Raw genomic sequence first — 56,541 nt, 5'->3', positions numbered from 1 at the left:
CCGTCGGCGCCTTGGGCAGAGCCGACACGAAGTCCACGGACCGAGGCTTCTGGTACGACGCCAGGTTCTTCTTCGCGACATCGATGATGTCCTGCTCGGAGGCAGACGTTCCGGGCTTCAGCACGACCACGGCCTTGACCGCTTCGCCCCACTCGTCGTCCGGAATGCCGATGACCGCGCATTCGAGCACCGACGGATGAGCGCCGATCGCCTCCTCGACCTGCACACTGAAGATGTTCTCGCCGCCCGAGATGATCATGTCCTTGGCGCGGTCGACGATGTAGATGTATCGGTCCTCGTCCCACGTCGCGATGTCACCGGTCCACATCCAGCCGTCTCGCAACGTGTCCTTCGTCAACTCCGGACGGTTCAGGTATCCGATCATGTTCGATTCGGACCGAACGACGATCTCACCCGGCGTCCTGCCGTCGCGCGGAACTTCGTCACCGAACGCGTCGACCACTCGAATGGTCGTGACGAAACCCTCACGCCCGCAGGATTTCAGCCGATGAACATCGTGCCCCTTGACCGCCGCGAGGTGATCCTCCTGCGACAGGAAGGACATCGTCGTGCCCTCCGTCTGACCGTATCCCTGAATCAGCGTGCAGGGGAACGATTCCAGAGCAGACCGGACGATGGTCGACGGCATCGGTCCTCCGCCGTACTGGATATTGCGCAGACTCGACAGGTCGTAGGAGGCGAAGTTCGGTACCGCCATCATCCAGTTCAGCATCGTCGTGATCCCGAGAAATGCCGAGACCTTCTCGGACTCGATGATCTCCAGCGCTTGCTGCGCCTCGAAATTGACCAGCACGACCGGGCATCCGTGCTTCATGTAGTTCATCGAGAGCACGACGGGAATGTGGTACATCTGCCCGGTCAGCATGTAGACGTCGGTGGGGACGACGCGTTCTGCGACAGTCTGGTTCAGCATTCCGTTGGCCGCGCTGGTGTGGGTGTGAATCGCGCCCTTGGATTCACCCGTCGTACCACCGGTGTAGAGGATGAAGAAGGGATCGTCGCCGCCGATCGACGGTGTCCAGACAGGCTCCTCGGCGCTCGATCGTGCCAGGAGTTCGTCGTAGGAGCCGTCGGAACCGGGTCCGAATTCGAGCCAGTGGTCGACGTCGACCGTCCTCTGCATGTCATTTCTGACCTCGGACCATTCCGACGAAGTGATGATCACCCTGGGTCGAGCGTCCGCGATCAATCCGATGATCTGCTTCGTACCCAGGCGCCAATTCAGCGGCTGCAGAACAAGTCCCGCTCGGCCCACCGCGAAGTAGAGTTCCTGGAACTCGACGCTGTTGCGCGTGAGCACCGCGACGCGATCGCCTTTGTCCAGCCCCAACCCTCGCAGACCGTTGGCGAGCCGGCGCACGCGCTCGTCGAGCTCGGAGAACGTGATTCGTCGGTCGTTCGGAACGTCGAAGACAGCCTGCTTGTTCGGCGTCAGCGCCGCCCACTTGGCCGGTATGAGTCCTTGATTGAGCACGTCGTCTACCTCAGTACGGGAGGTCGAGGGCGATGTGCCGCTTGGAAATCAGCCACGTACCGTCCACCTCGGTGAACTCGTCCTCGTACTTGCCGCACGACAGAACGGTCAGGGCTCCGTCGGCGACCGAGACGATCGACAGGTAGGACACGACTTTCGCGTGTTCGGCATCGAGGTCGTCGATCAGGATATTGGTCGTCAGGTGCCGCCGCTGGTCGGACTGCGCATGCGCCGACCCGTTCATCAACTCCATGATGGCGTCGATTCCCTCGAACGGGCCGATGGGATCTCCGTCGGCGATCTTCATGGACAACACCGCGTCCTTGGTGAAGGACGCCTCGATCATCTCGGGATGATGATCGTCGTACCCCAGCGCATAGCGGCTGAGGGTGTTCTCGATTCCAGGGCGGGACGTCATGACAGGCTCCTCGCTACGTGATGGTTGTCACATCAAGGCCAATCATATTCATCAATTCCGTTGCGTCAAGGGCGATTTCGGCCACGGGCTGCCCATGTCAGGGCACGACGACACCGCCCACGGTGGATCACACGTGGGCGGTGTGAGAGCTACGCAGTAGCCGACCTACAGAACGTCTCCCTTGACGAGTTGCTTCGCCAGCGAATCGAGAATGACCTCGGTGGATCCTTCGTAGATGCGCATCGGGCGCGCTTCTCGGTACAGCCTTTCGATGACGCTTCCCCGCGTGATGCCGTAGCGGCCCATCACCTGCACGGCCCGATCCACCACACGGCCCGCGACTTCCGTTGCCGCGACCTTGGCCATCGACGACAGGTGCAGATTGGCACGTGCGTCGCGCGCCGACGCGGCAGCGGCCCGGTAGGTCAACGACCTGGCCATCTCGATGTCCGTCCAGCACAACGCCAGATGCTCGGGCACCGAGCCGAGACGAGAAAGACTGACACCGAACTGTTCTCGCGCGTTCGCGTGACGTAGCGCCTCTTTCAGGGCAGCCTCCGCCAGCCCGACCGCAGCGCCGGCGACCGACACACGGAACGTGGCAAGAGTAGCCAGGACGAGCGAGAAGCCCTTGCCCGGCTGACCGATTCGATGATCGAGCGGTACCCGAACATCGTTCAGGACGACGTCGGACAACACGTGCGGTGCGATGATCTGATGAGGGCGCTCGGTAGTGACGCCCGGAGCGTCTGCGGGAATCAGGACCAGCGAGTAACCGTCACCCTCCCGCCCGAGGATGCTGTAGAAGTCGGCGTCGCCGCCGTTGGTGATGAACGATTTGTGCCCGTTGACCACGAGCTGCCCGTCGACTTCCTCGATCGACGTCGTCAACGCCTTCAGATCGGAACCGACGTGTGGTTCCGTGAGCCCCAGCGCGGCGATCGCGTCGAGGTTCGCGACCTTGGGTAGCCAGTACTCCTGCATGGCGGGTGTTCCGCCGACCGCAAGCCCGTAGCTGCCGATCCCCTGCATCGCGAACAGCGAGTCCAGGTGCGCACACTCCGCAGCGAGCCGCTCGCGTACCACCGTGACCGCCAGCGAGTCGACCGCCTCGAACCGTCCCCCGAACGCCTTCGGCACCGTCACTCCGGCGAGCCCGGTCGCCTGCAGCCGTTTCCGCACGTCGACATCGATGCTGTCCGACTCGTCCGCCCGATCGGCGATGTCACGGACGGATTCGGCAAGTGCCCGTGCTTCAGCCTGTAGTTCGACATACTTACTCGGTAGGTCGAACAGTTTCTGTTCCGATTCCGACACAGCGCCTCCATTCATGTATCTATGATTACCATACTCATCAATTGCAGTCCGTGGTCCGAATCAGGAGAAATACATGCCCGAGTACGACGCCCCCGCCCAATTCGACCTCAGCGGACGCGTAGCGCTGATCACGGGCGGAAGCCGTGGTCTCGGTAAGGCAATGGCCTTCGGTCTTGCACAGGCAGGTGCGGACGTGATCATCGCGAGTCGGGATCTCGAATCCTGCCAGCTCGCCGCGAAAGAGATCTCGCAGTCGACGGGCAGGCGTGCCTTACCGATTGCGGCCCACGTCGGGAAATGGGACGCACTCGACGACCTCGTCGACGCGTCGTACGAGCACTTCGGGAAGGTGGATGTGCTGATCAACAACGCTGGTATGTCGCCGCTCTACGACTCCGTGGACACCATCTCCGAGACTCTGTTCGACAAGGTCCTCGGGGTGAATCTGAAGGGACCGTTCAGGTTGGCCGCACTGGTGGGAACGCGGATGGCCCAGGGCAACGGCGGCTCGATCATCAACATCTCGAGCGCAGCGTCGACGAAGCCCAGGCCGGATGTCCTCCCCTACGCCGCTGCCAAGGCCGGACTGAACGCGATCACCGTGGGGCTGGCGAAGACGTTCGGTCCGTCGGTGAGGACCAATGCCATCATGGCGGGCACCTTCCTCACCGACGTCTCGAACGCGTGGGACATGGACGCGTTCGCCAAGCGTGCCGAGACATTCGCGGCCAAGCGCGGCGGTGATCCGAACGAAATCGTCGGCGCTGCACTGTATCTCGCCAGCGACGCGTCCAGCTACACGACCGGTTCGATCATCACCGTCGACGGCGGAATGTAAGCGAAACGCCTGTACCCTCGACGGCGGCCGATCAGGCCCGCAGACCCCGCCACGCCATGGTCCCGCCGTCGACGGGGACATTGGCGCCCGTGATGAACGACGCGGCGTCCGACCCGAGGAAGCACGCCACCCGCGCGGCCTCGACCGGATCGCCCAACCGCGGGATCAGGTGCGCCCCACTCATGTTCCGTTCCTGTTCGATCGGGTCGGCGGCTGCGTCGATGTGCCGCTGCGACATCGACGTTCTGAAGCTACCCGGGCTGAAACTGTTGCACCGGACCTCGTTCGCCAGGTTGATCGCCGTGACCTTGGTCAACTGGATCACCGCTGCCTTGCTGACCGAATAGGCAGCAGTCCGGTACCCCATCATGCCGGAGACGGACGCCGCGTTGACGATCGACGGCCCTCGATCGGACGTACGAAGCTGCGGCGCAGCATATTTCGTCGCGAGCCACATGGACCTGACGTTGATCGTCATGACGGCGTCCCAGACGTCCTCGGGGAGGTCCACGACATTCGCTCGATCCGCGTGCACGAAGCCCGTGTCGATGACGCCGACATTGTTCACGAGCGTGTCGAGCCCACCCGCCGCGGCGACCGCGTCGTCGATCATGGACCGGACCTGGTCGCTCTCGGACACGTCGACACGAAGTACGACGCTCTTGGCCCCCGCTGCCGCAACGAGAGCTTCGGTCTCGGCCAACAGTTCTGCCGAGATGTCCGCGACGACGACGGTCTCGGCTCCCTGTGCAGCCGCCTCCACCGCGATGGCCCGTCCGATTCCCGAGCCACCGCCGGTGACGAGAACCCTCTTGTCCTGCATGCTCAGCCTTCCTTCACGAAGGGCGGGTGCCCCGAAATCGATTCGGCCACAGCGGTCGTCGGCGCACTCTCGCCGCGAGTGTGCTTCCACAGCAGATACGTGGCAACAGCGCCGACCGCCATCGGTACAGCAGAGAAGTAGTACAGAGTCTGCGGCGCGAACACGGCCAACGCGTAACCCACGGCGATCGGAGCGGATATGGAGAACAGACGACCGATCCCGAGCATCCACCCGATCGCCGTCGAACGCACCCCGACCGGGTACAGGAACGGCACGACGGCTGCGGCCGCGGTGATCGCGATGTACGTGAACAGGCCGACGGCGACGGTCAACGCGATTGCGATGCCCGGGTGACCGAACAGCGATGCGAACGCGAGGATCGCGACCGCAGCGATGGCCATGGACGTCCACAACAGACGGCCGGCCGAGATCTTCAGCGTCCAGGCGCCGAAGACGAGGGCGCCGACCAGTCCGCCGAAGCTGAGGATCAGTCCGGCGGTCGTGCCCAGGTCCGCGCTACCGCTGGACTCCTTGACCAATTGGGGTGTCCACGTGTTGGCGAAATAGAACGCGGACATCAAGCAGGAGTACATCACCCAGGTGAGCAATGTCCGGTAGTACGTTCCGCCGGCGAACAGACCGCGCACCGACGCGTTGTTCTCGACGACCGGAGCCAGCGCAGGCCGGGCATTCGGGTCGATCGTGGGGTTGTTCAGCTTCGCGACGAACGACCGAATTCGAGCGTCGGCTTCAGGGGTGTTCCTGTTGATCAGGAAGTCCACCGACTCCGGGATCATGGCGACCGTGACGACGACGGCGCCCGCCGTGATGATCGCACCGAAGACGAACATGACCTGCCACGCACCGTCGAATGCAGCCACGAGCAGCGCGCCGATACCACCGCCGACGAGGCTACCGAGAGGAAAGCCGATCGAATAAACACCCATGATGGTGTTTCTGCGCTTTTCCGACGACATCTCCTGGACGAGAACGATCAGGCTGGCGGCCATACCGCCGATACCGATTCCGGTGACGAAGCGGGCGGCGATGAGGGCTTCCACATTCGGAGACATCGCCGACGCGACCAATCCGGCGAGGTTGATCACCAAGCCCCAGAGGATGAGACGCCGTCGCCCGATCCTGTCGGCGAGAGGGGCGAGGAATATCGATCCCACCGCCATGCCTGCCAGGCCTGCACTGAGCAGGTAGCCCTTCTCGGCGTTGCCGTCGAAGAATCCGTCGGGCAGATGTGGGAGAACGAAGCCCATCACGAACACGTCGAACCCGTCGATGGTGATGACGAGCAGACAGGCTGCGAGCACTTTGTACTGATATCGGGAGATCGGCGACTTCTTGATCGCGGTCAGAACGTCCATCTTGGGTTCCATTCCGAAAAGGGTGTGGGTTCAGTCGAGCACGAAAACGGGCACGAACTCGTGCTCGTCGGCTGCGCCGGATTTGTGAAATTCGGCGTGGACGGACGCGCCGGTCGTGACGTCGGAGTCGGCGACGAGGCGGGTCCACCACCAGGGGCCCTCGTCGAGTTCGACGACGGCGAGCACATGTTGTGGGACGACCTCTCGTTCGGCGTTGCGGCCGTACACGGTCGTCCAGGAGATGACTCGTCCGCGGCCACTGGCGGGTACCCAGCGGTAGTCGGATTCGTCGGTTACTGCAGTCTGCGGCGTGAAAAGCTCTCCGGTGGAGATCTTCTCGCGGAGGAGAAATTGCCCGCGAGCGGTTCCGTCGAAGAAGTCCGCCGTCTGCGCGTCTCGGCGTACCGCGGTCAGCGGGATCGACAGCATTGCAGTCATCGGCCTGCTCCCAACAGAAGAGTCGAGTGGTGATCGAGTACGCCGCCGTTACCGGACACGAGCGCGGTGTCGTGCTTGTCGACCTGACGCGCACCGGCTTGACCCCGAAGTTGAATGATCGCCTCGGACAACGGCGTCATTCCCCACATGTAGTACGAGGACAACTGTCCACCGCCGGTGTTGACCTTGAGCGAGCCGTCGGGACCGAGAACGCCCGGTGTCGACACGAACTCCCCGCCTGCACCCTTGGCGCAGAAGCCGTAGTCCTCGAGCGAGATCATCAGCGTGTAGGTGTAGCAGTCGTAGAGCTCGACCACATCGATGTCGGACGGCGTCAGACCCGCTCGAGCAAAGGCCTTTGGCCCCGATTGTGCTGCGCCGCTGACCAATCCGAAGTCTTCGTTCCTACGCATGAAGTGACCCGGATGGCATTGCGCCGATGCCAGGATGTCCACGGGCGGCTGAGCAAGATCCCGCGCGCGTTCCCCACTGGTGACGATGACCGCAACACCACCGTTGGAAACCAGGCAGCAGTCGAGCAGGTGAAACGGCGAACTGATCATCCGAGATTCCTGATGGTCGGCGAGCGTGATCGGATCACGCATCTGCGCCAGCGGATTCAGGGCGGCCCACGCGCGCTGCGCCACGGCAACGGAACCGAGCTGCTCGGAGGTGGTCCCGTAGGTCTGCATGTGTCGGTTGGCGGCGAGTGCGTACAGCGAGTTGGCGCTGTTGACACCGGTCGAACCGAGAATTCCTTCCCACCCGACTCCACTGGAATTCGCCTGGGCGTACGACGCACCCGTCGACACGCGCTCCTTGAGCGGCGCGTCGGCGAACACGCAGGCGACAGTAGTTGCCTGCCCTGCTTCGATTGCGAGAGCGGCGAATTGGACCATGGCGCCCGCGGTCGAACCATACGACTGCATGACCGACAGCAGCGCGAGGTCCGTGAGTCCCAACTCCTGCGCGAGCGGAAGGCCGAGCTCGTCGGTGACACCACCGCTGATCAGCAGACCGTCGATCTCGTTCAGTTCGATGCTCGCGTCGGCAGCAGCTCTGCGCACCGCGTCGGCGCCGAAGTTGGTTGCCGTCTTCCCGTAGATTCTGCCCATCTCGGTGATGCCGAGACCGGCAATGGACGCCGTCATACGCGTACTTCCTGCAGTGGCAGTTCGACTTCGATCGTGCCGGGACCGACGGTCACGACACCCGAGTTACGACTCACCAACTCGACGGTGACGACGCCCTTGTCGCCACGAAGCTCCTTGGCGACGACGGTTCCGTGCACGGTGGTCGTCGTCCCCACCAGGTTGAACTTCTTCATCGAAAATCCCTTGACCGAACCGATCACTGCGCGATCGCCTGCCCAGTCCCGCACCGCGCGCTCCCACATCCCCATCAGGAACAGGACGTTCGCGTACGCTTCGGGCGCGCCGGACGCCTTCGCGTATTCGGAGTTGTGGTGAATGGAGTTGAAGTCGCGGTTCGATCCCGCGGCCATCACCAGTCGATACATCGACAGTGGGTACTCGGGCACCGGCAACTGCTCACCTTCGGTGACGTCGTCGAAATATGTCGTCATCTGTCTTCCTCGCTCACTGGGTTGTAGGCGTACACGACATTGCGGACTCGGGCGACGACGTCGCCGCGGTCGCTGACGATGTCGTTCTCCCACGAGAGAAATGCACCGCGTCCCAACGATGTCTGCTTGGGGCTGCACGAGATCAGACGCCGCCCCCGGTTGCCGAGTCGCTCGCCGAGAACGACGGGACGCACGAAATCGAGTTCCATGCTCGCCGTGAGAAATCCGCTCGTCGTGGGTCCCGGATAGGGGTCCTCGTTGTTGATCGGACTACGAGTCGGCTGAGCGTCGCGCGCCTCGTCGCCGTAGAGCGTCTCCTCGCCCGGGTTTCGCATCGCGGCGATCGCCCACGACAGAAGACCCGTCGCCGGGGCGATGACGCCCTCGAAACCCGCTGCGCGAGCCGCGTTCTCGTCGTGGTGGATCGGACTGTCGATCTCGAGCGGTTCGAGGTATCGGCGGACGGTACCCGATTCCACCGGGTCACCGCCCCAGCGGATACTGCCGTCCGAGAAGTCTTCGCCGACGCGGTCGACGAGTTCGTCCCACTCCGCCACCCACGACGGACGGGTATCCGTCAATTCTGCGGTCATGCCAGTGCCCCTTCGTTTTTCAGTGCGTCGATTCGTTCGGCCGAGAAGCCGAGGATGTCGCGCAATACGTAATCGTTGTCCTGGCCGCACACCGGCGCGGCACGGTCGACACTCAGCGGTGTGTCGCCGAGCTGGTACCGCGGACCCTCGACGGTGACCCTCCCGTGCAGAGGATGATTCAGTTCCACGAGGTGACCACGGTGACGAAGCTGCGGATCCTCACAGAAAGCCCGGCTGTCGGCCGACACGTAGGCTGCGATACCCACGCGCTGCAGCAGGTCTTCGAGATCCTGCGCTCGGTGACGCGCGGTCCAGTCGGCGACGAGGTCGTCGACCTCGTCGGCGCGGTCGATTCTGTCACCGGCAGCGCCGAACTCGTCGATCGCGTCCGGAACATTCATGATCGTGGCCAACATGCGCCACTGGTCGTCGTCGCCTGCGGTGATCGCGATGAAACGATTGTCCGCACACGGATACACCCCGTTCGGGGAGAGTGCGGGGTCGGAGTTCCCACGACGCTCGACCACATCGCCCTCCGCGAAATACTTGGCCAGGTAGGGAGATTGGAGATACGCGCCTGCTTCGACCTGTGAGATGTCGATGTAGGTTCCGACGCCGGTCTGTTGACGTCTCAACAGTGCCGCGAGAAGTGCCGCGAGCCCGAAACGTGGTGCGAGATAGTCGGTGTACGGCCCGAAGGGTCCGACGGGGAGTCGATCCGCCCATCCCACCACGGATTGGAACCCGGACAGCGCTGCGCCGACGTTTCCGTACCCGGCGAGTCCGCTGTAGGGACCGTCCTGACCGTTGATGGAACTGCTGACCATGATCAGACCCGGGTTGGTCTCGCGCAGCGTCTCGTACTCGAGCCCCCACTTCTTCATTCGACCCGGCGCGTAGGACTCGAGGACGACGTCGGCCCAGTTCGCGAGCGATCGTGCGACCTCACGCGCCTCGGGCACCCGAAGGTCCAGTGAGACACCGAGTTTGCCCGCGTTGACGTTTCCGTACAGCGCAGAGTTCTCGTGTCCCGCGATGCCGTTCTCGAACGGAGGCATCAGACGGGCCGTCTCGACCTTGGTCCCCGACTCCACTCGAACGACCGTCGCCCCTGCGTCGGCGAGCGCCCGCCCGACCAGCGGCCCTGCTACGACCCACGACATGTCGAGAACCTTGACCCCGTCCAGCGGCTTCACGACGCGTTCTCCATCGCCCGGTCGCCGACCCACTCGCCGAGTACTTCGTCGGTGTGCTGGCCGAGCGTCGGGGCCGCCGTGCGCACCGACAGTGTTTCCCCGGTGATCTTCGCGAACGCGCCTGGCAGTCGGATCTGCCGGCCGGCGGCGTCGGACACCGTCGAGTAGAACCCGCGTGCGCCGAGCTGAGGACTGGACACGACGTCGCCGGTGTCGTAGACCGGCACGCACAGAAGCCGGCGCTCCCGCGCAGCCTCGAGAACCTCGTTCTTGGTCTTGCCTGCCAGGAAACGGGCGACAGCACTGCGGGCCTCGTCCAGCCGAGTGCTGTCGAATTCCCCGCGAGCCGCCATCTCCGGCACCGTCCGCCAATCGATCGCGGCGTACTCTGCGTACTCCTCGTTCTCTGCCGCCATCCATTCGAAGAACGCCGTCGTGAACGCACCGGACGCCGGCCCGACGGAGAGGTGGAACTCGATCAACCCGTCGACGCAGATCCATTTCTTCTTCGCCGGATCCGTACCGGACCCACTGCCGGACTGGTCCATCTTCTTCGCGGGGCCGTCGACGAGCTTCTCCCACTCGGGCGCCACATCGCCTGCGGTATGGGCCAGAACCCTACCGAGAGTGGCGGTTCCGAGACACGCCTGCGCAGACACGTCGACGTGCTGGCCCCGGCCGGAACGCTCACGAGCCAGCAACGCGAACAGGGCGCCGTCTGCTGCATCGGCAGCCGCGTGCAGAAACGCCTGGGGAATAGAGATACGAACCGGAGGACGATCGCCCTCTCGGTGCGGATCGAGCGGGCCACCCGCCGCCCACACGGCAAGATCGCTCGCGGCGTACCGTGCTTTCGGGCCTGTCGAACCGAACGCCGAAATCGAGACGTAGATCAGCCGCGGGTGTCGAACGTGCAGCTTGTCGAAGCCGAGCCCGAGCGACTCCATTCCGCCCGGGCCCGCGGACTCGATGACGACGTCCGCCTGCGCGATCAGGTCGTCGAGATGCGCGCGCGATTGCGCGTCGTCGAAGTCCACCGCGATGCCGCGTTTGTTCGCGGCGTACGTATCCCAGAAGTAGGACCCGTGCGCACCCATCGGTTCCGCGGTACGAGCTGAACTGCCGGTGACGGGTTCCACCTGCACGACGTCCGCGCCCAGATCCGCGAGGATCCGGCCTGCGAGCAAGCCACGATCATCGGTGAAGTCGAGCACGCGGTATCGCTGCAACAGCGCCATTGCGCCCACCAATCATGAAGAGGGAGAACGCCTTCCCGAGTCATCGGAAGGCGGAACGTTTCTGAACGTTCTTCGTCCGTAAATGAGAACGTACACTCAGTCCAGGCCTGAATCAATGGTTTCGAGTGGTTCAGCTCACAAAATGTTCGAGCGACAGGAGACGGCAGTGTCGGACAATTCCAAGACGGGTCGCCCCCGCGACCCGGACCTGGAACGACGCGTGTTCGACGCTGCAGTCGACATCTTCGGAACCCGGGGATGGGCCAAGTTCTCCATCGAGACCGTTGCCAGGCAGGCATCCGTCGGCAAGGCGTCGATCTACCTTCGATGGCCCAACAAGACCACCTTGCTGCAGGACGCCATCGAGGACCGCATTGCCGTGGTAGCCACGCAGGACTCGGGAGACATCCGTACCGATCTCCTGGAGCTCGCCCGCCACACCATGGGTCTGTATCTCGGAAGCGCCGGTCGAGCCATCTTTCGCATGGCGATCGAGGGCAACACCATTCCCGGCGTCACCGACAAGTTCGCCGAGTTCCGGGATTCGCAGACCCTCGCCGCTCGCGACATGGTCCGCAGGGCCATCGCACGCGGAGAACTGCCCGCCGACACCTCGGTCACGCTGCTCCTCGAAACACTGCTCGGAGCGATCATTCTCCACACGCTCAGCACCCCGAAGTCGTTGGACGACGAAGTGCGGGCGCACTCCGAGGAGTACGCCCGCACGTTGGTCGACCACGTTCTCGGATCTATGCGCTGACGATCCCGCGACGCGCGAGTGCGCCGAGTTCGTCTGCGGTCAAGTCGAGTTCGCCCGTCAGGATCTCGGCAGTATGCTCGCCGATCCCGGGAACGCCGTCGTACACCGGGCCGTCGTAGCCCTTCATGTGCAGGACCGGCCCCGGCATCAGAACCTTGCCGAGGACGTCGTTACCGGTGATCTCCACCAGAGTCCGCTCGAGGAAGTGCGGGTCCTCTACGACATCGGACGCATCGTTGACCGGGGCGCTGACCACCTCGAACTTCTCGAGAGTGCTCAGTACCTCGGCTCTCGGCATCGTCCTGCACCAGTCGATCACCATCTTCTGAACGTCGTCGTTGTTGCGTAGGCGATCCGCGTTGGTCGCGTAGCGCGGATCCTCGATCACCTCGGCCTTCCCCATCGCGGCGAACAGCCGCTTGGCAATGGCCTGGTTCGACGCGGCAATGGACAGAAACTTGCCGTCGGCGGCCTCGTAGATTCCGCGCGGTGATGCCGCGCCGGTCGAGTTGCCGATTCGCTGCTGTATCTCTCCCGTCGCCGTGTACTTGAGAAACATGTCACCGACGATGAACATCAGCGGCTCGTACAGAGCTACGTCGACTTCCTCACCGACACCGGTCTTCTCGCGCTTGAACAGCGCCATTGCCACGCCCATCGCTGCGGCGAGGCCTGCGATCGAATCCGCGAAACCGAACGGCGGCGACGTCGGCGGGGATTCGGGCCATCCGTTGACGTTCGCGAAACCGCTCGCCGTCTCCGCAACCGTGCCGAATCCCGGCAAGAGCCGGTTGGGTCCGGTCTGGCCGAAGCCCGAAACCCGTGCCATCACCAAGCCCGGATTGTTTCGGCGCAGCTCGTCGAACCCGAGCCCCCATGCCTCGAGCCGGCCGGGACGGAACGACTCGATCACGACGTCGGCACCCGCGATCAGCTTCTCGACCAGCGCGCGCCCCTCTGCGTCACGGAGATCGATTCCGACGGAACGCTTCCCGGCATTGAGTCGTGAAAACCCGAGCGAGAGCCCCTCCTTCTGCGGAACCCATTGCCGCGCATAGTCGCCCGACGTCGGGTCTTCGACCTTGACGACGTCGGCCCCGAAATCGCGGAGCATGCGTCCCGCAGTCGGTGCCGCGTACATCGTGCCGAGTTCGACGACCTTCACCCCTGCCAGAGGTCCGGTGGCACCCATCAAATCCTCCACTGAATGTGCTTGACCTCTAGGTATTCCTTCATTCCCCATTCGCCCAGTTCACGGCCGACACCGGACCGTCCGTACCCACCGAACGGGGCGTCCGGACGCATCGCGCCGCCGCCGTTGATCCACACGGTGCCCGCACGCACTTGCTCGGCAACGCGCCGCGCCTCGATCGGGTCGTCGCACCACACGTTGGCGGCGAGTCCGTAGGCCGTGTCGTTTGCCAGCCGAATGGCTTCTTCGGTGTCCTTGAAGGGCACGATGACGGCCACCGGGCCGAAGATCTCCTGCTGTACTGCCCGAGCACTGTGCGGAAGGTCGCCCAGCAGAACAGGATTGACGAACCACCCCTTCTCGGGCAACGGCTTGGTGACCTCGAGCAGCTTCCTGCCACCGTCGTCGATCGCGCCGTCGACGAAACCGTTGACGCGAGCCTGGTGATCGGGACGAATCATCGGGCCGATGTTGGTGGCCGGATCCCATGGATCGCCGACGACCATCTGATCGAACGCCGACGCGCCCGCCTCGAGGAACTGGTCGTACACGCTGTCGTGCACGAGGAGCCGGGCCAGAGCCGCGCATCCCTGGCCTCCGTTACGTGCCCAGCGGAGATGCATCTCGACGGCGATCTTCTCGACGTCCACGCCTTCGAGGACGATGCTCGGCGACTTGCCCCCGAGTTCGAGCGTCACCCCCGCGAGGTTCGCTGCTGCCTGTTCCATGATCTTCGCGCCGACGCCGTCGGAGCCGGTGAAGGACACGCGATCGACGCCAGGATGCGACGAGAGCTGTTGCCCCACATCGGCGCCACCGACGATGACGTTCATGACGCCGGGCGGCAGCCCTGCTTCCTTGATCAGGTCTCCCAGGAAGAGGGTGGTCAGCGGAGTGCGCGGCGACGGCAGCAGCACCACGGTGCATCCCGCGGCGAGCGCGGCGCCGAACTTGAAGATCGCCAGATTGAGCGGGTAGTTGTACCCGGTGATGGCGGCGACGACTCCCACCGGCTGGTGAACGACGTCGCTCATCGTCGGGACCGGCTTGTCGTACTCGCCGAGATGGATCGTACGGTCGGTCTTCGCTGCCTCCGCTGCCCACCGAAGATGTTCGTCGACAGCCATTTTCACCTGCAGGTACGACGCCAGAGAGACCGGGCAGCCGACTTCGTTGACGATCGAGGGCAACAGGCGGTCGGCGGCCTTCTCGAGTACGTCGGCGAAGCGATGCAGATACTTCGACCGCTCGGCGCCGCTCAATGCAGCCCACGCCGGAAACGCTTTCCGTGCCGCGGCGACCGCAGCGTCGACCTGGCTGCTCGACGCTCCCCCGACCGTCGCGAGAACGTCCTCGGTGGCCGGGTTGTACACATCCCATGTCTCGCCCTGCGGCGACGCGTCGGTGTCCCCGATCAACAGAGTGCGCGTGCTCGGAACCCAATCCTGTTGTACCTCTGCCACTGCGGTCATCTCACGCACCTTCCTTCTGCAGGTCTTGCCCTGACAGGTCGTTCCTGCCGGCTCCGCTTCCCGGAAGCTTGGCCATGAGGCCGACGCGTTCGAGGAGGCAGACGAGCTCGTCTCGTTGATTGAATCCCTTGTGCTCGAACCAGACGATGCCCGAGTCGTCGCGACTCTTGGACTCGCGCTTGTCGAGGATGGTCGTCTCGGCCCGCAGTGTGTCACCGTGGAACACCGGGTTCGGGAACTTGACCTTGTCGTAGCCGAGGTTGCCGAGCGTCGTACCCATCGTCAGCTCGGGCACGTGGAACGCGCCGATCAGCGCCACGGTGAAGAGACTGTTGAAGACCCGCTGTCCGTGAATGGTCCCCTTGCAGAACTCGGCGTCGAGATGCAACGGCTGGATGTTCATCGTCAAGGACGTGAACATGACGTTGTCCATTTCGGTCACGGTTCGTGTCATTGCATGCTTGTAGTGCTTGCCGACTTCGAACTCTTCGAAATACAGTCCTCTCACTTACTTCTCGCCTCTTCTCGTGATGGCTTCGGCGCGCTCCAACCACTGGACGGCCTTTTCGTAGTGCGCCTTGTCGATGTGCAGTCCGCGATACCGCAGGGCGCCGGTCCCCTGCGCCTCCGCCTTCTCGTACGCCTCCGCCATGCCGCGGTAGAACTCGATGTCCTGCTGCGTCGGGCTGAAGACCTCGTTGACCGTCTCGACGTGCGACGGGTGGATCGCGATCATGCCGCGGAAACCGAGCTGCCGACCCCTCGTCGCGAAAGCTCGTAGACCATCGAGGTTTTCGAGGTCCTCCCACAGTCCGGTGAGCGCATGAATCCCGGCCTCGCGGCAGGCGAGCAGAACACGGCTGCGTAGGTACAGCGTCTCCAGTCCTTCGGCGGTCCATTCGTATCCGACCTCGCGAGCGATGTCGGCGTGTTCGGCCGACGGCCCGATCATCGCGCCGACGCGGGGTGACGCAGTCGCGACCTCCAGGCAGTTGTGGATCGCCTTCACCGTTTCGACCGGAACGATGTACTCGAGTCCGTCGACGCCGTTGCGCGCCTCGAAATGATCGAGCAAGGCATCGTATTGCAGGACGTCGACGGCTTTTTCGATCTTCGGTGCGAACACTCCCGTCAACCCGGGTACGACGACCGACTCCAGGTCGGCTCCCGCCAGACGGGTGGCCAGGGGGTTCACGCGAACGAACAATCCGACGTCCGAGTTCGTTTCCCTGACGCGTCGGATCGAGTCCGCGACGACGGCGCGAGCGGATTCCTTCTCGGCGGCGGGAACCGAATCCTCCAGATCGAGTACGACACAGTCCGCCCCGGACGCAACTGCTTTGTCCACCCATCGTGGACGATGGCCGGGAACGAACAGAATGGAGCGGTACGGCTGCATGTCAGCTGTCCTCTCAGTAGCTACGGGGAAGGCCGAGAACGTGTTCGGCGGTGTAGTTGAGAACCATCTCCTGGGAGATCGGCGCGATCCGCATCAGCCGTGACTCGCGGAAGTACCGTTCCACGTGGAACTCCTTGCCGAAGCCGAACCCACCGTGAACCTGCAGGGCCGCATCGGCGGCGAAGAATCCCGCTTCGGCGCACAAGTACTTCGCGGCGTTGGCTTCTCGTCCACACGGCAGACCGGCGTCGACCATCCAGGCAGCCTTGTCGACGACCGCGGTCGCGGCATCGAGCTTGATACGTGCCTCGGCGAGCTGGAATGCGATGCCCTGGTTCTTGCCGATCGGCCGGCCGAACACTTCGCGTTCCTTCGCATACTGCGTGCCGCGACGCAACGCGGCTTCCCCGATACCGAGCGCCGCGTTGGCGGAGATGACGCGTTCGGCGTTGAGCCCGCCCAGGATGGTGCGGAAACCGTGGCCGACCTCGCCGACCACGTCGTCGTCCGCGACGAAAAGTTCGTCGATGAACAACTCGTTCGTATCGACGGCGTTGCGTCCCATCTTAGGGATGGGACGAATCTGCACCTTGCTGCGATCCATGTCGGCGAACAGCAAAGTCATTCCGGCAGTGCGCTTGTCGCCGTCGGCTCGCGGGCTGGTGCGGCACAGCAGCAGCATCTTCTCTGCTTCCTGCGCCTTCGTGATCCACACTTTCTTCCCGGAGACGAGGAAACCGCCGTCGACCTTCTTCGCGAATGTCTTGATATTGGTGGTGTCGGTTCCCGCGTCGGGTTCGGTGACCGCGAACGACGTGTGCAGTTCTCCGGTGACGACGCGCGGCAGGTATTTCTTCTTCATCGCCTCGCTGCCGTGGTGGATGATCGGCTCGAATCCGAAGATCCCGATGTGCACTGCGCTGCATCCACCCATACCTGCGCCCGACGCCGAGATCTCGCGTTCGACGATCGCCGCCTCGGTCACGCCGAGACCACCACCGCCGTACTCCTCGGGAACGGTCAGCCCGAGCCAACCGCCCTCTGCGACAGCGTTGTAGAACTCCCAGGGGAATTCGTGACTCTCGTCGTGCTCCATCCAGTACTCGTCGGGGAACGCCTTGCACAGTGTCTTGACCGCTTGACGAATGTCGTCGTGCGTCGAGTTGCTCGAAAAGTCCATCGACTTGCTCCTGCTCTAGGCGACCGGCACCGCAGTGCGATCGAACGTATCCGCGGTGACGCCTTCGTCGCGGAGAACCGCCTTACGCACTTTCTCCGACGGCGTCTTGGGCAGCGCGTCGAGGAACCGGACGTAGCGCGGCGTCGCGAACGCTGGAATCCGTCCTTCGCACCACTCGAGAATGGCTGCGGGATCGGCATTCTCGCTGAGCACGACCGCGGCGAGCACCTCGTCCTCACCTGCTTCTACGTCGGCGGGAACGCCGATGACGGCGCATTCCACCACTGCCGGATGTCCGAGAACCGCCTGCTCGACCTCGTAGGAACTGATGTTCTCACCGCGTCGGCGCAGCGCATCCTTGTACCGGTCGACGAAGTAGAACCACCCGTCCTCGTCCCGACGCAACGCATCTCCCGTGTGGAACCACAGGTTCCGCCATGCTTCGAGCGTCTTTTCCGGCATCCCGTAGTAGCCCATGCTGCAAGTCCACGGCTGTACCGGGCGCACGACGAGTTCGCCGACCTCCCCGACCGGGACCTCGCGATCGGTTTCCGGGTCGACGAGCCTGATGTCGAACCAGTCCGACGCCACCTTGCCTGCCGCACCGGGCGGAATCTTCTCGCCGTACGGCGTCAGGATCGGGGCGCACGTCTCGGTCAGCCCGAACGCGTTGACGAACGCCTCGATACCGTAGCGCTCCTTGAACTGTTCGACGACCGTGTCGGCGATCGGCGCCGCGTACACCGCGCGGAGCTTGTTGTCGCGGTCGTTGTCGCGGGGTGCTTGCTTCCACGCGAAGTCCATCATCACACCGACGAAATTGGTGACCGTGACGCCCGAGTCGCGCACCATGTCGATCCACCGGCTCGCACTGAATTTCGGATGCACCACCGCGCTCGCTCCTGCGACGAGTGCCGGGTAGACGGCCATGAACTGGGCATTGCCGTGGAAGAGCGGTGTCGTCGTCATGTAGCGATCGGCGGGTGTCAGCCGGGTCAGCGACACGACTTCCTGAGCGAAGAAGTACAGCTGCGAATGCGGCATGGCCACACCCTTGGACGGGCCGGTCGTGCCCGAGGTGAAGAAGATGGCACCCAGATCCTGCGCCCGCGGTGCAGGCACCGAGACCGCAGTGCCGTTCTCCAGCTCGTCCCACTTCTCGGCCTGCCAGCCGTTCTCGCGCAACAGCGCGACCGCCTTGTCCGCCGTGCCGGTATCGATGACCCAGAACTTCTCGATGCCACGGCAGTGATCGGCGATCGCGACGAAACGCTCGGCGAACGTGTCGTCCACGACGGCCCACCGTGCCCCGACGGTGACGATCTGGTGGCGAAGGAACTCACCCTCGTAGTTGGTGTTGATCGGAACCTCGACCGTGCCGCCGACGGCAGCGGCGAACCAACTACGCACCAAGCGTGAGGAATTCATCGCCATGATGACCACGCGGTCACCTTGCAGGGCTCCGGCGGCGTGCCACGAACCGGCGATGCGTTCGGCGGCGTCGAGGATCTCGGCGTAGGTGAACTCGAGGCCCTCGTCCGGCGTCACCAGAAACGTCGCGTCCGGAGTCGCGGCCGCGTGCGTGCGCAGAACGTGATCGAGCGTCCACGTCTGCGGGTCGGCGAAGTTCGGATGCAGATCCCGGTAGGTCGCGTTCACGAGAAGTCCCGGAAGGGTTCGAGAGCCAACATCGACGGAACGACGTCCTTGCCGAGCCGCTCGATGGCGGCGATGGTCTCGTCCCCGTCCATCGTCGGCCACTGCGGACGTAGCAGCAGTGGGTCGACTGGGAGCGTGGTCACCAGGTCCGTGAGCTTCCCGACGACGTCGTCCGCAGTTCCGACGATGACGTGATCGGAGACCGACTCGGCGAACTGGTTCGCAAGGTCGCGGCCGGCCATGACGTCGAGACCCTTTGCGGCGTAGGTCAGATAACGACCTTGGGCGACGCGCGCGTATTCGACCATCGCCTCTTCCTTGCTGTTCGCAACGAGCACGTTGCGACGGAGCGGCTGCGATCCGAATTCCTTGCCGCGGGCCTCGAAGAGCTCTTTCACGACGCGATAGCGCTCGATCACCTCGTGCTTCGGCGTTTCGGGTGGCACAGCGTAGCCGTCGCCGTACTTGCCTGCGCGGCGCACGCCTCCCATTGCGTGCGCGCCGATCCAGATCGGAACGTGCGGCTGCTGCACGGGATGGATGTGCGGCTTGACCCCGTCGAGCTGGAAGTACTTGCCCTCGAACGAGACCTCGTCCTGGGTCCAGAGCTGCTTCATGATCTGCAGGGACTCGTCGAACCTGCCTGCGCGCTCCCTGTAGGGAATCTGCAGATAGTCGAATTCCTCAGGCCGGTAACCCAATCCGGCGCCGAAGATCAGACGCCCCTCGGTCACGACGTCGAGGGTCGCGATCTCTTCAGCTAGGAGAACCGGGTTGTAGAGAGGTGCGATCATGATCTGAGTGACGAGCTTCGTGGTCGGCGCGACGTGCGCGGCGAGACGAGCGAGCAGCGGAACCGGCTGCAGCCAGCGAAGATCGCCGTACAGGAAGTGCTGGCCGATCGCGATGTAGTTGAAACCGTTCTCCTCCGCCGCCGCGACGATCCGGAGAATGTCGTTGAACTGCCTCGACGGTGACACCGACTTGGGAACGTCGCTGAGCAGTAGGCCGACCTGAACCATGAAAAGCCCTTTCCTTCTGTGCTATTGAGCGGTGAGGCCGCCGTCGACGGGGATGGTGACGCCGGTGATGTAGCTGGCGTCGTCACTGTTCAGAAACGCGATGACCGACGCGATCTCTTCGGGCTCGGCGCCGCGGCCGAGCGGGATGGTGGCGACGAAGTCCGCAGTCAACGCCGAGACGTCGGCACCGGGCTCGCGTCCGAAGAACTGGGCGAGCATGGGCGTCTTGACCTGCCCCGGGCAGATGACGTTGACACGGATGCCGTCCTTGGCACCGTTGAGGGCGAGAGCACGACCGAACGGGACGAGCGCACCCTTGGTCATCGAGTAGATCGGGCTGAACGGAGAACCGATCAACGCCGACGTCGAGGAGGTCAACGTGACCGATCCCTTGCCGCCTGCCTTCTTCAGCAACTCGAACCCGAGCGTCGTGGAGTAGTACGCACTCTTGACGTTGACGTCGATGTTCTTCTGCCACGCATCGTCGCCCACCTCGAGACCGCCGGGTCCCGGCATACCTACTTGCGCGTGCAACGCGTGCAGGACGCCCTTCTCCTCCTCGATCCGGGCGAACAACGCGCGGAGATCGTCGTTGTTCGTCGCGTCGACGGTGACCGCTGCGGCACGTCCACCCTCTGATTCGATCTCGGCGGCGACTTTCGACGCGGACTCCTCGCTGAGGTCGGTGACGTAGACGAACGCGCCTTCGGAGGCGAGTCGGTGACTGATCGCACGGCCCATTCCCGAACCGCCGCCGATGACCGCTGCGATGCGGCCTTCGTAACGCTGCATTGTTGTACTCCTTCTCAAGTTACTCGTCTATTCAAGCGCGTTGATCGAACGACCGTCCCAGTAATTCGGAAACTATTCGGGTCCGCTGCATCGTCGGCGTACCGCCGGCGAGTGCCCACCCGTGCGCGTCGCGGTGCATGCGCTCGATGCCGAACTCCTCGGTGTAGCCGTTGCCGCCGTGCAGCTGCATCGCGAGATCGGTGACTTTCTTCGCCATCTCGTTGGCAGTGCACTTGGCGAGCGACACGTGCAGCGAGTTGGGCAACTCTTCACCGTCGGTCACCGACGCCGCAGCCCGCTGCAACAGCAGCCGCGCGGCCTCGACCTGAAGCGTCATGTCGGCGATGGTCATCTGGACGGCCTGGAACTCGATGAGCGGCTTGCCGAACTGCATCCGCTCCTGGACGTAGCGGATCGACTGATCGAGGGCAGCTTGTCCCAGCGCGAGACTCATCGTCGAATTGCCGAGGCGCTCGATGGAGAACGCCGTGAAGAGCGTTCGGAATCCACCCGGCCGCACGACGATGTTGGACGCGGGCACCACGACGTCGTCGAAGTAGATGTCTGCGGATGGGATGCCTCGAAAGCCCATGAGCTTCTCCCGAGCTCCGAAACTGACACCTTCGCGATTCGCCTCGACGAGAACCGCGCCGATGCCTTTCGCACCCGGCGCGTCGTTCAACCTCGAATAGACGAGGTAGACGTCGGCTTCGGAACCGTTGGAGATCCACCGCTTGTTTCCGCTGACGCGGACCGTGTCACCGTCTAGCGTTGCCTTGGTGGTCAAGTCCGTCGCTGCCGAGCCTGCGTCCGGTTCGGAAATCGCAACGGCCATCGTGATGTCGCCGGCAATGATTCCGGGCAGGAAGCGCTCGCGCTGCTCTTCCGTGCCGATGCGGGCGACAACCTGGGCAGGTCCCGTGTTGGCCTCGAAGATCTGGAAGGCGGCCGGCCGGCAGTGGTAGGCGAACTCCTCGATCACGTTCAGTGCCAGCTGAAGTGGCGCCCCTCCCCCTCCGAATCGCTCGGGGAGGGCAATGCCCAGCAACCCCAACGACCCGAGGAACCGACGCTCTTCGAGCGGAAATGCCGTTCGGTCCGCGTCCCACTGTGCCGCTTTGGGCGCATACCGCTCGCGGGCGATCTTGGCGGCCACTTCTCTGATGGCGCGTTCGTCGTCCGTAAGAGTGCTGGCAGACATGGCCACCCCTTTCATGCTCATGATTATACTAATCTGGTGTGACCCACGGTACAAGATTCACACCGTCGGGCACTAGGTTCATGCTAAACATAATCATCAATCTCTCGAAGAGTTTCCAGAAACCTGCTTCAGGAGGGTTTTCATGACTCGAGCAGTCATCGTCGATGCCGTTCGATCACCGATGGGCAAGGGAAAGTCGGGCGGGGGCCTGTCGCACCTGCATCCCGCAGATCTGCTGGGCCAGGTGCTGCGGCACCTGGTCGATCGATCCCAGCTCGACGCTGGACTCGTCGACGACGTCGTCATCGGCTGCGTCGGCGGCAACGGCGAGCAGGCAGGCACGCCCGGGCGTCAGGCAGTCCTGTCCGCAGGGTTCCCGGTGCACGTCCCGTCCGTGACTGTCGAGCGAAAGTGCGGGTCAGGCCAGCAGGCAGTCGATTTCGCCGTCCAGGGGGTGATCGCAGGCGCGTACGAGATCGCGATCGCAGGTGGTGTCGAGTCGATGAGTCGGGTGCCGATGGGAAGTGCCTACGGCGACGCGGACCCCTTCGGCGAAGGCGTCCGCAATCGTTTCCCGACGCTCGTTCCCCAGGGAATTTCGGCCGAGCTCGTCGCCCGAAAATGGGCTCTCTCGAGGTCGGAACTCGACGACTACTCGGCGCGCTCGCACGAGCGGGCGTCCGCTGTCGACTTCTCGGGTGAGATCGTGCCGGTCGGCGGACTCGACGCCGACGAGACCATCCGAACGGGTACGACGACCGAGAAGCTGAGCGGGCTCAAGGCAGTGTTCGGAACCGACGAACGACGTGCACAGTTCCCGGATCTCGAGTGGACGGTGACCGCGGGCAATGCGTCTCAGATCACCGACGGTGCGGCGGCGCTGCTGGTCATGAGCGAGGATCGTGCGAAGGAACTGGGCCTGCGTCCACGCGCGAGGATCGTCGCGTCGGCCGTCGTCGGCGATGACCCGCTGTTGATGTTGACCGGTCCGATTCCTGCCACCGAGAAGGTGCTGAAGAAAGCCGGACTCACCCTCGCCGACATCGATACGTTCGAGGTCAACGAGGCATTCGCCTCGGTGCCGCTGGCATGGGCGAAAGAACTCGGCGTGTCGGAGGACGTCCTCAATCCCGTCGGTGGCGCGATCGCGCTCGGTCATCCACTGGGTGCGTCCGGGGCGCGGATCATGACCACCATGATCAACCACCTCGAACGCACCGGCGGACGCTACGGACTGCAGACCATGTGCGAAGCGGGCGGCATGGCAAACGCCACCATCATCGAAATTCCGAGATAAGGAGCCAGAATTCATGGATCTCAGCAACTCGTCCGCCGTCGTCACGGGCGGCGCGTCCGGCCTCGGGCTCGCGACGGTCAAACGGCTCACGGCCGCCGGAGTGCACACCGTCATCGTCGACCTCCCACAGTCCGCGGGTAAGGACGTCGCGCAGGAACTCGGCGACCTCGTGCAATTCGGTCCCGCCGACGTGGCCGATCCCGACGCCGTGGACGCGGCCCTCGACCTCGCCGAGGCGCGGGCGCCACTGCGGTCCGTGATCCACTGCGCCGGACGCGGGGGTACGGTGCGCGTCGTCGAGAAGGACGGAAGCCCAGGCTCGCTGGAGCTGTATACCTCACTGATCCAGACCAACCTGATCGGAAGCTTCAACGTCCTGCGCCTCGGCGCTGCGCGCATGGTGCGCAACGAGCCGGTCGACGGCGAACGAGGCGTCGTGATCATGACGGCCTCCGTGGCCGCATGGGAAGGCCAGATCGGTCAGATCCCGTACGCGTCGGCCAAAGCAGGCGTCGTGGGCATGACGCTCGTCGCGGCCCGGGATCTCGCCCGAAAACTGGTACGCGTCAACAGCATTGCTCCCGGCATCTTCGACACCCCGATCCTGTCACGGTTCTCGCAGGACATTCGCGACGGTCTGGCCGCTCAGATTCCGCACCCGGCACGGCTCGGCGATGCAGACGAGTACGCGAAACTTGCGCTGCACATCGTGGACAACGCGATGATCAACGGTGAGGTCATCCGTCTCGACGGCGCGATCCGAATGGCACCGCGATGACCGTGAAGATCGAGCAGATCGACGGTGTTCAGGTCGTGACCATCGCGCGCCCGGAGGTGCGCAACGCGATCGACACCGCCACGGCGCGGAGCATCGCCGACGCGATGGACGAGCTCGACGAACGTGACGACCTCGTCGCAGGCGTCATCGCCGGAGAAGGTAAGAGCTTCTGCACCGGTATGGACCTGAAAGCCTTTCTCGCAGGGGAGAAACCGTCGATACCGGGACGTGGTTTCGCCGGTCTGGCCGAGACTCCTCCTGCCAAACCGCTCATCGCCGCAGTCGAAGGACACGCCGTAGCAGGCGGTTTCGAGATCGTGCTCGCCTGCGATCTCGTCGTGGCGTCGGAGACCGCGGTGTTCGGACTGCCCGAAGTCAAGCGCGGACTACTCGCCGGCGGCGGCGGATTGCTGAGGCTCCCACAGCGGGTTCCACGTGCTCTCGCCGTGGAATGGTGCCTCACAGGCGATTTCATCAGCGCCCAGCAAGCAACCGACGCCGGACTCGTCAACAGACTGACCCCTGCCGGTGAAGCGTTGTCCACCGCGCTGGAACTGGCCAGGAAGATCGCGAAGAACGGGCCGCTTGCAGTCCGCGCGACCAAGGAGATCATCACCAAGGCACGCGACTGGTCGAACGACGAGCAATTCGCCGAGATGTGGAAGATCTACGAGCCCGTCCGCTCGTCGGAGGATGCCCGCGAAGGTGCGACGGCATTCAAGGAGAAGCGGCCACCCGTATGGAAGGGCCGGTGATGTCGGTCGCCATCGTCACGGGCGCCGCGAGCGGCATCGGCCGTGCCGTCGCTCTCGAACTGGCACGCGGTGGTACCCGAGTGCTGGCGGTGGACATCGATCTGTCGGGCGCCGAGGAGACCGCATCGCTGGCGGCGGGCACGGTGGTGCCGCATCGGGCGGACGTGTCGAAGCCGGACGAGGTGGAAGGTTACGTCCGAGCGGCACTGAGCTCGCTGGGCACGCCGGACAAGTTCTTCAACAATGCCGGGATCGCCGGTGCCAATCGCACGATAGTCGACATGTCCGTCGACGAGTGGTCGTCCACGCTCGCGATCAACTTGAACAGTATGTTCTACGGCCTGAAGTACGTTCTGCCACACATGATCGACGCGGGACGCGGCCAGGTGGTCAACACCGGTTCGATCGCCAGCCTTCAGGGCGCACCGAAACGGGGAGATTACGTCGCGTCCAAGCACGCGACGCTCGGCCTCACGCGGACAGCGGCCGCAGAAGTGCGACAGTTCGGGATCGCGGTCAACTGCATCTGCCCAGGGTCGACCGACACCCCCATCATCGGGAAGTTTCGGGCGTTGCTCGCCCGCGACGGGCAACCGATCCCCGCACAGGGCGTCGGCGGCCGCGGCATGGCGAGCGCCGACGAAATCGCACGCACCGCAGCGTTCCTGCTTCGCGACGACGTCCCCTTCCTGACCGGAACCATGCTCTCGGTCGACGGGGGCGCGTCGGGCCAGTATTGAACGGTCGCCCGATTCGTCCATTTGTATTGCTACGCATCATTAATATGGATAAGGTAATCCGCATCACATCATTCGAGCGGAGACTCCACCTTGACAACTCCTGCCGGCGAACGCCTGTTCAAGATCGTCGAGATTCCTGCCGTCGTCGGACTGTTCGCGATGATGGTACACACCGTCGCAAACGCATTCTCGCGCACCGTCTTCGGCGAGCCGATCACGGGAACGCTCGAACGCGTCCAGTACTGGTACATGCCTCTGGTGGTACTGCTGGGCTTCGTCATTGCAATGCACCGCGGTGAACACGTCTGGGCCGACATGTTCTTCACACGGTTCCCCCGAGCATCGAAGCGCTACGTCGCGGCGGGCGCGAGCATCGTCTGCGCAGCGGTGTGCATCCTCGCAGCCGTGTACTCGTTCGCGCACGCCCAGCACAACCGCGCCATCGAACTGACCGCGGGCCTGACCGATATCGCAGCATGGCCGCTGACCTACCTGGTCCCGATCACGTTCGCGATCTTCGGCACCCAGTACCTCGTACTGACGTCGAAACAGTTGCGCAACAAAGAGATCGACGACGCCGGATCGGCTGTGGCCGTCGAGCCCGAAGCCGCCACGACCGCCGAAACGGAGACAGCCCGATGACCGCCGTCGCGACCCGGGAACGCCCTCGTCCCCTTCCAGGACGTGTCCGCGCAGGCCGATTTCCCACAGGATCGGTCACGCTGACGGTATTCGTGCTTGCCGCAGCGGGGTCGTCGGTCGGGATGTTCCTCGGCGGCTCGAAGGAAACCATCGGCGTGCTGTCGATCGTTCTGCTGCTGAGCCTGATCTTCCTGCGCATGCACATCGGATTCGCGCTGCTGGTGTCCGCCCTTCTCGGAATGTGGGCGTTGCGCGATTTCGGCGTGGTGACGAGTACCGTGAGCAAGCTGCCGTACCACAACGTCGCGCAATGGACGTTGAGCGTCGTTCCGATGTTCGTCTTCATGGGACTGCTCCTCTGGCGTTCGGGTGTGACCGAGAAGCTGTACGACGTAGCTCGCACGTGGCTCGGATGGATGCCAGGCGGTCTGGCCGTCGGCACCAATCTCGCCGGCGCCGGATTGGCGTCGGTCAGTGGTTCGACCGTCGGAACCACATACGCCCTCGCGCGCATCGGAATTCCCGAGATGCTCCGAGCGGGATACGACAAACGACTGGCGATCGGGTCGGTGATGGCCGCAGGACTTCCGGGCCAGCTGATTCCGCCGTCGATCACACTGGTGGTCTTCGCGGGCATCGCCGAAGTTCCCGTCGGAGAGCAGTTGCTCGCCGGCGTCGGACCCGGTATCGCGGTGGCGATCCTGTTCAGCATCGCGCTGATGGCCGCCGCGGCGGTCGTGAAACCCAAGACGCCCGAAAGGGTCTCGACAGACGTGGCGTCGCCAGCTGCCAAATGGCGTGCGCTGGCGTCGGTGTGGCCGGTACCGGTGCTCGTACTCGTCGTCGTCGTCGGTATGTTCTCCGGCTTCTTCACCGCGACCGAAGCAGGCGCGGCTGCCGCGATGGTTGCGTTGTTCGTCGCGCTGTTCGCACGTCGGCACGATCGTCCGTGGTCGGCGGTGAGCGAAGCAGCAGTAAGTGCGGTTGCCAGCACGGGATCGATCTTTCTGATGCTCCTCGGCGCCACTGCCCTGTCGCGCATGCTTCCGCTCACCGGACTGACCACCGGATTCACCGACTGGACAACGGGTCTCGGCCTCAGTGCGTGGCAGTTCCTGGGATTGATGACGGTGGTCTACCTCGTCATGGGCATGTTCCTGGACGCCCTCGCGATGATGCTGCTGACCGTTCCACTGCTGATTCCCACGCTCGCTTACCTCGACATCTCGTTGCTGTGGTTCGGAGTGTTCGTCGTCTTCATGGGCGAACTCGCGGTCATCACTCCACCCGTCGGGATCTTGTCGTACATAGTCCACGGTGTCGCCCAGGACCCGGAAGTCAACCTCGGCAACAAGATCAGCCTTCGCGACGTCTTCGCGAGCGTCGCCTGGGTCATGCCGATCGCGTTGATCTTCGTCGTCCTCATGGTCCTCTTCCCGCAGGTGGCGACCTTCCTTCCAAGCCAGATGGGTGGGTAAGAATACGGTGTTCGGCTACAGGAAGTCTCTCCCCTGCGCGGCTGCAGTCGCCGCGTCTCTCGTCGTCACATCGTGTGCGGCGATCTCCGCACCCGCAGGCGGTGGACCCGGAATCGAGTTCGGCGCAACCGCAGAGGAGTACCGTGACGCGTTCGACGAGATCGAGCCCATCCACCTCTACGCTCAAACTCCAGGCCCACAGGGGTCGTTCGTGAGCGACAAGATGGAGGTGTACTACGACGCGGTGACCGAGTGGTCCGGCGGCAAGGTCACATTCGAGATCTTCTATGCGAACGCCATCGCCGGGGCCACGGAGATCGACGACGCGCTCGGCGATGGCCGCACCGACATCGACGGGTTCGCCCCCGCAAACCAGCCGGCCGAATACCCCGCCGTCAACACGCTGATCAACGCGTCGTTCCTGGGCGACATGTCGCCTCTCGCCGGCATTCTGCAGTCGCACGCCTGGCTGCTCGAATCTGCTTATGCGACGGACGAAGTCGCACAGGAGTTCGAGGACAACGACATGCACCTGCTGATGCCGTCGTACAACGGCGGCGGGATGGCGCTGCTGTGCACCGACGAGGCGCGGACGCTCGATCAATTACGCGGACGGCAGATTGCTGCCGCCGGACGTACACAGGGTGCGCAGATCAGCGGACTCGGCGCGATCCCGGTGAGCGCCTCGTACTCCGAGCTGTACGAGAGTCTGCAACGCGGCGTCGTGGATTGCACGGCTACGTCGATACAGAATGCGGTCCTCGGTGGCTATCTCGACATCACCCCAGAGGTGATCATCGAGCCCGAAGCAGGATTCGCGCTCACCTTCGGGTCGGTCGCGTTGAATCAGAACCGCTGGGAACGCTTGCCACTACTCGTTCGGCAACTCTTGTTCGATCGGCTCGACGTATTCCTCGAGACCAACATCCGAACGGCATGGGAGGCGATGGTTCAGGGTGTGCACACCATCCAGAACGCGGGAGGGACGATCAGCGATTTCGCACCCGACGCACGCGATCGACTTCGGACGGTGAACGCCGAGCAATTGGAGACATTGAAGAATTCGACTGCACTCGAGGATGTGGCGTCGTCGTTGACCCAGTGGTCGGACACCGCGGACCGTTGGAGTGTCCTCGTCCGAGAGCTCGGATACGACGAGTCGATGACCTACACCGAGTTCGCGGATTTCTACGACGACGAAGCGGTCGATCTCGGACCGTATGTCGACGCCGTGTTCGACGAGATCCTGCTTGCCCACCGGCCGACCGCGCCGCAGGACGACGCATGAGCGATCCGGTAGCGGTCACGGTCGGCGCGGAAGCGGTGTCCATCTCTGCCATTCGACGTTTCGTCGAAGCCCACGAGATGACCGATCCCCGGTACTCGGACCCGGTGAATCCGATTGCCCCCTGGGCGATGCTGTCGTCGTTCTCGATGCCTGCCTACTGGACACCGGGTGACGCCACGCTGCCCGACGACGTCCTGCCGCCGCTGCCGTGGGATGCGTGCGGGATACCCGCGGCACAGTCGATGACCAATCGGATGGAGTTCGACTACTTCGAGCCACTACGGCCGGGCGACGTCGTGACCACCGAATACCGCGTCACCGGCGTGACTCCCAAGCGGACGAGCGTCGGCGACGGTTCGTTCGTCGACTTCGAGCTCACGTTCCTCCGACAGGACGGGGTCGTCGTCGCGATCGAACGATGCAGTGTGTACCGGTACTTTCCTTTCGAGGATCCACGATGACAGTGCAGTTGCCCGAAGTGCGGCTTCCTTTGACGTTTCAACGACTGATCATGTCGGCCGGGGCGAGCCGCGACTTCGCGCCCGCCCACATCGACCCCGACGCTGCCCGGGCCGGCGGCGCACCCGGGGCATATGCAGACGTCATGTTCGTGCTCGCCATGTTCGAGCGATGCGTCGGCGAGTGGGCCGGTGGACGTGGAACGCTGCAAAGTCTCGACGGGATTACGCTCCACGGATTCGTACTTGCAGGCGAGGACGTCGTCGTTCGAGGAGTCGTGACGCAGGAATGCGACACGTCGACGACGGTCGACCTCGTCCTCGTTCAAGCAGCCGATCGACGCGCCGCGTCGGCAACAGCCGTGGTGCGCTGGGAAGGTGCATGATGCTCCGAGCCAACAGCCGCATCGAGACGATGAGCGAGCAGGACGCACGGAGCTTCGTCGACGCGGCAATCGTACGCGCCGTACGTCTGGCCGCGGCCGAGTCACCGCTCCACCGGTGGTTCTACGCAGAGCACGGCGTCGACGTCGAATCCGTCACGGACGCAGTCACGTTCACGACATCGGTACCGGTGGTGCGCAAACGCGACTACCTCCGATTCCAGGAACGCTTTCCCGACGCCTGGCGGGCCGACGCACGACAGATCCACTCGACCAGCGGAACGAGCGGTGTGGGCAAGGAGCTGCACCGTCGAACGTCGCACGACCTGGCTTCGCTCGGAACAGGTGGTGCCTACCAGTACTTCTGGGCCGGGTTGCGACCGGGAGAGCCGATTCTGTTCACGATTCCGTACTCGCAGACGATGGCAGGCCCCTACTTTCAAGCCACGGCGACTGCGGCAGGCATGGTGCCGATCAACGGGTTCACCGGCTCGACCGTCGAACGGATCGAGATGCTGACGAGGTTCGGCTGCACCGGGGTGTCCATCACGCCGTCGTACCTGCATCGCATGACCGCCGAAGCCAAGCGAATCGGATTCGATCCCCGGCACGACGGGTGTGCGCTACGCGCGATTTTTCTGTCCGGTGAGCCCTACGGAGTCGAGTGGGCCATCGAGATGCAGCAGTTCTGGAACGCCACAGTCCACGAGGGATGGGGGGCGACCCAGACCCTCGGCGTGGTCATGGCGACCAGGTCCGGCGCTGTCTCCGGCCACGGACGCGGTGTCCTGCACGGGATCGGACACCGCTGCTTCATCGAGGTTCTCGGCGACGATGGAGCACCGGTTCCGCCGGGAGAACGCGGCGAGATCGTCGTGACGACGCTGCGCACCCGGGGCACTCCCAGTATCCGGTTCGGAATGGGTGACAGCATCAAGCTCCTGCGCGACGGCTTCTTTCCCGAGTTCGAGGCCGGTTCCATCGGTCGCATGGACGACATGATCAAGGTCAAGGGCATGAACATCTGGCCGAGCGCGGTCGATGCCGTCGTGTTGCGCGATCCCGTCCTCGACTACCGAGCCACCGTCCACACCACCGAACAAGGCAGCGAGACAGTCGATCTCGAACTCGAAGTAAGCGGAGACAGGCATCCGGCGTTGTGCCATCGAATCGCAGACGCGGTGAAGCGGGACATCGGTATCTCGATGACGGTGTCGGTGCTGCCGCCAGGGACGCTGGGAGAGCAGCACTTCAAGTCACGGCGATGGACGGACCGGAGGGCAGTGCGATGAGCGAACTGACAGACGAACTGGAGAAGGCACGTAGACATCTCGATGCCGTAGCGTCTCGCGTGGCTGAACTCCCCGAGTCGCCGATACTGGTCCAGTTCTGCGAACGAATAGATGCCCTCGTGGACGAACTGGCCTGGGAACTCGGCACACAGAGCTGATCGATCGCGTGGCCCGTCGAGAAACTGTCCGGCCCGAGTGCCCACCAACGCACTCGGGCCGGATCGTCTTCGGGTCGTCAGACCCCGAGTGCCGCTTCACCGAGGAACGCGAGGACCACCGAGGAATGTGTCCGTGCCTCTTCCGCGCTCCCGGAGTACACGGACTCGCCGCGGTTGACCACGACGACGTCGTCGGCGACGCGGAGCCCGGCTTCAGCGTTCTGCTCGACCATCAACACACCGAGCCCACGGTCGGCTATCTCGCGCACGCTCGACATGACGGTGTCGACGACGGCCGGAGCAAGTCCCATCGATGGTTCGTCCATCATGATGTATTTCGGGTCGGACATCAGTCCACGCCCGAATGCCAGCATCTGCTGTTCACCGCCGCTCAACAGGCCGGCAGGACCGTCCTTGCGCGTCCGCAGGATCGGAAACAGCTCGTACGCCAGCTCTGTGTTCTGTTCGCGTTTCGCGCGGGACGACGTGTAGCCCCCGATCCGGAGGTTCTCCGCGACGGTCAGGGATGCGAACACCTGTCTGCCTTCCGGAACCAACGAGATGCCCTGCCGGACCACCTTGTGTGCCTTCAGACCGACGAGTGATCGTCCATCGAGCTCGATGGTTCCGTGGACGGGCTCGACGAGACCCGCCACGGTCCGCAGCGTGGTGCTCTTGCCCGCACCGTTTGCGCCGAGCACCAACGTGATTCGACCTGGCCGAACAGTCAGGCCGATGTTCGTGACTGCACGGACCTTCCCATATCTGACATGCAGATCACTGACTTCGAGCATCCTGCGCTCCTCGCTTTCCGAGATAGGCTTCTTGCACGCTGGGTTCACGGACGACCGCTTGTGGTCTGCCCTGCGCGATCAGGACACCGAAGTTCATCGCGATCAACGTGTCACAGGTCTCCACCATCATCTGCACGTCGTGCTCGACGAGTAGTTGCGTCAGGCCCTCCTCACGCAGTTTCTTCAACAACGACGAAACTTCCTGGCGTTCCGTCTTGTTCATTCCTGCCGTCGGCTCGTCGAGTAGTAACAGTCTCGGGGACATGGAGATCGCACGGGCGATCTCGACGCGCCGTTGCAATCCGTAGGACAGTTCGCCGGGCCGAATGTCTTCCATTCCCGTCAGACCGGTGCGTTCCAGTGCATCCTCGACGGCGTCGCCAGACCGCTTCAGCAGGCCTTTGCGGTCGAGCAACAGACTCCGCAGACCACCGGTCTCCGCCCCGAGATCGGCTCCGAGCGCGATGTTCTCGCGAACGGTCAAGTCCGGCAACAGCCGAACGGTTTGGAACGTACGAGCTATTCCGAGTTTTGCGACCTTCTGCGGCGGTACCGTCGCGAACGACGAACCCTCGAAGGTCAACCCTCCGCGGGTCAACGGGGTCAGACGGGTGATGGCAGCCAGCAGGGTGCTCTTCCCGGACCCGTTGGGTCCGAGTATCCCGAAGATCTTGCCGCGCGTGATATCGAACGAAATGCCGTCGACTGCCTTGATTCCGCCGTAATGGACTGCGACATCGGAGATTCGAAGAACGACGTCGGTTTCTCCGGCGTCGACGGCGCTCGCGCGTGATGCGGCGTCGGTGCTCATGACGTGCCTCCTGCTTTCGCGAGATCCAATTCCGGGGTCGGGTCGTCCGGCGGTGCCGTCGGAACTGCATGCCGCTTCGCCTTGGATTTGCGGATCAGGTCGAGCACCGTTCCATAGATTCCGCCCGGGACGTAGACGGCCGCGATCGCGACGATGATGCCGTAGACGATCGCCTGGTACTGCCCCACGATTTCCAGGTAGTACGGCAACCAGGTGAAGATGATCGCGCCGAGAACGATACCGAGCCACGAACGCCCACCACCCACGATGATGATCGTCAAACCGAGTACTACCAGGGGGAACCCGATGCTTTCCGGGGCTACGGTCGTGCGAAGTAGAACGTTGATCGCGCCGCCGAGCGCGCCGATGAAGCCACTGATGACGAACGACGCGATGCGATATCGGGACACGTTCACACCCATCGACGACGCAAGCTCCGGATCTTCCCGGACTGCATCTATCCGTCGTCCCATGCGCCCGCGTTCGGTCAGCGCCAGCAGTACGACCACCAGAACCGTGATCGCCACGATGTGCCAGATCGTCAACTGTGGGAACGCGAGTGCACCGAACAGACCGACCGAAGCGCCGGTCAACGATCCTCCGTTGTGTGCCACGACAGTGATGATGAGGTCGAACGACACCGTCGCCATTGCCAGATACAAGCCGTTCAACCGCTGTACCAGCAGTGCGAGCAGAAAGCCGATCGCCCCGCAGACGAGCATGATGGCCGCGATGGCCGCGAACGACGAGAAACCGTATCGGATGACGAAGATCGCCGCACCGTACGAGCCGATGCCGTAGAAACCTGCACCGGCGAACGAGAACACCCCCATACGCAGTTGGACCTGAATGCTCAGGGCCAGCAACAGAACGGTGAACGTGCTCTGAAAAAGGACGATGTGGGAGAAATAGAAATCGCTCATACCCGTCGAACCTCCTTGCGGCCGAACAGTCCCTGAGGCCGAAGGAGCAAGACCAGGAAGATCATGCCGAAGCACACCGCGTCGACCCACCCACCTCCGGTGAAGCGGAGGACGAGCGTCTCGGAAAGCGCAAGGATGTAGGCCCCGGCCGCAACACCGGCGGTGCTTCCGACGCCACCGAGAATGATCACGGCAAACGCCTTGATCAGCAGCGTCTCACCGCTCTCCGGTGTGATGGCACCCAGGTTGTACGTCAGCAGCGCGCCCGCGAGACCGGCCAGTCCGCCGGCGAACGCCATGGTGGACAGCGACAATGTTCTGCGATCGACACCCATCAGCGCGGCAGTCTCGGAATCGACGCCGATCGCGCGCAGAGCGAGACCCGACATGGACTTGCGCAGCCACACTGCCATACCGACAGTCAGCACCACCGCCGACAACACGATGATCAGTCCGGTGTTGGAGATTCGCAGGCCGAGGAACGAGAACACCTGTACGGCATAGGAACTGTTGGAGAAGCCGAACGGCTCGGATTTGGTGACGTACTGCGCGATCGCGAGTGGGATTGCGGCAACGCCGATTCCGCCGATCAGGATCTGCAGTTCGGCTATTCGGTGCGTCTTCGCGCGTTTCAGAATCGGCTGGAAGGCAAGCACCTCTATCGCCGTCGACAACAAGGCGCCGACGGCCACCGAGATCGCGATCACCCCGATCATCGGTAACTGCTGATCCTTGACCACCAGGTATCCGACGAACCCCGCGAACATGAAGATAGCGCCGTGGGCGAAGTTCAGGATTCCGACGGTTCCCCAGACCAGACTCATTCCCAGACAGAACAGTACGTAGATGGATCCCAGAATTGCAGCGTCGACGAGTGTCTGCCCCATATCGTCAGATCACCTCGTTCCGCGCTCGTCGGACGTTGGTCATTCCGCCAGCAACCCCTCTGCGCTTCCATCCCACTCGACGACGACGCCCTCGACGCGTTGGTCGTTGCCCTCGAACGTCACGGGCCCGACGGCACCGTCGAAACCTGCTGCCGCAACGGCATTCAGACCGTTCTTGATGTCCTCACGTGAGGCGCCACCGGATTCCTTGATGGCGCGCGCGATCATCCAGGTTGCGTCGTAGCCCTCGGCCGCGTAGTTGAGTGGGTTCTTTCCGTACCTCGTGGTGTACGCCTCGACGAATGCCACGGACGACGGCGCGGTCTGGAGATAGTTGAAGTCCGTTGCCCAGAACATACCTGCGCCTGCCGGGCCTGCGGGGGCGAGATTGCCCGCGCCGGCTGCCGGATTGCCGACGGCCGGGCCGTCGAACCCAGCTTGGCGCAATTGCGACATCGCGGTCGAATTCTGAGCGCCGACGAGGAGGAACACCACCGCGTCCGGCTTCTCGCCGACGATCTTGGTGATCGTGGCCGCGAAGTCCTGCGTCGTCGACTGAACGCTGGTACTGGACAGAATCTCGAGGTCCTCGCTCTCCTGCATTGCAGGTAGCTGATTCTCCGCGATTTCGGCAAGCGTCGGCTGGCCGGCGTTGTAGAGCACGCTGATTCGCTTGGCACCGAGGGACTTCAAGTGATCGATCGCCTTGGGAAAGTACGTCTCCTGCGGCGCGGTCGAGCGGAAGGTGTAGTCGCCGATGACCACGCCCGCGCTGCCGGATTGCGTGAACACGACGGGAGTTCTCGACGATTCGGCTATCGGTGCCACGGCAACGGACTGTGCACCGGACACCGTACCGAGAATGGCCGCGACGTCGGGGTTCGCGATCCCCTCGGTCACCTGACTCGCTGCGGTTTGGGCATCACCCGCCGTATCGCGGCTGTCGAGCTTCAGGGTGGAGTCACCGAGAAACCGCTGCTGGTTGATCTCTTCGACCGCCAGCTCGATTCCCTCGAGTTGGGATCCACCGACGTAGGCGAGCGTGCCCGTCTTGTCCGTCGTCGACAGCAGGGTGATCTCGCTCGGCATCTCGCCCGATGCGGTCGAACCAGATGGTCCCGACCCGCCGCAGGCAGTCACCGTCATCATCGCTGCGGCAACCCCGAGCAGGGCGAGCCTGCCTGGACCGGTGGCGTATTTCATCGCTCCTCCTATTTCATGGCAATGATGCGCATGAACTCGTGATCGGAGTCACACTAAGGCGTCTCGCGGGAGTTGTCCAGATCACACCTGAGATGAAATCCCTGCACAGAGGAGTGCGAACGAAAACGTTGCGGCGAATGATTATAACGGTTTAGAGTGAGCTCCATCACCTGAACGGTATCCGTCTGTAATCAGAGCACCCCGAAGGAGTCGATTCCATTGGCACTCGACGACGCCACCGCCGCGTTCCTCGCACAAGCCGCCGAGGGAGGCGGGAAAGCGCTGCACGAGATGACTCCAAGTGAGGTGCGGGCGATGAACGACACGTTCGTCGATCTCTACGGCGCCGGACCCGACATGCACAGCGTCGAGAACCTGACGGTCACTGCGGCCGACGGTCACGCGATCCCGACCCGAGTACTGACACCGAACGAGTCACCCCGTGGGTTCTTCGTCTATTTTCATGGTGGGGGCTGGGTCGTCGGCAACCCCGATCAGTTCGACACCCTCGCGAGGCGAATCGCCGCCGAGACCGGCTGCACCGTGATCTTGCCCGACTACCGTCTCGCCCCCGAGAACCTCTACCCCACGGCAGCCGATGACGCTTGGGATGTTCTGCAGTGGGCGGCATCTCGGCGTGATTCACTCGACTCTGCGCTACCCCTCGTCGTCGGCGGCGACAGCTCGGGTGGCAACCTTGCTGCGGTCGTGTCGCAACGTGCGGTACGTGACAACGGACCTGCCGTTGCGCTTCAAGTGCTGGTCTACCCGGTGACCGACCACGATTTCGACAACGACTCCTACGTTGACCCCGCCAACCAACTCATGCTCGACCGAGCTTCGATGATCTGGTTCTGGGACCTCTATGCACCTGACCGGAGTGTCCGAGACAACTGGAATGTCTCGCCGTTGCGCGCCGACCGCCTCACCGACGTCGCGCCGGCGGTGGTTCTACTCGCCGAACACGACGTACTACGCGACGAAGGCCAGCGCTACGCCGACAAGCTGACCGCCGCAGGGGTGTCCGTCGACGTGAAGGTGTTCGAGGGCCAGATGCACGGCTTCTTCCAGTTCGTGAACATCCTCCCCGGTGCGGATCTCGGAATCACGCACGTCGGCACCAGCGTTCGCGCTCACCTCGATTCACTCGTCGCGTAAACAGGAGTTTCAAATGAGCACACCAGATTACGATTCGATCGTCATCGGCGCGGGCTTCTCCGGCGTCTACATGACACACAAACTCCGGGAGCTCGGCCTCACGGTACACGGCTTCGAAGCTGCGGAAACCGTTGGTGGGACATGGTTCTGGAATGTCTACCCCGGCGCGAGATGCGACGTCATCAGCATGGAGTACGCGTTCACCTTCTCGCAGGAGATCATCGACGAATGGGCGTGGACCGAACGCTACCCAGCGCAACCGGAGATTCTCCGCTACATCGATTTCGTCGCCGACAAACTGGACGTGAAGAAGTACTTCGAGTTCGGCGTCCGTGTCGAATCGGCAGTGTGGGACGACGATTTCGCGCACTGGACAGTAGGAACCGACAAGGGAGAATTCGTCACCGCGAAGTACCTGATCACCGCGGCCGGGTGCTTGTCGACGTCGTCGACACCCGATTTCGCCGGACTCGACGCGTTCGAGGGCGAAACGATCCACACCAGCGCGTGGCCTCGCGACGGCGTCGACTTCACCGGGAAACGAGTGGGCGTGATCGGCACGGGTTCGTCCGGCGTGCAGGTGATCCCGAAGATCGCCGAGCAGGCCGAGCACCTGACGGTGTTCCAGCGAACCCCGGCGTTCAGTCTCGACTGCGGTAATCGCCTGCTGACCGAGGACGAGAAGGAATCCTTCAAAGCGCAGATCGAGAACTACAAGGTCGAATCGAAGGCGTCGGGTGGCGGCCAACCGGTCGACACGTTGGAGGTGAACACGTTCGATCACTCCGACGAAGAGCGACTCGCGGTTTTCGAGGAGCGGTGGAACCGCCACCGCGCAATCGATCTCATCGCAGCGTATCCCGACCTGCTCAGCGATCGCGAAGCCAACGAGACCATCTCCGAGTTCTTCCGCAGCAAAATTCGATCCGTCGTCGAGGACCCTGACCTCGCCGAACAGCTGTCCCCACGCGAACACCCGCTCGGTGCCAAGCGAATCACACTGGATACGAACTACTTTCAGACCTACAACCGAGACAACGTCTCTCTGGTCAGTGTGCGGAATGCACCGATCGAGGGTCTGACACCCGCGGGGCTGAAAACAGCGGACGCCGAATACCCGTTGGACGTGATCGTGTTCGCCACCGGATTCGACGCGATCACCGGGCCTCTACTGAAGATCGACATCCGTGGGCGAAACGGAAAAACGCTGCAGGACAAATGGTCGGACGGTCCCACCACCTATCTGGGGATCGCGGTCGACGAGTTCCCCAACCTGTTCACGCTGACCGGGCCCGGCAGCCCCAACGTGTTGACCAATGTCGTCTGCGCCATCGAGCAGCACGTGGAGTGGACCGCCGACACCATCGCGCATCTGGAGTCGATCGGTGCGCGGACCGTCGAGGCCGACGAGACCGCCGCCAAGGAATGGACCACCGGGGCGATCGAACTCGCGGATCAAACCCTGTATCCCGAGGGAAACTCCTGGTACACCGGCGCCAACATTCCAGGCAAACCCCGCGTCATCATGTCCTACGTCGGCGGGTTGAACGTGTACCGCGAGATCTGCGATTCCGTGGCAGCCAAGAACTACGAAGGCTTCACGATCACTCACTAGGAGGAGTTCAGTTGTTCCGCATCAGTATTGCCTACAACCATCCCGAGGACCCCGACGCGTTCCTCGCCCACTACCGCAGCGTGCACGCGCCGCTGACGGCCGCGATGCCCGGCATCCTGTCGTTCGAATGGGGCGTGTCCGAAACCCTCGACGGCTCGAAGCCCGCACACTTCGTCGTCGGAAATCTGAACTTCCCGTCGAAGGACGCCGCCGTCGCTGCTCTGGCATCGCCGGAGGGCAAAGCCGGCGCCGACGACATGCCCAATTTCGCCGGTGCGGGGTTCGTGATGGACATGCACGAAATCTGTTGAGCAACTGCCTCGTGCGCGCGAATGTACAGCCCGCTGTACATTCGCGCGCACGGGGCGAAAGTGCTTATAACGCTTCGGTAACCAAACCAACAGCCCTGGTTCAACAAGACTTTCTGGTCGGTTACGGTCCTTGAGAGCACTAAATCGTGTGACTCAGTAACGATTTCTCTGCGTCGGGGGCGGGGAAGAGGCGGCCTCGCGCCGCCGCCGACCGGAGGGCCAAGATTTATGTCGCAGAAGTCGATTGCTCGATTCCGACGAGCACGCCTTGCCGCCGCAGGTGCAGCCATGGTGTTGTCGTTCGCAGCCGTAGGACCGGGTGTCGCCGCAGCTCAGGAAGATCCCGCCACACCGGAAAGCACCGTCGAGCAGCCCACCGAGGAGTCACCGGCGCCCGAGCAGGAACAGGCGCCGAACACCGACACGGTTCCTTCCGACGTCGAGAGCTCGATCCAGCCACCGCCTGCACAGGTTCCCGCGGCGGGAACCGGCGACGCGGCAGCCGCTGCGGTACCGGCACCGCCCGATGCGCCGTCCACGACCCGTCCACTTCCTCAGGTCACCGGTGGTGTCGTGTTCAACGCCGACGGGACGGCGACGGTGGACGTCAGCATCGTTCCGCAACTGTCCGACGCCGAGCGGAAGGCGCTGGCGGACGCCGAAGCGAAGAGCAGAGCTGCCGCCGAGGCATCCACGGCAGCGCAGGCCCGACTGGACGCGGCCGTGGCGGCCGATGCCGCGGCGAGCACCGCCCTGACCAAGGCGGAAGTCGCCGCCGCAGACGCTGCGGCGAAGGCCACGCAGGCAGAAGCCGCGGCAGCAGCTGCAGAAGTGGACATGATGGCCGCCACGGCAGCGGTGAACCAGGCGAAGGCCGACGCCGCGGCTTTGCAGACCGCGGCCGATACTGCTGCGCAGGCCAAGACCGACGCCGAGGCCGAGGCGGCAGCTGCTGTCGCCGAGGCAGAACGCCTCGAGGCAGCAGCCGCCGGCGCGGGCGATCCGGGAGCGGTCGAAGCCGCTGCCACGGCCCGCGCTGATGCCGACGCCAAAGCAGCACTGGCAGCGACTGCCTCAGCGGACGCCGAGGCGTCGGCTCAGGCACTGCAGGATTCACTCGTCGCCGTGCAGGACGCGTTCAAGACCCTGAACATCACCAAGGTCAGCGCGGCAGTGCGTGCGGCTGCGGCACGGGCCGCCGAATCGCTGTCGGCAGCAACGGCGGCTCGAACAGCACTGGAAGCGTCGGCTGCTGCGGAGGCAACAGCCGGGGAACTCGAAGCCGCAGCGACGGCGTCGAACGAGGCCGTGGCCGCGGCGAACCAAGCGGCAACCGATGCACGGGCGACAGCGACCGAAGCGCAGGCGAAGGCCGACGCGGCAGCCGCTGCAGCCGCCAAGGCAGAGGCCGATCTGGCGGCCGGGCCGTCGGACGCCGATATCTCAGCCCTGGAAACAGCAGCCGCCGACGCGCAGAAAGCTCTCGACGACGCCGACGCCGCGTTGGCGACGGCAGAATCCGCAGCCGCTGACGCCGACGCAGCGCTCACGGCAGCTCAGGCCGACGCCGACGCGAAGACCGCCGATCTGAAGGCTGCACAGACGGCTGCCGCCGACGCCAAGGCAGCATCGGATGCCGCGACGAAAGCCGAAGCGGATCTGAAAGCGAAGGCCGCCGAACTCGCAGCGAGCGGACCGAAGTTCAGCTGGACGATCAATCTCGGTGACACCGTGAAGGAAGACGTGCCGGTCACCCAGATCGACGACACGACGGTCGTCGTGGACGAGACCGGTGTGGAGCTGATCGGCGTGTCGAACGACGACGGTTCGTTCACGGTGGCGGACTACTTCACCACCGACGACAACGGCGTCACCGTGGTCGCCGGCGAGCTGCCCGCCGTCTCGCTCGCGCTGGGCGATTCCGGTTCGACGGCCTCGGAGGGCTCGGACAGCTCGTCCGCGACGCCTGTGATCCTGGCCGGCGTAGGTGTCGTCGCCGTCGCGGCCGTGGGTGGCGCAGTCTACCTACGGCGACGCAATTCGACCGATGCATCTGCGTAGATCCGCAGTTGCAGCATCCGTCGCACTCGCCCTGTTCGGTTGCACGGCACAGGAACCGGGTCCGGCAGCACCCGATCGTTCGGCGGTGGAGTCGCAGATCTCTGCGGCTCCATCGGCGGCGGTCGGTGCAGGTCAACCGAATTGGATCGAGTTGCGGTCAGCCGACGGCCGGACTTTCATGAGCAGCACGGTCAATCCCGACGGCGTCTATCGTGACGCCTCACAGGTGCTGAACCCACCGGACGAACGTCCGGCGTGGTGGGCCGAGAGCGGTCTACCCGGAACCGACACCCAGCAGACGGTCGTCGTTGTCGGACACAACTATTCGACGCGGGATGCGCCGTTCCGATCGCTGAGCGTAACCGCACCCGGCGACCTCGTCGTGATGAGTACAGCCGCCGGTGTTCTGAACTACCGGGTCGAGACGACGGGGCCGCTGCCCAAAGGTTCCCTGTTGAGCGAGAACGAACTTCGCGCTCAGGTACCCGGCCGCTTGATTCTGGCCAATTGCGATGTCCGCGACGGGGAGCCGACGAACGACAACTTCTTCGTCGTTGCGCAGCTGGTTCCCTAGCGGAGGCGCTACAAGCCCAGGTCCCCCAGCCCGAGAAGCGAGCGGTATTCGAGCCCCTCGGCGGCGATGACGTCGTCGGCCCCGGTTGCACGGTCGACGACGGTCGCGACTCCGACGACGATTGCCCCGACGTCACGCAGCGCCTTGACGGCGGTCAGCGGCGAGTTACCCGTGGTCGTGGTGTCCTCGACGACCAGAACACGCTTTCCGACGACGTCCGGCCCCTCGATCTGTCGCTGCATCCCGTGCGCCTTCGCGGCCTTGCGAACGACGAACGCGTCGATGGGACGGCCCTGCGCATGCATGATCGACAGCGCGACCGGGTCGGCTCCCATCGTCAACCCGCCGACGGCGTCGAAGTCCCAGTCGGCAACCAACTCACGCATCAGCGATCCGATCAGCTCGCTCGCGCGGTGGTGCAGCGTCGCACGACGAAGGTCGACGTAGTAATCGGCTTCCTTGCCCGACGACAACGTCACCTTGCCGTGTACGACGGCGAGTTCACGAACGAGCTCGGCCAGTTCGGCGCGGTCGGCACTGTCGGACATGAGAGATCCCTTCGATCGAATTCCTGCCCGATGAATCTACCGACCTAGGCTGCGACGCTCGTAGGCTGGTCGTCGCCGGCGAGATCGACGTGCTCGACGAACGGCTCCGGCGCGTCGACCTTCAGCGCCTTCGCGACGAACTTCGACGGGAACGACGTCCGCAGCAGCGAGAGCCGGTACGCGTTGTCGTTGTAGACACGGACCGCGCCCGCGATGCGCTTCTCGGTGGTCTCCAGATCACCGGCCGGCCCCTGGAACGCCCAGTTGGACTTGAGTTTCGGATGCCGATCCGACTCGGCGAGCACGGTGTGCACCGCCGCGGACAACGCGTTCTCGGCGGCGGCCTGCGACGTCAGTCCGAGCCCACGCTCACGCACTGCCTTCGACCACGACCGCGCCCCGACGAGTTGGCGGACGGCGTCCTGATCCATGCCCGACGACTCGATCGCCGCGATGAGCGGTTCCAGCTGCGTGTACCTGCGGTCGAGTTCGACCGTGACCAGTTGTCGACTTGCCGCGGTGTGCGAGCGGAAGCGCCGGATCCGTCGCTCGACGCTCACCGTGTAGGCAAGAACCAGGACTACGACAATCGCCACGATCACGAAAACAGTCACGAGGTACGAATTTAACGGGGTTCTCCGCGACACGCCCGCAGGCACGCCAGAACCGTTTGGCTATGTTCGCCCGCGACCGCGTCCGACGACGTTGGTCAGCTTGCGCACGACGCTCTTCGGCACCTTCGTGCCGATCGCGGTCAGCACCTTGTACTGGGCACCCGGCACGCTGATGACCTTGCCCTTGTCGAGGTCGTTCATCGACGTCTGCACGACCTGATCGACGTTCAGCCACATGAACTTCGGAATGGTCGACATCTCGATGCCTGCCCGCTGATGGAATTCGGTCTTGATGAATCCCGGGCACAGCGCCTGCACCTGCACACCGGTTCCCGCGAGACCACCGGACAACCCCTCGGAGAACGAGATGACGTACGCCTTCGACGCCGAGTAGGTCGATCCACGCCCGGACAGCAGACCTGCCACACTCGCGACGTTGACGACGGTTCCCTTCGCCCCCGCGACCATCGACGGAAGTGCGGCGCGCGTCAGCTGCATGACCGCGGTGACGTTGACGTCGAGCTGCGCCTGCAACAACTCGGGCGACGCGGTCCAGAACTCGCCCGACGTACCGAAACCTGCGTTGTTGACGAGGAATTCGACGCCGCGTTCGAGCCGTTCGATCACCTGATCCCGACCCTGCTGAGACGCGAGATCCGCCGCGAGGATTTCCGAGTCGGTGCCGAATCCGAGGCGCAGCTCGTCGGCGAGCGAACGCAACTTCAGTTCGTTCCGCGCCACGAGCACCAGGTCGTAGCCGCGGGCGGCGAGGTGCCGGGCGTACCCGGCCCCGAGACCCGACGTCGGGCCGGTGACGAGCGCAACAGGGCGAAGCTTCCGAGAGATCTCCGGTTCGATCGGATCAGCGGTCATGCGAGAAGGTTATAGCGTTCTCAGGAGTCCGTGGGACGACCTTCGGACGAGTCCGCCGCACGACGGCCGGCCGCACGATTGATCGGCGTCGGCCGCGCCCCCGACGGTTCCGGGCGCCTGGGCTCCTGCACGCGGGGAGCAGGTGCCGGACGCTGCTGCGGTGCCGGTGCCGGTCGCTGCTGAGGTGTCGGCGTCGGACGCTGCTGAGGTGTCGGCGCCGGGCGCTGCTGCGCCGCACGTGGCGTGGGGCTTGCTCGGCGGGACACCGGTGGTAGAACGTGCAGCATGCCGGACAGGCGTGCGACGGAGTCGATCGCGGCATCCCACTCACGGCCGCTGCTGCCGAGCGGCATCGATCCGAGGGTCCAGTCGTTCTCGCTCCACAGCAGGTTCAGGTGCGGCGGCACCGATTCCGTGAAGGCCGCCATCCGCTGATCGCAGACGCGTCGCGCGATCTCCACGTCGGTGGCGAACACGACGCGCGGCCCGATCGAGCCGAGCAGTTCGAGGTCCTGGTCCTTCGGCGGCGGCGTCGACTTCAGTCGTAGATCGATGTCGACGTCGGACCCCACGGGCCGCTGAACCGCGACGATGGTCGTCTCTTCCTCGACGTCGAACAGAACGAAGTTCTCACCGCGGCGCACACCCCGAACGACGTCGAGCGCAACGTCGTGTTCCGGCTTGGCGAGTGCGGCTCGACGGAAGCGCCGCACGAGGTCGTCGCTGTCGGCCTCGTAGGTGTAACCCTGCGCCTTCGCCCACATCTGGCGAACGCGTCCGAGCTGGTCGCGGCGCGACCTGTCGATGTAGAGAAGTGCGACAGCACCCACGAGTGCGATCGCTGCAAGTCCGAACCACATAGCCGTCATCGCCCGTCAGCCTAACGCTTCCACGATGTCGCCCATCTGCCGACTTACGGCGTTTCGACGATGATGTCGGCCGTGATGGCACCGTCGGCGGCCGGACTGCCGTTGACGACGACACGCGACCCGACCTTCAGAGCCGACAGGTCGAATCCGGACAGCGACAACACCTGGGTCGCGGGCGTCGTCAACACCGTCACCGGGGCACCGTCGATCCCCTGCAAGGTCAAGTTCGACCCGTCGATCGCCGTGACGGTACCGATCGCAGCGCCCGAGCTACCGAGGATCTCGGGGATACCACCGGGCACCAGACCACCGGGGGTGGACGGCGGCGCCGAGGGCTGCAGGCTGGGAGTCGGGAGAGGCGCGAGCGTCGTCGGCAGCGGGCGCACGGTCGTCGGTGCGGATGCGGTGTTCGAACTCGACGGCTGATTGGTCACGAAGAAGACACCCGCCAGCACGACGACGACCAACGCGGCCAGTCCCACCAGCGCGAACAGCACCTTTCGCGACGAATTCCCACCCGTCGGCGGTTCACCGGTCTGCTGCGGCTGGTACTGCGGCTGCTGGAATTGCGGCTGCGGCTGCTGGAAGTTCTGGGGCGGTCCGTACGACTGGGTGTACTGGTGGCCGGGCCCGTACTGCTGGTTCGGATCGTAGGGCGGCAGCGCCTGCGTCGGATTCGGCTGCTGCTCGGCATACTGCGGATAGCCGTACTGCTGCGTCGGCTGATCCGGGTACGGCTGCGAATCTGGATACTGCTGGTAGCCCTGGTACTGCTGCGGTGGGTAGTTCTGGTACTGCTGGGTCGGCTGATCCGGGTACTGCTGCCACGACTGGGTGGGCTGATCGCGGTCGTAGGGGTCCGGTGGCGGATTCGCCGTCCCGTCCTCCCACGACCGCTCCCGCGGATCGTCCGAATTCGTCATTACCCGAGGGTACGTTGCCCGCATCCTCGATCCGCCGAGATCGACGTCACGCACGCATGTCGATCTCGGCGAGCCGCGAATCAGCCCAGTACCAGCCCGTCTCCGTCGGGCGACACGGCGACAGGAACGACGTCGCCGTCGCGGACCGTGCCTGCCAGCAGCAACTTGGCGAGCTGGTCGCCGATCGCCTGCTGAATCAGCCTGCGCAGCGGGCGAGCGCCGTACAGCGGGTCGTACCCACGCACCGCGAGCCACATCTTCGCTGCGGACGAGACGTCCAACGTCAACCTGCGCGCAGCGAGCCGCGTCGCCAACTGGCCGAGCTGGATGTCGACGATCGACTCCAACTGGTCCTCGGACAAGGCGTCGAACACGACGACGTCGTCGAGCCGGTTGACGAACTCGGGCTTGAAGGCGCGCCGTACCGCATCCATGACCTGGTCCTTCGTGCCGCCCGCACCGAGGTTCGACGTCAGGATCAAGATGGTGTTGCGGAAGTCGACCGTGCGGCCCTGACCGTCGGTCAACCTGCCCTCGTCGAGGACGGCGAGCAGGATGTCGAACACGTCCGGGTGCGCCTTCTCGACCTCGTCGAACAGGATCACACTGTACGGACGTCGTCGGACGGCCTCGGTGAGCTGGCCACCCGCCTCGTACCCGACGTAGCCGGGAGGTGCCCCGACGAGCCGCGCGACCGCGTGCTTCTCGCTGTACTCGCTCATGTCGATACGGACCATCGCCCGTTCGTCGTCGAACAGGAAGTCCGCGAGGGCCTTCGCGAGCTCGGTCTTACCGACACCGGTCGGGCCGAGGAACAGGAACGACCCCGTCGGACGATTCGGATCGGCGACGCCTGCGCGAGCACGGCGGACGGCGTCGGACACTGCTTGAACGGCGTCCTTCTGCCCGACGACACGCTTGCCCAGCTCGTCTTCCATGCGCAGAAGCTTCGCTGTCTCGCCTTCCAGCATGCGGCCTGCAGGAATGCCGGTCCATGCTGCGACGACGTCGGCGACATCGTCAGGCCCGACCTCTTCCTTCAACATGACGTCGTCCTGCGCGGGACTGGCCTCGGTCTGCTGTTCGAGCTGCTTCTCGAGAGCAGGGATACGGCCGTAGCGCAGCTCGGCGGCCTTGCCCAGATCGCCGTCGCGTTCCGCTCGTTCGGACTCGCCGCGCAGGTTCTCGAGCTCCTCCTTCAGCACCCGGACCGAGTCGATGGCGTTCTTCTCGTTCTGCCACCGTGCACTCAGCTCGCTGAGCTTCTCCCGGTCGTCGGCCAGTTCGGCGCGCAACTTCTCGAGACGGGCTTTCGACGCGTCGTCGGTCTCCTTCTCGAGTGCCATCTCCTCGATCTCGAGGCGACGCACGGCGCGCTCGACCTCGTCGATCTCGACAGGACGGGAGTCGATCTCCATGCGCAACCGCGACGCGGCCTCGTCGACCAGGTCGATTGCCTTGTCCGGCAGGAAGCGCGCGGTGATGTACCGATCGCTCAACGTGGCGGCGGCCACCAGCGCCGAGTCGGTGATGCGGACACCGTGGTGCACCTCGTAGCGCTCCTTGAGGCCACGCAGGATGCCGACGGTGTCCTCGACCGTCGGCTCTCCGACGTAGACCTGCTGGAAGCGACGTTCCAGCGCAGCATCCTTCTCGATGTACTTGCGGTACTCCTCCAGCGTGGTCGCGCCGACGAGCCGCAGCTCACCGCGGGCGAGCATCGGCTTGATCATGTTGCCCGCGTCCATCGCGGACTCACCGGTGGCGCCTGCACCGACGATGGTGTGCAGCTCGTCGATGAACGTGATGACCTGGCCGGCCGAGTTCTTGATGTCGTCGAGAACGGCCTTGAGCCGTTCCTCGAATTCACCGCGGTACTTCGCGCCGGCGACCATCGATCCGAGGTCGAGGGAGATGACGGACTTGCCACGCAGGCTCTCCGGCACGTCGCCGTCGATGATGCGCTGCGCGAGCCCTTCGACGATGGCCGTCTTGCCGACGCCGGGCTCACCGATGAGAACCGGGTTGTTCTTGGTCCGGCGCGACAGAACCTGCACGACGCGTCGAATCTCGGTGTCACGCCCGATGACGGGATCGAGCTTGCCTTCCCGCGCGCGGGCGGTGAGATCGGTGCTGTATTTCTCCAGCGCCTGGTACGTGCTCTCCGGGTCCGCGCTGGTGACGCGGGCGCTGCCGCGGACCGTCTGGAACGCGTCGCGCAGCTCGCTCGGGCCTGCCCCGTGTCCGGTGAGCATCTTCGCGACGTCCGAATCGCCGGTGGCGAGGCCGACCATGAGGTGCTCGGTGGAGACGAACTCGTCGTCGAGTTCCGTCGCGAGGTTCTGTGCCGTCGTGATGGCGGCAAGTGCTTCGCGTCCGAGCTGCGGTGTGGTCGTCGAACCGGTTGCCGACGGCAGACGCTCGACCATCGTCTGAGCTTCTCCCCGTACCGTCACCGGGTCGACGCCGACAGCCTTCAGCAATGGCGAGGCGATGCCGTCTGTCTGATCCAGCAACGCCACCAACAAATGTGCCGGACGGATGTCCGGGTTACCTGCCGCGGATGCGGCCTGCAGAGCCGCGCTGAGCGCAGCCTGGGTCTTCGTGGTGGGGGTGAAACTGTCCACCGGTCACCTGCTTTCTTCTGAGAACAACTGATGTCGGTGAGTACAACGATAGCGAAGTTGAGTCTGTTCCGCTCAACTCTGAAAATTTGCGCGAACCCGGCCGGCCCAGGCATGTGGCCACCGTTCGCCAAACGGGATACCCTCGACCGGTCTACTTCGGAACCGTCTACCTGGGACGGAGGTCGATTCGGTGCTCGATGCGCGAACACTCTCCCTGGTTCGTGCCGGTTTCAAGGCGGTTCTTGCAGCGGACGACGGCCCCGAGCGACTCGCCCGATCCTTCTACGCGCACCTCTTCGCGGAACATCCGGAGTTCCGAGCGTTCTTCCCGGCTGCCATGGATCAGCAGCGCGAACGGTTCGTCAAGGCGCTCGCGTGGGTGTTCGACAACCTCGACCGCGACGAGCGCGTCGTCCCGTTCCTCGAACAACTGGGGCGCGACCACCGCAAACACGGTGTCGACGGGTCGCACTTGCGTGCCGGCAGCTCGGCGTTGACCTCGGCGTTCCGGACCTTCGTCGGCAACGAGGTATGGACCGACGAGATCGAAGCCGCATGGACGTCCACACTCGACCTGGTCAGCGGCAGCATGGCCGTCGCAGCGGATTCGGACGAGATGCCGCCGTACTGGGGAGCGACGGTTGTCGATCACCAGCGGCTGCTCGACGACCTGGCCGTCGTGCGGCTGCAGCTGGACGAGAGCATCCCCTATTTCCCGGGCCAGTACGTCAGCGTCCAGATTCCGCAGCGCCCCAAGCTGTGGCGCTACCTGTCCCCCGCCATTCCGAGCAACCCGCAGGGCGAGATCGAATTCCATGTCCGACGCGTCTCCGGCGGCTGGGTCAGTCCCGCGATCGTGGGCGAGACCGTCGTCGGAGATCGGTGGGCGGTGAGCCCGCCGCTCGGTGGACTGCACGTCGACCGGTCGATCCCCGAGGACGTGTTGATGATCGCGGGCGGAACGGGCCTGGCGCCGCTGCGCGCGCAGATCATGGACATGGCTCGCATGAGTCGCAATCCCCGCGTGCACCTCTTCATGAGCGGGATCTACCCGCGCGACCTGTACGACGCGCAGACCATGTGGCAACTGTCGCTGTCGAACCCATGGCTCACGGTCGTACCCGTCACCGAGGAGAACGAGGACCCGTGGTGGCACGCGTCGCCGACCCCGGAATTGCCTGTAGGCATGCACCACCGGCTGCACGGACCGATCGGCAAGGTCGTCACGCAGTTCGGATCGTGGGCGGACCGTCGAATCCAGGTCTGCGGTTCACCGTCGATGGTGCGCACGACGCTGTACGCACTGCGCAAGGTCGGTACGCCGATGGAGCACGTGCAGCACGATCCCCTGTAGGCAGCTCCGCTGCACGTGTACGAAAATACATAGCGGGCTATGCATTTTCGCGCACGTGCGCCGCAGGCGCCTACCAATACGGGTCGCGGAGTCTGCGCTTGTACAGCTTTCCGTTCGGGTCGCGCGGCAATTCGTCGGTGTAGTCGATGGACTTCGGGAGCTTGTACTTCGCCAGCCGCTCGCGAGCGAAGTCGAGAATGTCCGCGGTCAGGCGATCGTCCGGTTCGACGCCTACTTCCGGTTGTACGACCGCCTTGACCTCCTCACCCCAATCTTCGTGCGGCACACCGAACACCGCGATATCGGCCACACTGGGGTGCGTGATCAGCTCCCCTTCGATCTCGGCGGGATAGATGTTGACCCCGCCGGAGATGATCATGTCGGACTTGCGGTCGCACAGAAACAGGTAGCCGTCCTCGTCGAGATAACCGATGTCGCCGAGTGTGAACAGATCTCCGACGCGTGACGCCTCGGTCTTCTTCTTGTCGTGGTGGTATTCGAAGCTCGAACCGCCCATACGCATGTACACCTGGCCGGGTTCGCCTGCGGCGAGCTCGTTTCCGTCGTCGCCCAGCACCTTGACGACCGAATTGGGCCACGGCAGTCCGACCGATCCGGGCTTGCGCAGCCACTCGTCACCCGAGATGACCGTTCCCCCACCTTCGGTCGCAGCGTAGTACTCGGTGACGACAGGACCCCACCACTGCAGCATCTTTCGTTTCACGTCCAGCGGACACGGCGCGGCACCGTGGATCATGACGCGCAGCGACGACACGTCGTACTTCTCGCGGGTCGCGTCGGGCAGGGCGAGCAACCGGTGGAACTGCGTCGGGACCATGTGGCCGTGCGTCACGCGATGCCGTTCGATGAGCGCGAGCATCTCCTCGGGATCCCATCGGTCCATCAGAATCACCGTGTGGCCCAGTTGAATCGAGATCGCGACGAAGTTCAGCACGGCCGTGTGATAGAGCGGCGAGCCGCAGATGTGCACGTGGTCGTCGAACGGTCGTATCCCGAAGATCGCGAAGAACCCACTCGACGCGAGCGGCACCTGATCCGGGTCGGCACCGGTGAGCGGGCGTCGCACGCCTTTCGGTTTTCCCGTCGTTCCCGACGTGTACAGCATCGGCCCACCCGCAGTGCGGATGTCGGGTCGCGCGTCGGAAGCACCGAGATCGCGCAGCGGCATGAACCCGTCGATGTCGCCGACCGAGAATCGCGCAGGCACACCGGATTCGTCGGCGGCCCGGCGTGCCGCGTCGGCGAATCGTGCCGACGCGACAAAGGCTTTCGCGTCACTGTCCTGCAGTATGTACGCCACTTCGGAGCCGGTCAGGTGCCAGTTGACGGCCACGATGTAGAGACCGGTCTGGAACGCGGCGAAGTAGAACGCGACGAGATCTGCGCTGTTGTGGAGCATCATCACGACGCTGTCGCCCGGCCGGAGCCCCATGTCCTGCAAGCCGCGACCGTAGCGGTTCGCGTCGGACACCAACTCGCCGTAGGTGTGCGGTCGCCCCTCGGGATCGACGAGCGCGATGCGTTCCGGTTCCTCGGCGGCGATGTTCCACAACCCACCCGTGCGCATTCCAGCCTTCTCTTCGACCGTCATGCCACACAATCTAGAACGTGTTCTACCTCTTCAGCAAGGCCCCGAGCTCCCGCACTCGCGACGCGGTGGGCGCAGTCACGAGCAGCATCGTCACGCCGGCGTCCTCCCAGCGCTTCACCTCGCCGCGCACGTGGTCGGCGTTGCCGATGATCATCGTTTCGGCAACCATCTCGTCCGGCACGACGGCGGCCGCCTCGTCCTTGCGTCCGGACTGGAACAGCCTGCCGATCTCGGCGACCTCCTCGTCGTAGCCCATGCGCCGGTACACCTGCGCGTGGAAGTTCAGTTCCGGTGCGCCCATTCCGCCGACGTACAGCGCGACGGTCGGCTTGAGCTGCGCGATCGCCGCGGGCCGATCGTCGGTGAGCACCACCTGACAGGTCGCGGCGACCTCGAAATTCTCCCGTGTCCGACGCGCGCCGGGACGCGCGAATCCGTCGTCGAGCCACTCGTCGTACATCGGCGCGAGCCTCGGCGAGTAGTAGATCGCCAGCCAACCGTCGGCGATCTCGGCGGCCAACGCCACGTTCTTCGGACCCTCGGCGCCGAGCCAGATCGGCAGGTCGGCGCGGAGCGGGTGCGTGATGGATTTCAGCGGCTTGCCCAGGCCGGTGCCGTCGGCCGGCAGCGGGTAGTGCGGTCCGTCGCTGGTGACGGGACGCTCTCGAGCCAGGACCTGCCGCACGATGTCGACGTACTCGCGCGTGCGTGCCAACGGTTTCGGAAACGGCTGGCCGTACCACCCCTCGACGACCTGCGGTCCGGACACACCGAGGCCGAGGACGGCCCTCCCACCGCTGAGGTGGTCGAGGGTCAGCGCGTGCATCGCGCAGCTGGTCGGCGTACGTGCGGACAGCTGCGCCACCGACGTGCCGAGAGCGACGCGCGACGTGCGCGAACCCCACCAGGCCAGCGGCGTGAATGCGTCGGACCCCCACGATTCGGCGGCGAAGACGGCGTCGAAACCCGCCTCCTCCGCCGCGTCGACGAGGTCCGCCGTTCCCGTCGGGGGCTGTGCACCCCAGTAGCCGAGCTGCAATCCGAGCTTCATTTCCAGTGCCCTCCGTCGACCGGTCTTGCCTCCATAATAAGAACCTGTTCTACTGAAAAATGTGACTTCGGTGAATGCACCACTCAGCGCGCCGCTGAACAATGCTTTCGATTACACACGCTCGGTCGGGCCGACCATCGGAGCGTTCCTGACGGGGTTGCGTCGCAAACAGATTCGTGGCGGACGCACGAGCGACGGCCGCGTTCACGTACCGCCACCCGAATTCGACTCGGCGACAATGGAACCCGTCACCGATTTCGTGGACGTCGCATCGACGGGCACCGTCGTGTCGTGGTCCTGGGTGCCGACGCCCTATGACGGGCAACCTCTCGACCGTCCCTTCGCGTTCGCGCTCGTTCGACTCGACGGCGCCGACACGGCGCTGCTGCACGCCGTCGACGCGGGAAGCCCGGACCGTATGTCGACCGGCATGCGCGTACATGCGCGGTGGGCCGAGGAGCGAGTCGGCGATATTCACGACGTCATCTGCTTCCAGCCGGGAGTGGAGCCTGCGGAACGACCCATTGGGCCGGGAGTGGAGCCTGCGGAACGACCCATTGGGCCGGGAGTGGAGCCTGCGGAACGACCCATTGGGCCGGGTGAGGGTGCCGAGGACCCGCAGTCCGCCGGTGACCCCGTCGAGATGATCACCACCCCAGTCCGCCTGGAGTACACGCATTCCGCGTCGGCCGAGGAGAGTTACTACCTCCGTGGACTGAAAGAGGGACGCATTCTCGGCGGACGGACGGACTCTGCCGGCAAGGTGTACGTACCTCCTCGCGGGGCCGATCCCACCGACGGGCGGCCGACGGCGGAGCAGGTGGAACTGCCCGATCGTGGCATCGTGACGACCTTCTGCATCGTCAACGTGCCGTTCCTCGGCCAGCGGATCAAGCCCCCTTACATCGCGGCCTACGTGCTGCTCGACGGCGCCGACATCGCGTTTCTGCATCTGATCCTCGAATGCGACCCGGCCGATGTCCGAATGGGGATGCGCGTCGAAGCGAAGTGGAAGCCGCAGCAGGACTGGGATTACACACTCGAGAACATCGAATACTTCCGCCCGACGGGTGAACCCGACGCGGACTACGACACCTACCGACACCACCTGTAAGGGGCGGCCATGACCGATATCGCAGTGGTGGGGTTCGCGCAGGCGCCGAACGTCGCCGAAACGGCGGGCACCACCAACGGCGTCGAGATGCTGGTGCCGTGCTTCCGGCAGCTGTACGACGAACTGGGAATCGACAAGTCCGACATCGGTTTCTGGTGTTCCGGCTCGTCCGACTATCTCGCCGGACGCGCCTTCTCGTTCATCTCGGCGATCGACGCCATCGGCGCGGTCCCGCCGATCAACGAGTCACACGTCGAGATGGATGCGGCATGGGCGTTCTACGAGGCGTGGGTCAAGTTGATGACGGGTGAGGTCGAAACAGCACTGGTGTACGGCTTCGGCAAGTCGTCGGCAGGAACCCTGCCGAAGATCCTCGCGATGCAACTCGACCCCTACCTGGTGGGCCCGCTCTGGCCGGATGCGCTGTCGTTGGCCGGAATTCAAGCCCGAATGGGTATCGACGCCGGCAAGTGGGACGAACGCGCGATGGCCGAAGTCGCGGTGCGCAACCGAGCGAACGCGCACCCGCTGGCGCAGCTGACTGCGCCGTTGGATGTGGAAACGCTACTCGCCTCGGACTACATCGCGGACCCCCTCCGCGCGCACGACTGCGCACCGGTGACCGACGGCGCTTCGGCGATCGTTCTTGCGGCGGGCGACCGTGCGCGCTCGCTCCGCGAAAACCCAGCTTGGATAACGGGAATCGAGCATCTCGTCGACTCCCCCGAGATCGGTGCCCGAGATCTGACGACGGCCCCGTCGGCACACAACGCGGCGCTGAAGGCGTCGGGAGGCGATCTGGCGAGCATCGTGTCCGCCGAACTCCACGCGCCGTTCACACATCAGGAAATCATTCTCACCGAGTGGCTTTCGGACCGAACCGCTGTGAATCCGTCCGGCGGAACCCTCGTCGGGAACGCGATGTTCTCGGCCGGGCTCGAACGCATCGGACACGCCGCGACACGCATCTTCGACGGGCACGACGACCGCGTCCTCGCGCATGCAACGAGTGGTCCTCTGCTGCAACAGAATCTGGTCGCCGTGATGGAGGGGAGATAGATGAGCAAGCACCCCGCGGCCGTCCTCGGGACCGGCCAGACGCACTACGTCGCCAAGAGACACGACGTGTCCATGTCCGGACTGCTGCGCGAAGCGATCGACCGCGCGATGACCGACGCCGAGGTGACCTGGGACGACATCGATGCCGTCGTCGTCGGGAAGGCACCCGATCTGTTCGAGGGCGTCATGATGCCCGAGTTGTTCATGGCCGACGCCATCGGCGCCACCGGAAAGCCGCTGCTCCGCGTGCACACCGCCGGTTCCGTCGGCGGCTCGACCGGGGTGGTGGCGTCGTCGCTCGTGCAGTCGGGTGTGCACCGACGCGTCCTGGCCGTGGCGTGGGAGAAGCAGTCGGAGAGCAATGCCATGTGGGCGTTGTCGATTCCGATTCCGTTCAACATGCCGGTCGGTGCGGGCGCGGGTGGGTACTTCGCGCCGCACGTGCGGTCGTACATCAGGCGCTCGCATGCGCCGGACCACATCGGCGCAATGGTCGCGGTGAAGGACCGACTGAACGGTGCGAAGAATCCGTACGCGCATCTGCGGCAACCGAACATCACGCTCGAGTCGGTACAGGCGTCGCAGATGCTCTGGGATCCGATTCGCTACGACGAGACCTGCCCGTCGTCCGACGGGGCGTGCGCCATCGTCATCGGCGACGAGGAATCGGCACGTGCTCGCGTCGCCGACGGGAAGCGGGTCGCGTGGATTCACGCGACGGCGATGCGCACCGAGCCGACGACGTTCTCGGGCCGTGACCAGGTCAGTCCGCAGGCAGGCAAGGATGCCGCCGCTGCACTGTGGAAGGCTGCGGGTATCACCGATCCGCTGACCGAGATCGACGTCGCCGAGATCTATGTGCCGTTCTCGTGGTTCGAGCCGATGTGGCTCGAGAACCTCGGGTTCATGCCGGAGGGCGAAGGCTGGAAGCTCACCGAAGCGGGAGACACGGCACTCGGCGGAACCTTGCCGGTCAATTGCTCCGGTGGTGTGCTGTCGTCGAATCCGATCGGTGCGTCGGGCCTGATTCGGTTCGCCGAGGCCGCGATGCAGGTGATGCACCGGGCAGGCGATCATCAGGTCGACGGCGCCCGGACAGCACTCGGCCACGCGTACGGCGGTGGTTCACAATACTTTTCGATGTGGGTCGTAGGGAGTGAGCAACCGTGAAGTACACCGTCGGAATCGCCATGACGCCGTTGAACGAGTTGACGACGCTGGCGCGAACGGCGGAGGAGTGCGGGTTCACGTCGATCGCGCTACCGGATTCGTTGTTCTACATGGAAACTCAGTCGGCGGACTATCCGTACACCCCGGACGGGTCACGCATGTGGACGGCCGACACCCCGTGGGTCGACCCACTCATCGCAGCAGCCGCGATGGGTGCGGTGACGACGCGCATCGAGTTCTACACGCAGGTGCTCAAGCTCGGCTCCCGCAACCCCGTACTGCTGGCTCGCCAGGTCGGCTCGGTGGCCGCGATGACCGGTGATCGATTCGGATTCGGCGTCGGAATCGGCTGGGCACCCGAGGAATTCGAATGGTGCGGGGTGCCGTACGCGAAACGCGGCAAACGAGTCGACGAGATGATCGACGTCATCAAGCTGATTCTCGGCGGCGGAATGGTCGAGCATCACGGCGAGTTCTACGATTTCGACAAACTGCAGATGAGTCCCGCGCCGGCGAAGCCCGTGCCCTTCTACGTCGGCGGCCACACCGACGTCGCGTTGCGGCGAGCGGCGCGAGTCGGCGACGGCTGGACGTCCGCGATGATCACGTTCGACGACCTGGTGGGCGTCATCGCACGGCTGCGCGAGTTGCGCGCCGAGTACGGAAAAGCCGACGAGCCGTTCGAGATCCAGACCGTGTGCATCGATCGCTTCGGAAAGGACGGATACGCCGAGCTGGAGGAAGCAGGCGTCACCGACATCATCACCGTGCCCTGGGTCTTCGACGGCATCGGGTTCGACGGGCCGCTCGAGGCGAAGCAGGAGTCGATGCGGAAGTTCGCGGAAAACTTCATGTGAGTGGCAATGTACAGCGGGCTGTACGGCGGTCTCAAGCGGTCATCGCAACGAGCGTCTTGTCGTATGCCTTCAGAGGAGTATCCCATCCGAGGGTCCTACGGGGACGGTTGTTGAGTAGGTCCTCGACCTCGGCGAGCCGTTCTGGGGAGTGAACGGACAGATCGGTGCCTTTGGGAAAGTACTGACGAAGCAGTCCGTTGGTGTTCTCGTTGGTGCCACGTTGCCACGGGGAGTGCGGGTCACAGAAGTAGACCTGCACCCCTGTGTCGA

The 56,541-nt window shown here is 64.3% G+C and carries 57 protein-coding genes (1 of these 57 only partly in view); 23 read left to right on the top strand and 34 right to left on the bottom strand.

The features are described from left to right. From HQ354_RS13325 to HQ354_RS13315, 3 genes are all read right to left on the bottom strand, one after another. Positions 1-1,495: the 5' portion of an AMP-binding protein gene (locus HQ354_RS13325; RefSeq protein WP_068421798.1), read on the bottom strand. Its footprint begins 62 nt before the window's first position; 1,495 of the gene's 1,557 nt are visible here — the first part of the coding sequence; it begins with the start codon at positions 1,493-1,495; its stop codon lies beyond the left edge, outside the window. Between the two features lie 10 nt (positions 1,496-1,505). Then, entirely contained in the window at positions 1,506-1,913 is a 408-nt protein-coding gene (locus tag HQ354_RS13320) for a nuclear transport factor 2 family protein (protein ID WP_068421795.1), read from the bottom strand. A 165-nt stretch (positions 1,914-2,078) separates the two neighbouring features. Further along, positions 2,079-3,245, bottom strand: a complete 1,167-nt coding sequence (locus HQ354_RS13315) for an acyl-CoA dehydrogenase family protein (protein WP_206030777.1) — start codon at positions 3,243-3,245, stop codon at positions 2,079-2,081. Between the two features lie 58 nt (positions 3,246-3,303). On the opposite strand from HQ354_RS13315, the gene HQ354_RS13310 reads away from it, so the two are divergent. After that, a complete protein-coding gene (locus HQ354_RS13310; protein WP_068421792.1) occupies positions 3,304-4,068 on the top strand; it encodes an SDR family NAD(P)-dependent oxidoreductase in 765 nt (254 codons plus the stop codon). A gap of 31 nt (positions 4,069-4,099) precedes the next feature. Here HQ354_RS13310 and HQ354_RS13305 read toward each other — a convergent pair whose 3' ends face one another. The 8 genes from HQ354_RS13305 to HQ354_RS13270 are packed head-to-tail and all read right to left on the bottom strand — an operon-like array spanning position 4,100 to position 11,317. Then, positions 4,100-4,891 (bottom strand): SDR family NAD(P)-dependent oxidoreductase, encoded by a 792-nt coding sequence (locus tag HQ354_RS13305; RefSeq protein WP_068421789.1) that lies wholly within the window; start codon positions 4,889-4,891, stop codon positions 4,100-4,102. Between the two features lie 2 nt (positions 4,892-4,893). Continuing rightward, entirely contained in the window at positions 4,894-6,279 is a 1,386-nt protein-coding gene (locus HQ354_RS13300; protein WP_240931025.1) for an MFS transporter, read from the bottom strand. Between the two features lie 18 nt (positions 6,280-6,297). Further along, complete coding sequence (locus tag HQ354_RS13295) at positions 6,298-6,705, bottom strand: Zn-ribbon domain-containing OB-fold protein (protein WP_167676383.1); 408 nt, start codon at positions 6,703-6,705, stop codon at positions 6,298-6,300. Beyond that, on the bottom strand, positions 6,702-7,856 hold the full coding sequence (locus HQ354_RS13290) for a thiolase family protein (RefSeq protein ID WP_068421784.1): 1,155 nt from the start codon (positions 7,854-7,856) through the stop codon (positions 6,702-6,704). The genes HQ354_RS13295 and HQ354_RS13290 overlap by 4 nt, the downstream gene beginning before the upstream one ends. Continuing rightward, positions 7,853-8,290: a MaoC/PaaZ C-terminal domain-containing protein gene (locus HQ354_RS13285; protein WP_068421780.1), complete on the bottom strand. Its 438-nt coding sequence runs from the start codon at positions 8,288-8,290 to the stop codon at positions 7,853-7,855. The genes HQ354_RS13290 and HQ354_RS13285 overlap by 4 nt, the downstream gene beginning before the upstream one ends. Next, the gene (locus tag HQ354_RS13280) at positions 8,287-8,883 is read right to left on the bottom strand and encodes a MaoC family dehydratase N-terminal domain-containing protein (RefSeq protein ID WP_068421778.1); all 597 of its coding nucleotides are present in this window, start codon (positions 8,881-8,883) and stop codon (positions 8,287-8,289) included. The genes HQ354_RS13285 and HQ354_RS13280 overlap by 4 nt, the downstream gene beginning before the upstream one ends. Further along, positions 8,880-10,079 carry a CoA transferase gene (locus HQ354_RS13275; RefSeq protein ID WP_308115239.1) on the bottom strand — a complete coding sequence of 400 codons (1,200 nt, stop codon included), beginning with the start codon at positions 10,077-10,079 and terminating at the stop codon, positions 8,880-8,882. Before HQ354_RS13275 ends, HQ354_RS13280 begins: the two co-directional genes overlap by 4 nt. Further along, positions 10,076-11,317 (bottom strand): CaiB/BaiF CoA-transferase family protein, encoded by a 1,242-nt coding sequence (locus tag HQ354_RS13270; RefSeq protein WP_068422219.1) that lies wholly within the window; start codon positions 11,315-11,317, stop codon positions 10,076-10,078. Before HQ354_RS13270 ends, HQ354_RS13275 begins: the two co-directional genes overlap by 4 nt. Before the next feature lie 166 nt (positions 11,318-11,483). On the opposite strand from HQ354_RS13270, the gene HQ354_RS13265 reads away from it, so the two are divergent. After that, positions 11,484-12,077 carry a TetR/AcrR family transcriptional regulator gene (locus HQ354_RS13265; RefSeq protein WP_084423564.1) on the top strand — a complete coding sequence of 198 codons (594 nt, stop codon included), beginning with the start codon at positions 11,484-11,486 and terminating at the stop codon, positions 12,075-12,077. Here HQ354_RS13265 and HQ354_RS13260 read toward each other — a convergent pair. The 9 genes from HQ354_RS13260 to HQ354_RS13220 are packed head-to-tail and all read right to left on the bottom strand — an operon-like array spanning position 12,067 to position 22,015. Further along, entirely contained in the window at positions 12,067-13,269 is a 1,203-nt protein-coding gene (locus HQ354_RS13260) for a CaiB/BaiF CoA-transferase family protein (protein ID WP_068422216.1), read from the bottom strand. The two genes, HQ354_RS13265 and HQ354_RS13260, sit on opposite strands and share 11 nt — an antisense overlap. Then, positions 13,269-14,741: an aldehyde dehydrogenase family protein gene (locus HQ354_RS13255; RefSeq protein ID WP_068422213.1), complete on the bottom strand. Its 1,473-nt coding sequence runs from the start codon at positions 14,739-14,741 to the stop codon at positions 13,269-13,271. Before HQ354_RS13255 ends, HQ354_RS13260 begins: the two co-directional genes overlap by 1 nt. Before the next feature lies 1 nt (position 14,742). Continuing rightward, the gene (locus HQ354_RS13250) at positions 14,743-15,249 is read right to left on the bottom strand and encodes a MaoC family dehydratase (protein WP_068421766.1); all 507 of its coding nucleotides are present in this window, start codon (positions 15,247-15,249) and stop codon (positions 14,743-14,745) included. Beyond that, complete coding sequence (locus HQ354_RS13245; protein WP_068421759.1) at positions 15,250-16,140, bottom strand: CoA ester lyase; 891 nt, start codon at positions 16,138-16,140, stop codon at positions 15,250-15,252. It lies immediately after the preceding gene. Positions 16,141-16,153: 13 nt separating this feature from the next. Continuing rightward, positions 16,154-17,320: an acyl-CoA dehydrogenase family protein gene (locus HQ354_RS13240; protein ID WP_068421758.1), complete on the bottom strand. Its 1,167-nt coding sequence runs from the start codon at positions 17,318-17,320 to the stop codon at positions 16,154-16,156. Between the two features lie 15 nt (positions 17,321-17,335). Beyond that, entirely contained in the window at positions 17,336-18,979 is a 1,644-nt protein-coding gene (locus HQ354_RS13235; RefSeq protein ID WP_068421756.1) for an AMP-binding protein, read from the bottom strand. Further along, entirely contained in the window at positions 18,976-20,001 is a 1,026-nt protein-coding gene (locus tag HQ354_RS13230) for an LLM class flavin-dependent oxidoreductase (RefSeq protein ID WP_068421753.1), read from the bottom strand. The genes HQ354_RS13235 and HQ354_RS13230 overlap by 4 nt, the downstream gene beginning before the upstream one ends. Before the next feature lie 21 nt (positions 20,002-20,022). Then, positions 20,023-20,793, bottom strand: a complete 771-nt coding sequence (locus tag HQ354_RS13225; protein ID WP_068421750.1) for an SDR family NAD(P)-dependent oxidoreductase — start codon at positions 20,791-20,793, stop codon at positions 20,023-20,025. Between the two features lie 31 nt (positions 20,794-20,824). Beyond that, a complete protein-coding gene (locus tag HQ354_RS13220; protein ID WP_068421748.1) occupies positions 20,825-22,015 on the bottom strand; it encodes an acyl-CoA dehydrogenase family protein in 1,191 nt (396 codons plus the stop codon). 121 nt (positions 22,016-22,136) lie between these two features. Here HQ354_RS13220 and HQ354_RS13215 point away from each other — a divergent pair, with 121 nt between their 5' ends. The 11 genes from HQ354_RS13215 (at position 22,137) to HQ354_RS13165 (ending at position 31,263) form a co-directional block, all read left to right on the top strand. Further along, positions 22,137-23,291, top strand: coding sequence for a thiolase family protein (locus tag HQ354_RS13215; RefSeq protein WP_068421744.1), 1,155 nt, complete (start codon positions 22,137-22,139; stop codon positions 23,289-23,291). 13 nt (positions 23,292-23,304) lie between these two features. Beyond that, on the top strand, positions 23,305-24,069 hold the full coding sequence (locus HQ354_RS13210; RefSeq protein ID WP_068421741.1) for an SDR family NAD(P)-dependent oxidoreductase: 765 nt from the start codon (positions 23,305-23,307) through the stop codon (positions 24,067-24,069). Then, positions 24,066-24,824: a crotonase/enoyl-CoA hydratase family protein gene (locus HQ354_RS13205; RefSeq protein WP_068421735.1), complete on the top strand. Its 759-nt coding sequence runs from the start codon at positions 24,066-24,068 to the stop codon at positions 24,822-24,824. The genes HQ354_RS13210 and HQ354_RS13205 overlap by 4 nt, the downstream gene beginning before the upstream one ends. Continuing rightward, positions 24,809-25,564: an SDR family NAD(P)-dependent oxidoreductase gene (locus HQ354_RS13200; RefSeq protein WP_240931026.1), complete on the top strand. Its 756-nt coding sequence runs from the start codon at positions 24,809-24,811 to the stop codon at positions 25,562-25,564. The genes HQ354_RS13205 and HQ354_RS13200 overlap by 16 nt, the downstream gene beginning before the upstream one ends. A gap of 90 nt (positions 25,565-25,654) precedes the next feature. Next, positions 25,655-26,206: a TRAP transporter small permease gene (locus HQ354_RS13195; protein WP_068421734.1), complete on the top strand. Its 552-nt coding sequence runs from the start codon at positions 25,655-25,657 to the stop codon at positions 26,204-26,206. Then, entirely contained in the window at positions 26,203-27,684 is a 1,482-nt protein-coding gene (locus HQ354_RS13190) for a TRAP transporter large permease (protein ID WP_068421732.1), read from the top strand. The genes HQ354_RS13195 and HQ354_RS13190 overlap by 4 nt, the downstream gene beginning before the upstream one ends. After that, positions 27,677-28,972, top strand: coding sequence for a TRAP transporter substrate-binding protein DctP (gene dctP / locus HQ354_RS13185; protein ID WP_308115240.1), 1,296 nt, complete (start codon positions 27,677-27,679; stop codon positions 28,970-28,972). The genes HQ354_RS13190 and dctP overlap by 8 nt, the downstream gene beginning before the upstream one ends. Further along, entirely contained in the window at positions 28,969-29,433 is a 465-nt protein-coding gene (locus HQ354_RS13180) for a MaoC family dehydratase N-terminal domain-containing protein (RefSeq protein ID WP_068421731.1), read from the top strand. The genes dctP and HQ354_RS13180 overlap by 4 nt, the downstream gene beginning before the upstream one ends. Then, complete coding sequence (locus tag HQ354_RS13175; protein WP_068421730.1) at positions 29,430-29,816, top strand: MaoC/PaaZ C-terminal domain-containing protein; 387 nt, start codon at positions 29,430-29,432, stop codon at positions 29,814-29,816. Before HQ354_RS13180 ends, HQ354_RS13175 begins: the two co-directional genes overlap by 4 nt. Next, complete coding sequence (locus HQ354_RS13170; protein WP_261768704.1) at positions 29,813-31,105, top strand: phenylacetate--CoA ligase family protein; 1,293 nt, start codon at positions 29,813-29,815, stop codon at positions 31,103-31,105. Before HQ354_RS13175 ends, HQ354_RS13170 begins: the two co-directional genes overlap by 4 nt. Continuing rightward, a complete protein-coding gene (locus tag HQ354_RS13165; RefSeq protein ID WP_167674225.1) occupies positions 31,102-31,263 on the top strand; it encodes a hypothetical protein in 162 nt (53 codons plus the stop codon). The genes HQ354_RS13170 and HQ354_RS13165 overlap by 4 nt, the downstream gene beginning before the upstream one ends. A gap of 77 nt (positions 31,264-31,340) precedes the next feature. On the opposite strand, the gene HQ354_RS13160 is transcribed toward HQ354_RS13165, so the two are convergent. From HQ354_RS13160 to HQ354_RS13140, 5 genes are read right to left on the bottom strand one after another with little or no spacing between them, the layout of a single operon-like run. Next, positions 31,341-32,057 carry an ABC transporter ATP-binding protein gene (locus HQ354_RS13160; protein WP_068421726.1) on the bottom strand — a complete coding sequence of 239 codons (717 nt, stop codon included), beginning with the start codon at positions 32,055-32,057 and terminating at the stop codon, positions 31,341-31,343. Next, entirely contained in the window at positions 32,041-32,868 is an 828-nt protein-coding gene (locus HQ354_RS13155; protein WP_167676391.1) for an ABC transporter ATP-binding protein, read from the bottom strand. The genes HQ354_RS13160 and HQ354_RS13155 overlap by 17 nt, the downstream gene beginning before the upstream one ends. Then, positions 32,865-33,791 (bottom strand): branched-chain amino acid ABC transporter permease, encoded by a 927-nt coding sequence (locus tag HQ354_RS13150; protein WP_068421721.1) that lies wholly within the window; start codon positions 33,789-33,791, stop codon positions 32,865-32,867. The genes HQ354_RS13155 and HQ354_RS13150 overlap by 4 nt, the downstream gene beginning before the upstream one ends. Then, on the bottom strand, positions 33,788-34,678 hold the full coding sequence (locus HQ354_RS13145) for a branched-chain amino acid ABC transporter permease (protein WP_068421718.1): 891 nt from the start codon (positions 34,676-34,678) through the stop codon (positions 33,788-33,790). Before HQ354_RS13145 ends, HQ354_RS13150 begins: the two co-directional genes overlap by 4 nt. Before the next feature lie 39 nt (positions 34,679-34,717). After that, positions 34,718-35,881 (bottom strand): ABC transporter substrate-binding protein, encoded by a 1,164-nt coding sequence (locus HQ354_RS13140; RefSeq protein ID WP_068421717.1) that lies wholly within the window; start codon positions 35,879-35,881, stop codon positions 34,718-34,720. Between the two features lie 219 nt (positions 35,882-36,100). Here HQ354_RS13140 and HQ354_RS13135 point away from each other — a divergent pair, with 219 nt between their 5' ends. From HQ354_RS13135 to HQ354_RS13115, 5 genes are all read left to right on the top strand, one after another. Beyond that, complete coding sequence (locus tag HQ354_RS13135; RefSeq protein ID WP_068421716.1) at positions 36,101-37,039, top strand: alpha/beta hydrolase; 939 nt, start codon at positions 36,101-36,103, stop codon at positions 37,037-37,039. A gap of 13 nt (positions 37,040-37,052) precedes the next feature. Next, the gene (locus HQ354_RS13130; RefSeq protein ID WP_068421713.1) at positions 37,053-38,654 is read left to right on the top strand and encodes an NAD(P)/FAD-dependent oxidoreductase; all 1,602 of its coding nucleotides are present in this window, start codon (positions 37,053-37,055) and stop codon (positions 38,652-38,654) included. An 11-nt stretch (positions 38,655-38,665) separates the two neighbouring features. After that, entirely contained in the window at positions 38,666-38,965 is a 300-nt protein-coding gene (locus HQ354_RS13125) for an EthD family reductase (RefSeq protein ID WP_068421710.1), read from the top strand. A gap of 288 nt (positions 38,966-39,253) precedes the next feature. Next, positions 39,254-41,026 carry a hypothetical protein gene (locus HQ354_RS13120; RefSeq protein ID WP_240931028.1) on the top strand — a complete coding sequence of 591 codons (1,773 nt, stop codon included), beginning with the start codon at positions 39,254-39,256 and terminating at the stop codon, positions 41,024-41,026. Next, positions 41,013-41,600, top strand: a complete 588-nt coding sequence (locus tag HQ354_RS13115; protein ID WP_068421704.1) for a class F sortase — start codon at positions 41,013-41,015, stop codon at positions 41,598-41,600. Before HQ354_RS13120 ends, HQ354_RS13115 begins: the two co-directional genes overlap by 14 nt. Positions 41,601-41,608: 8 nt before the next feature. Here HQ354_RS13115 and pyrE read toward each other — a convergent pair whose 3' ends face one another. The 6 genes from pyrE to clpB all read right to left on the bottom strand — a co-directional run bounded on the left by pyrE (position 41,609) and on the right by clpB (position 48,054). Further along, on the bottom strand, positions 41,609-42,148 hold the full coding sequence (pyrE, locus tag HQ354_RS13110; RefSeq protein WP_068421701.1) for an orotate phosphoribosyltransferase: 540 nt from the start codon (positions 42,146-42,148) through the stop codon (positions 41,609-41,611). Between the two features lie 44 nt (positions 42,149-42,192). Further along, on the bottom strand, positions 42,193-42,762 hold the full coding sequence (locus tag HQ354_RS13105) for a LemA family protein (protein ID WP_068421698.1): 570 nt from the start codon (positions 42,760-42,762) through the stop codon (positions 42,193-42,195). Positions 42,763-42,822: 60 nt separating this feature from the next. Next, positions 42,823-43,635 carry an SDR family oxidoreductase gene (locus tag HQ354_RS13100; protein WP_068421682.1) on the bottom strand — a complete coding sequence of 271 codons (813 nt, stop codon included), beginning with the start codon at positions 43,633-43,635 and terminating at the stop codon, positions 42,823-42,825. 20 nt (positions 43,636-43,655) lie between these two features. Beyond that, positions 43,656-44,495: a hypothetical protein gene (locus HQ354_RS13095; protein WP_068421679.1), complete on the bottom strand. Its 840-nt coding sequence runs from the start codon at positions 44,493-44,495 to the stop codon at positions 43,656-43,658. A 53-nt stretch (positions 44,496-44,548) separates the two neighbouring features. Then, positions 44,549-45,427: a DUF5666 domain-containing protein gene (locus HQ354_RS13090; RefSeq protein ID WP_068421676.1), complete on the bottom strand. Its 879-nt coding sequence runs from the start codon at positions 45,425-45,427 to the stop codon at positions 44,549-44,551. 80 nt (positions 45,428-45,507) lie between these two features. Further along, positions 45,508-48,054, bottom strand: a complete 2,547-nt coding sequence (clpB, locus tag HQ354_RS13085; protein ID WP_068421673.1) for an ATP-dependent chaperone ClpB — start codon at positions 48,052-48,054, stop codon at positions 45,508-45,510. A 190-nt stretch (positions 48,055-48,244) separates the two neighbouring features. On the opposite strand from clpB, the gene HQ354_RS13080 reads away from it, so the two are divergent. Continuing rightward, positions 48,245-49,408, top strand: coding sequence for a globin domain-containing protein (locus HQ354_RS13080; RefSeq protein ID WP_068421669.1), 1,164 nt, complete (start codon positions 48,245-48,247; stop codon positions 49,406-49,408). Between the two features lie 70 nt (positions 49,409-49,478). Here the strand turns inward: HQ354_RS13080 and HQ354_RS13075 are convergent, their stop codons facing one another. After that, positions 49,479-51,020: an acyl-CoA synthetase gene (locus tag HQ354_RS13075; protein ID WP_254303390.1), complete on the bottom strand. Its 1,542-nt coding sequence runs from the start codon at positions 51,018-51,020 to the stop codon at positions 49,479-49,481. Positions 51,021-51,042: 22 nt separating this feature from the next. Then, positions 51,043-52,071: an LLM class F420-dependent oxidoreductase gene (locus HQ354_RS13070; RefSeq protein WP_068421665.1), complete on the bottom strand. Its 1,029-nt coding sequence runs from the start codon at positions 52,069-52,071 to the stop codon at positions 51,043-51,045. Between the two features lie 70 nt (positions 52,072-52,141). On the opposite strand from HQ354_RS13070, the gene HQ354_RS13065 reads away from it, so the two are divergent. From HQ354_RS13065 to HQ354_RS13050, 4 genes are read left to right on the top strand one after another with little or no spacing between them, the layout of a single operon-like run. Further along, positions 52,142-53,185, top strand: coding sequence for a Zn-ribbon domain-containing OB-fold protein (locus tag HQ354_RS13065; RefSeq protein WP_068421663.1), 1,044 nt, complete (start codon positions 52,142-52,144; stop codon positions 53,183-53,185). Positions 53,186-53,194: 9 nt separating this feature from the next. After that, positions 53,195-54,244, top strand: coding sequence for a thiolase domain-containing protein (locus tag HQ354_RS13060; RefSeq protein WP_068421661.1), 1,050 nt, complete (start codon positions 53,195-53,197; stop codon positions 54,242-54,244). After that, entirely contained in the window at positions 54,245-55,414 is a 1,170-nt protein-coding gene (locus tag HQ354_RS13055) for a thiolase domain-containing protein (RefSeq protein WP_068421659.1), read from the top strand. Continuing rightward, positions 55,411-56,271: a TIGR03619 family F420-dependent LLM class oxidoreductase gene (locus tag HQ354_RS13050; RefSeq protein WP_068421657.1), complete on the top strand. Its 861-nt coding sequence runs from the start codon at positions 55,411-55,413 to the stop codon at positions 56,269-56,271. The genes HQ354_RS13055 and HQ354_RS13050 overlap by 4 nt, the downstream gene beginning before the upstream one ends. Positions 56,272-56,302: 31 nt before the next feature. Here HQ354_RS13050 and HQ354_RS13045 read toward each other — a convergent pair. Next, positions 56,303-56,541, bottom strand: a 239-nt coding sequence (locus tag HQ354_RS13045) for an IS30 family transposase (protein WP_222636275.1), incomplete at its 5' end; no start/stop codon positions are given.

The sequence above is a fragment of the Rhodococcus sp. BP-261 genome (genome assembly GCF_019835205.1).
GTDB classification, from domain to species: domain Bacteria; phylum Actinomycetota; class Actinomycetes; order Mycobacteriales; family Mycobacteriaceae; genus Rhodococcoides; species Rhodococcoides kyotonensis_B.
This window is presented reverse-complemented; position numbering and strand designations above follow the sequence as displayed.

What these genes read in the sequence shown, in the direction of transcription:
- HQ354_RS13285 (WP_068421780.1), bottom strand. Translation starts at nt 8,290, where the DNA reads ATGACGACATATTTCGACGACGTCACCGAAGGTGAGCAGTTGCCGGTG.
- HQ354_RS13255 (WP_068422213.1), bottom strand. Translation starts at nt 14,741, where the DNA reads ATGACCGCAGTGGCAGAGGTACAACAGGATTGGGTTCCGAGCACGCGC.
- HQ354_RS13115 (WP_068421704.1), top strand. Translation starts at nt 41,013, where the DNA reads ATGCATCTGCGTAGATCCGCAGTTGCAGCATCCGTCGCACTCGCCCTG.
- pyrE (WP_068421701.1), bottom strand. Translation starts at nt 42,148, where the DNA reads ATGTCCGACAGTGCCGACCGCGCCGAACTGGCCGAGCTCGTTCGTGAA.
- HQ354_RS13205 (WP_068421735.1), top strand. Translation starts at nt 24,066, where the DNA reads ATGACCGTGAAGATCGAGCAGATCGACGGTGTTCAGGTCGTGACCATC.
- HQ354_RS13165 (WP_167674225.1), top strand. Translation starts at nt 31,102, where the DNA reads ATGAGCGAACTGACAGACGAACTGGAGAAGGCACGTAGACATCTCGAT.
- HQ354_RS13290 (WP_068421784.1), bottom strand. Translation starts at nt 7,856, where the DNA reads ATGACGGCGTCCATTGCCGGTCTCGGCATCACCGAGATGGGCAGAATC.
- HQ354_RS13270 (WP_068422219.1), bottom strand. Translation starts at nt 11,317, where the DNA reads ATGGCGCTGTTGCAGCGATACCGCGTGCTCGACTTCACCGATGATCGT.
- HQ354_RS13175 (WP_068421730.1), top strand. Translation starts at nt 29,430, where the DNA reads ATGACAGTGCAGTTGCCCGAAGTGCGGCTTCCTTTGACGTTTCAACGA.
- HQ354_RS13320 (WP_068421795.1), bottom strand. Translation starts at nt 1,913, where the DNA reads ATGACGTCCCGCCCTGGAATCGAGAACACCCTCAGCCGCTATGCGCTG.
- HQ354_RS13295 (WP_167676383.1), bottom strand. Translation starts at nt 6,705, where the DNA reads ATGACTGCAATGCTGTCGATCCCGCTGACCGCGGTACGCCGAGACGCG.
- HQ354_RS13220 (WP_068421748.1), bottom strand. Translation starts at nt 22,015, where the DNA reads ATGAGCATGAAAGGGGTGGCCATGTCTGCCAGCACTCTTACGGACGAC.
- HQ354_RS13215 (WP_068421744.1), top strand. Translation starts at nt 22,137, where the DNA reads ATGACTCGAGCAGTCATCGTCGATGCCGTTCGATCACCGATGGGCAAG.
- HQ354_RS13225 (WP_068421750.1), bottom strand. Translation starts at nt 20,793, where the DNA reads ATGCAGCGTTACGAAGGCCGCATCGCAGCGGTCATCGGCGGCGGTTCG.
- HQ354_RS13075 (WP_254303390.1), bottom strand. Translation starts at nt 51,020, where the DNA reads ATGACGGTCGAAGAGAAGGCTGGAATGCGCACGGGTGGGTTGTGGAAC.
- HQ354_RS13180 (WP_068421731.1), top strand. Translation starts at nt 28,969, where the DNA reads ATGAGCGATCCGGTAGCGGTCACGGTCGGCGCGGAAGCGGTGTCCATC.
- HQ354_RS13130 (WP_068421713.1), top strand. Translation starts at nt 37,053, where the DNA reads ATGAGCACACCAGATTACGATTCGATCGTCATCGGCGCGGGCTTCTCC.
- HQ354_RS13095 (WP_068421679.1), bottom strand. Translation starts at nt 44,495, where the DNA reads ATGTGGTTCGGACTTGCAGCGATCGCACTCGTGGGTGCTGTCGCACTT.
- HQ354_RS13155 (WP_167676391.1), bottom strand. Translation starts at nt 32,868, where the DNA reads ATGAGCACCGACGCCGCATCACGCGCGAGCGCCGTCGACGCCGGAGAA.
- HQ354_RS13145 (WP_068421718.1), bottom strand. Translation starts at nt 34,678, where the DNA reads ATGGGGCAGACACTCGTCGACGCTGCAATTCTGGGATCCATCTACGTA.
- HQ354_RS13150 (WP_068421721.1), bottom strand. Translation starts at nt 33,791, where the DNA reads ATGAGCGATTTCTATTTCTCCCACATCGTCCTTTTTCAGAGCACGTTC.
- HQ354_RS13060 (WP_068421661.1), top strand. Translation starts at nt 53,195, where the DNA reads ATGACCGATATCGCAGTGGTGGGGTTCGCGCAGGCGCCGAACGTCGCC.
- HQ354_RS13305 (WP_068421789.1), bottom strand. Translation starts at nt 4,891, where the DNA reads ATGCAGGACAAGAGGGTTCTCGTCACCGGCGGTGGCTCGGGAATCGGA.
- HQ354_RS13245 (WP_068421759.1), bottom strand. Translation starts at nt 16,140, where the DNA reads ATGCAGCCGTACCGCTCCATTCTGTTCGTTCCCGGCCATCGTCCACGA.
- HQ354_RS13120 (WP_240931028.1), top strand. Translation starts at nt 39,254, where the DNA reads ATGGTGTTGTCGTTCGCAGCCGTAGGACCGGGTGTCGCCGCAGCTCAG.
- HQ354_RS13160 (WP_068421726.1), bottom strand. Translation starts at nt 32,057, where the DNA reads ATGCTCGAAGTCAGTGATCTGCATGTCAGATATGGGAAGGTCCGTGCA.
- HQ354_RS13100 (WP_068421682.1), bottom strand. Translation starts at nt 43,635, where the DNA reads ATGACCGCTGATCCGATCGAACCGGAGATCTCTCGGAAGCTTCGCCCT.
- HQ354_RS13140 (WP_068421717.1), bottom strand. Translation starts at nt 35,881, where the DNA reads ATGAAATACGCCACCGGTCCAGGCAGGCTCGCCCTGCTCGGGGTTGCC.
- HQ354_RS13210 (WP_068421741.1), top strand. Translation starts at nt 23,305, where the DNA reads ATGGATCTCAGCAACTCGTCCGCCGTCGTCACGGGCGGCGCGTCCGGC.
- HQ354_RS13310 (WP_068421792.1), top strand. Translation starts at nt 3,304, where the DNA reads ATGCCCGAGTACGACGCCCCCGCCCAATTCGACCTCAGCGGACGCGTA.
- HQ354_RS13200 (WP_240931026.1), top strand. Translation starts at nt 24,809, where the DNA reads ATGGAAGGGCCGGTGATGTCGGTCGCCATCGTCACGGGCGCCGCGAGC.
- HQ354_RS13090 (WP_068421676.1), bottom strand. Translation starts at nt 45,427, where the DNA reads ATGACGAATTCGGACGATCCGCGGGAGCGGTCGTGGGAGGACGGGACG.
- HQ354_RS13055 (WP_068421659.1), top strand. Translation starts at nt 54,245, where the DNA reads ATGAGCAAGCACCCCGCGGCCGTCCTCGGGACCGGCCAGACGCACTAC.
- HQ354_RS13190 (WP_068421732.1), top strand. Translation starts at nt 26,203, where the DNA reads ATGACCGCCGTCGCGACCCGGGAACGCCCTCGTCCCCTTCCAGGACGT.
- HQ354_RS13315 (WP_206030777.1), bottom strand. Translation starts at nt 3,245, where the DNA reads ATGAATGGAGGCGCTGTGTCGGAATCGGAACAGAAACTGTTCGACCTA.
- HQ354_RS13070 (WP_068421665.1), bottom strand. Translation starts at nt 52,071, where the DNA reads ATGAAGCTCGGATTGCAGCTCGGCTACTGGGGTGCACAGCCCCCGACG.
- HQ354_RS13230 (WP_068421753.1), bottom strand. Translation starts at nt 20,001, where the DNA reads ATGGTTCAGGTCGGCCTACTGCTCAGCGACGTTCCCAAGTCGGTGTCA.
- HQ354_RS13260 (WP_068422216.1), bottom strand. Translation starts at nt 13,269, where the DNA reads ATGGGTGCCACCGGACCTCTGGCAGGGGTGAAGGTCGTCGAACTCGGC.
- HQ354_RS13280 (WP_068421778.1), bottom strand. Translation starts at nt 8,883, where the DNA reads ATGACCGCAGAATTGACGGATACCCGTCCGTCGTGGGTGGCGGAGTGG.
- HQ354_RS13170 (WP_261768704.1), top strand. Translation starts at nt 29,813, where the DNA reads ATGATGCTCCGAGCCAACAGCCGCATCGAGACGATGAGCGAGCAGGAC.
- HQ354_RS13240 (WP_068421758.1), bottom strand. Translation starts at nt 17,320, where the DNA reads ATGGACTTTTCGAGCAACTCGACGCACGACGACATTCGTCAAGCGGTC.
- HQ354_RS13300 (WP_240931025.1), bottom strand. Translation starts at nt 6,279, where the DNA reads ATGGAACCCAAGATGGACGTTCTGACCGCGATCAAGAAGTCGCCGATC.